Below are 57,671 nucleotides of genomic sequence, written 5' to 3'. Positions count from 1 at the left end.
AGGATCGCTATTTTACGGTACCCAAAGTCATCCACAAAGATTAGTATGAAGATCTATACGAAAAGAGGAGATACCGGACGAACGAAATTACTGGGTGGAACTTCAGTTTCAAAGTCCAATATAAAAGTAGATGCTTATGGTAATGTCGATGAATTAAATGCATTTATTGGGCATTTAAAGGATCAATTGAAAGCAGAGTACTTCGAAGAAAAATATACAGCCCATCTTCACGCAATAAATATCGAATTGTTTAATTTGGGTTCTATCCTGGCTGCTGATGCTAACAAGTACAAAGGAAGTTTGCCTGAACTAAAAGAAATCTCAATTGAATTACTGGAAGAGTTGATTGATGAAATGGACCGCGAGTTGGAACCCCTGAAAAACTTTATACTCCCAGGAGGACACCCGGTAATTTCAATGTGTCACATCTGTAGGACGGTTTGCAGAAGAGCCGAACGTAAAGTAGTGGAATTGGGAGAGGTAGAGTCTATTAATCCTCTTTACATCCAATACCTGAATAGAATGTCAGACTTCCTTTTTACTCTTTCAAGGTATATTGCTTATAAATGGGATATACCAGAGGAGAAATGGACTGGTGAATAAAAAAATCAGTAGTTAATTCTTGATATTACGAAAGTACTTTTTTTCCCAATAGTTGATGTCCATATTCAATAATACCGTAGCCTGCAGCGCTAAAGAGAACAAATGATGAAACGGTATTGTGTAAGAATGGAAGTCCTGCAAAGTAGCAAGTCATTAAACCTGAAAAATCTTTGGAATACATTGTCCCTGCCATCCAGGTACCGAAATTGCTGATAATAAAAAAGACCACAGCTCCTGCCAGGGAAGTTCCCAAAATATTTTTGAAGTTTTTATTCTTTAAAAATAAAGTTGAGATAAACACAATAATAATGATCGCGATATAATTCCAGATCATATGGCTACTAAAGAAAACAAAAGACTGGTCAGGATAAAAAGATTTAAACAGTAAATTGCTTACTAATAGATCTGAAATGTAGAATGCTATTAATGGTATTAGATATTTCAGATATGATTTACCAAAATAGCACCCTCCTAAAATTGCTATTCCCCCCAAAGGTGTGAAATTAGGAGGATGAGGAAGCAATCTCGCAAAAACTAATAAGATTATTGTCGAAATTAGTAGAAGTTTTTGGTGACTAGATTTCATTGAATAACTTGATTTTAAACTATGTAGTATTCAAAGTTACTATTTATTTTAAACCTTCACAATTTTACTTTCAAAAATCCGGTTCTAACTGTTATCATTACATTGTTTCGAGTTCCTGTTATTAACAAAATGTTAAGAGTGCAGCCAAGTGAGTTAAAAGTGAAGATCAAATAAGCATTCAGCGAAAAGTTTTATCTTCGTTTCTTAATTTCATTGAATCTTGATATAAAAGTCTTTTATGTCAAGAAATAATTTGGTTTTGTAAAAATAAATCAGGCGAAAGAAAGTGCGTACAAAGTTTTATCAAAATGCCAGGGAGAAAGGTAAGAACAGCTTACTCGATTTTACAATTACATTTGTAATATCGCTCGCATTTTATTTCATAACATCTATTCCTTTATTGATCTATACAGTAATTAATGGATTGAGTCAGGAAGAATTAATGGGATATACAGGTCCTATTGGTTTTGCACTTATGTTATTTGTTTTTGCGGGTTTTATCATTGGTATTTTTGTCGGTACTAAATACGTTCACAAAAGGCCTATTTTATCTGTCCTTACCGGAGGTGGCAAATTCCGGTGGAAACGAATGTGGATTGGAATGGGTCTATGGTTATCCGTATTGATCTTAATGGAGGTCGTGGGGTATCTGTCTGATCCCTCGGTATATACGCTACAATTTGATCCAATACCGTTTTTCATGTGTTTACTGTTAGGTCTTCTGATTTTGCCGATTCAGACCTCAGCGGAGGAATTGATGCTAAGAGGATATCTACTCCAACAGTTTGGACTAATTTCCAAATTCAGATGGATACCGATATTTGCTACATCCATGTTATTTGGTTTGTTGCATTTTGGAAATCCGGAAGTGGCAGAATATGGATTATTTAAATCCATGAGCCTTTATATTGGAATGGGCCTGTTTTTTGGTATTATTACAATAATGGATGATGGATTGGAAATCCCATTAGGAGTACACTATATTAATAATTTATTTGCTTTTTTATTTGTAGGATATGAAGATTCAGTCATGGCAGGTACACCCGCCCTATTTATGAAAGCTTCTGAAGATCTTACTTATATATCGGTAATATCCAATCTTGCGGTGATGGCCTTGATCTTAATATTATTCAGAAGGGTGTTCAAGTGGCCTTCTTTCAATTATCTATTTGGACAAATTCGAACAAATACTCACATAAATTCTGAAAGATATGATTAAAATTTTCTTCCTGGGCATCCTAATGATTCAGGGAATGGTGTTTGCTAGAGGCCAATGTTATTGGCAACAGTCTGTGGATTATACCATGAATATAGATATGGATGTTGAACAAAATCAATTTGAAGGAAAGCAGACCGTATTATATTCTAATAATTCACCGGATACATTGCATTCAGTGTTTTATCATCTGTACTTCAATGCATTTCAACCTGGAAGTATGATGGATGTACGTTCCCGAACCATAGCAGACCCTGATTCCAGAGTCATGGATCGGATTTCCAAATTGTCTAACAGAGAAATTGGTTATCACAAAATAAAATCCCTACGACAAGACGGGGAGAATGCAAATTTCCTGGTTGATGGGACTATTCTGGAAGTTGAATTGGCAGAACCTATACTTCCCGGACATACGACGGAACTTGTTATGGAATTTGCGTCTCAGGTACCTAAGCAGATTCGCAGATCCGGAAGGGATAACTTGGAGGGGGTTCGGTATAGTATGAGCCAATGGTATCCTAAGGTATGCGAATATGATGAACAGGGTTGGCATTCCAATCCGTATGTTGGGAGAGAGTTTCACGGGGTTTGGGGTAATTTTGATGTGACCATTAATATTGACCCAACCTACCTTGTAGCGGCTTCCGGAATATTGCAGAATAGCAGTGAAATAGGTTATGGTTATTCTGACCATTCTGTGGATCATTCTGGGAAAGACCAAATTTCATGGCATTTTATAGCTGAGGATGTACACGACTTTGTGTGGGCTGCAGATCCCGATTACGTTCATGAGAAAATGGAGGCGGATGACGGGACGCAAATGCATTTTTTCTATCAACCTGGTAGTGAAACGAGAGCATGGAAAGAATTGCCATCGAAAATGGCAAAAGTATTTGGTTTCGTAAGTGAAAAATATGGAAAATATCCTTACCCTACGTATGCTTTTATTCAAGGAGGGGATGGAGGTATGGAATACCCGATGGCAACTTTGATTACAGGACATCGTTCAATTAGCAGTTTGACCGGGGTGAGTGTGCATGAATTGATGCATTCCTGGTATCAGATGGCTCTCGCTACAAATGAGAGTCTTTATGCGTGGATGGACGAGGGATTTACTTCTTATACCTCGTCGATAGTTATGAATTATTTAAAAGGGGAGGAGATGCTACCGGGTAAACAGATAGAAAACCCCTTTATTTTGACGTACAACAGTTATGCTAAATTAGCCGAAAGTGGATTAGAAGAACCATTGACCACACATTCTGATCACTTTAATACGAATTATGCATATTCGATTGCTTCTTATGTAAAGGGAGCAATCTTTTTAAATCAATTAGAATATATAGTAGGTAAAGATCATTTTGATATTGCATTCAAAAAATACTTTGAAGATTGGAAGTTCAAGCATCCTAAACCAAATGATGTAATTCGCATTTTTGAGAAAACTTCAGGCCTGGAGCTTGATTGGTATAAAGAATACTGGGTGAATTCTACTAAAACCATTGATTACAGTATCGATAGTGTTTATTCCGAAGATCCTAATACAATAGCTATTCAACTGAGTAGGCAAGGTTTAATGCCTATGCCGTTAGATGTGTATATAACCTATCGGGATGAAAGTCTGGAGGTCGTTAATATCCCTTTGCGTATCATGAGAGGGCAAAAAGAAAAAGACCGGAATCTTCAACTAACTCATGCAGAGGACTGGCCCTGGGTAGAGCCATATTATATTTTCACAGTGGATGGTAACTTGGGAGAGATCAAATCGATTGAAATTGATGCTAGTGGGAGGTTGGCTGATATCAACAGAGAGAATAATATTTGGAGGCCTCGGGAATCTAATTAGTGCTATAAAATCAACATAAAGTTTTGTTGTGAGGGAAGCAATTATACAGATCAAAAATTTGACTTTTGAACTGGGAGATAAATTGCTTTTCTCTCTGGAAGGAATTTCAATCTCAACCGGGTCCAGAATCTTTATTTCCGGACCGACCGGTTGTGGGAAGAGTTCCTTTGCCCAATGGTTGGCCGGATTGAATAATGAATTGTATGATGTAAGGGCTGAGAGCCTGGAGCTATATACAGAGACGGATAAGTATGATGGTATTGGATCTGTTCAAAAATTAATGGCTCCAATGTATGTAAGACAAAATCCCTATAAAATTTTTCATCCATATTTTAGTATTGGGCATCATTTCAGAGACGTTTTATCCAACGCCAAAAAAGGTGGATTAAAGAATATAGATGAGGTTTGTGAGTCTTTATCCTACTTAGGTATAAAAAGACCTGCAGAATTTATAAATAGGAAGGTAAGTGAAATCTCTCAAGGAGAGGCACAAAGATGTGGGGTGGTACTCGCTATGATTAGGTCGACAAGACTCCTGATTCTCGACGAAGTCACTTCAAATATTGATATTCCTAATTCCGAAAAGCTTTTAAACTTTGTATTGAATTTTTGTTCCCGCCGAAAGATAGGCCTCATTATCATATCCCATGAAAAAGAGTTGTTGAAAAAGTTCGACCTGGAACCATATGAAATTACGGAGGAGAAAAAAATGGTTCTTTCTCAAAAAAAATCATTAGAGACAATAATGACGGCACATGGAAGCAGATTCGATCCGCAATTTTTGATTAAGGTTATAGGATTAAAGATTTCTTTACCAGGAAGGAATGAAAAGGATTTTTTATACTTCGATACCTTTTTTATTGTCAAAAACGGAGTCACTGGTTTGTCCGGAGTTTCCGGAGTTGGGAAAACGACGTTGGCGCGAGCCTTGATAAATGAGGTCCCCTACAACTTTGGCAAATTATACTGGAACGATAATGAAGAAATAGCATCGGCCAATTTATTCGAGGAAAGCTTCAACATTAGATATTTACCGCAATCAGTCTCTACTGCGTTCAATCCCAGGATGAAGATACACTCTTCCCTGTTGGAAATTTGCAGGGCAAACAAAACCCCGATAGAATTAATTGATCAATTCACCAGGGAATTTGGGTTGAATCATAATTTATTAAAGAAATACCCATCGGAACTCTCAGGGGGTGAAGTACAGCGAATGGGTGTTATATCAATGCTTATTGCTAAACCAGACCTTATCATTTTTGATGAAAGTTTTTCATCTATACATACATCTCTTCGAAGTGATATTTGGAAGAAAGTTCTATCGTGGCAAGAGAATTCGAAATCCAGTATTCTATTAATCTCTCATGACACGAATTGGTTGGAAGCCATAAGTGATAAGGTTTTTTATATTTAGTTAGTGGGGTTTAAAATTGGCGTTAAATTACTGTGGTCCAAAATTGAAAGCTACTAATCGTTTCTGTTCATCAAGTGAGATCCGTAAGTTAACTTTACCTTTTTCGGCCTGGCATTCGAAAATACCGTAATTTTGTTGGAATTTGACAAACTTTTTATTTGATATTTTTCCATACTTACCTTTTATTTCATCCAAATATTTTTTGGATTCATCCGGAGACTGGAATTTCTTTAGCATAGGGGAGTAGAGACTGTAAATCTCAGTGTATTTGTTATCATTATACAATTTAACAATCCCATCTGAAATGACATTATAGTTATTGTCTCCTTTTTGAGCAGACACAACTAGCGGAATACAAAATATGAATGCCAAGATTAGATTTCTCATGCTTTTTATTTTTTTGACGATTTAACATTATTAAAGAATATTTTTAAAATGTTAATGTTTTACATAAGCAGGGAAATTATCACAATGAAGTTAATAAATGTGAGCTAATAACGAATGTAAGGGCATATATTCGTATAAAAGGTATAGGATAATTCTTCAATTTAACAATGTTTGAGTTGACACATTGGAATCAGGTTAATTATCCGGTTGTAAATAATTATTAATGTAAGATTAGTTAGCTTTCCGGAAGGTAAATTACGAGTGATAAAAACTATAGCTTCTATCCAATCAGCAATTCAAAAAGCGTGCTGTCGTCGTTTAAATTCTGATAATTTATTTGGTATTTATCCATTCTTTGAATTAATCCCTGGTAATCTTCAGAACTTTTCAATTCGATTCCTACTACTGCGGGTCCTGATTCTCTACTTGTTTTTTTGACATATTCAAAAAAAGCGATATCGTCGCTAGGACCTAAGACATTATTAAGAAAGTCTCTTAATGCCCCTGCTCTTTGAGGAAAATTGATAATAAAGTAATGTTTTAATCCCTCATATAATAGTGATTTTTCTTTGATTTCCTCTGTTCGGGTAATGTCATTATTCCCTCCGCTGAGGATACAAACAACAGTTTTGCCTTTAATTTGATACTTATAGAAATCTAATGCAGATAGACTCAATGCTCCGGCAGGTTCCACGACTATAGCCTCTTCGTTATACAATTTCAATATAGTGGAACAAACTTTGCCCTCGGGAATTAAGGTTATGTCGTCAAGGCATTCCTTGGCAATGCGATATGTAAGGTCTCCAACCTGGCGAACTGCTGCTCCATCAACAAAAGGGTCAATTTTTTCCAGGTTGACCAGGTATCCTCTTCGAAAGGATTCCCACATGGCTGGAGCCCCTTCTGGTTCCAGACCAATTACTCTTGTTTCAGGACTCTTTTGTTTCATAACGGATCCTACACCACTGGCAAGTCCACCACCGCCTACGGGAAGAAATAGATAGTCTATCTTTTTATCACCGATCGATTCTAAAATTTCCAGACCAACCGTTCCCTGGCCGGCAATGATTTTGGGGTCATTAAACGGGTGTATAAAAGTCTTCCCATTTTCACGAGAATCTTTCATTGCCAATGCATACGCATCGTCGAAGGTATCTCCCACCAGGTGTAAGTCTACATAATCCTTTCCAAAGAATTTTACCTTTTCTACCTTTTGGCTAGGTGTGGTACTGGGCATATAAATAGTGCCCTTTATGCCTTTTAGTTGGCAGGAAAGTGCCACTCCCTGTGCATGGTTACCAGCACTGGCACATACAATTCCTGCTGCCAATTCTTCATCCGATAATGATGCTATTTTATTATAGGCGCCTCTGATTTTATAGGAGCGCACTTTTTGCATATCTTCTCTTTTGAGGTAGACGTCACATTCGTATTCCTCAGAAAGAATTTCGCTATAATAAAGTGGGGTATGTTGGATAACGGCAGATAATCTATCTGCCGCCTCCTCCATATTTTTTATGTCTATTAACTTAGAGTTTTCTATTGTAGTATTTGACATTTACATTATTCATTTTCAGGCCTTAGAGACCTAACTTGCTTACCTGCTAACCAAAGCTCTGATTCGTGTAGTGTTTTTAATTCAGCCTCCAGTTTTTCTCTGTAATCAGGTTGGCTATTAGTATCAATGGAACGTTTGGCTTCTTTACCTGTTGCTACACTTTCGTATAAATCTTCAAAAACAGGGGCTACAGCATCTCTGAATTTATCTTTCCAGTCCAAAGCACCACGTTGTGCAGTAGTACTGCAGTTGGCATACATCCAATCCATACCGTTTTCCGCCACTAATGGCATAAGTGATTGAGTCAATTCCTCTACGGTTTCATTAAATGCTTCAGATGGGCTATGGCCATTCTTACGCAAAACATTGTATTGTGCTTCAAAAAGTCCCTGGATCGCGCCCATCAAACTCCCACGTTCACCTGTAAGGTCGCTAAACACCTCTCTTTTGAAAGTTGTTTCAAACAAATATCCTGATCCCACTGCAATTCCAAGAGATACAACTCTGTCTTTAGCTTTTCCGGTAGCATCCTGATAGATTGCATAGCTGGAGTTCAATCCTCTTCCTTCAAGGAATAACCGTCTCAGTGAAGTTCCGGAACCCTTAGGGGCTACGAGAATTACATCCACACCTTCGGGAGGAATTATTTCTGTTTGGTCGTTGTACGTGATACCAAATCCGTGAGAGAAGTATAACGCTTTCCCTGGAGACAAGTTTTCTTTTACTTTTGGCCAAACTTGAATTTGTGCTGCGTCGGACAACAAATACATAATAATGGTCCCTTTCTGTATTGCTTCTTCAATGCTAAAAAGCGTTTCTCCCGGGACAAATCCATCTTCTACTGCTTTATCCCATGATTTAGAAGGCTTTCTTTGACCGACAATTACATTAATTCCATTATCTCTTAGGTTAAGTGCCTGTCCGGGGCCCTGAACACCATATCCTATCACTGCTACTACCTCGTCTTTCAAGACTTCTTGTGCCTTGGATAAAGGAAATTCATCTCTGGTTACAACGTTTTCTTCAACGCCTCCAAAATTCATTTTTGCCATTTGTTTCGATTTTTAATTAATTTCTATTTTTTGAATGGATTCCAAATAATTGTTGAGCGGTTCCATGTGCTTGGTAACCGCTACGCGTCCCGATCTTACAAATTCGTAAACGCCGATTTTTTTTAAATCAACAAGTAAAGCATCAATTTCAGGCTCATGTCCTGTTTTTTCAATAATGACGAAGTCAGGATCGAGGGTCAAAATATGAGCATTGTGCTTTCGGATCATATTTTCGACCTGGTTGCTTTCGTTGAATTTGTATGCCGGTACTTTAAATAATGCTATTTCCTGGTATACTATTTCGTTGGGGTGGTAGTAAAATGCTTTTAATACATCTACAGAGCGCTCTAAAGCTGTAACTAACTTTTCAATTTTTTCCTCTTCGATATTGACTACTATTGTAAATCGATGAATGTCGGATACCGATGATTGAGAAGTTGTCAGACTTATAATATTAATATGTCTCTTGGTGAAATTTCCTACCACTCTCTGAAGCAGTCCCGGAAGATTTTCAGTGAATATCGATATTGTAAATTCTTTCTTTTCCATAATCATATTATTCTAATACTATTTCAGAAGGAGTACTTCCCGAAGGTACCATAGGAAAAATATTTTCTTCTTTTTCTACCATGATATGCAATAAATACGGTCCGTTGTGAGAAAACATTTCATCTAGCGCCGGTATTAAATCTTTTGGCTCCGAAATTTTCTTCGCCGGAACACCAAAGCCTTCGCTAATTTTTACAAAATCCGGATTTTGCAAAGCTACGGAAGAATATCTTTTGTCAAAGAATAATTGTTGCCACTGTCTTACCATTCCGAGGAATTCGTTGTCGAGAATGATGACTTTAACACCTACATTGTATTGGCTCAACATTCCGAGTTCCTGGAGCGTCATTTGAAAGCCACCATCACCGACTATACAAACGACTTCTTTATCCGGCCTTCCTACTTTTGCTCCGAAGGCAGAAGGTAGTCCAAAACCCATAGTGCCGGCCCCACCTGAAGTGACCAATAAATTTTGATCCATAGCTTTATAGTAGCGGGTAGTTGACATTTGATGTTGCCCGACATCTGTGGCTACTATTGCCTGGCCTTTGGTAATTTCAGAAATCAAGTTGATTACTTGACCCATTTTTATTTGGTCTGTAGACTCCGGGTCAAAAGTTATATCTCGTTTTACTACTTTTTCATTTTCAATTTCATCCAGCTTATGGAAGGATTCGATCCATTCTTTATGGTCCTTTTCCGGCACCATATCGATCAACTTTTCCAATGCCATTTTAGCATCTGAACAAATCCCAACTTCAGCTTTTACATTTTTACTAATCTCAGCGGGATCTATCTCGATATGGACCACCTTAGCTTGAGTAGCGAAGCGGCTAACATCTCCGGTTACTCGATCATCAAAACGCATCCCTATTGCTATAATCAGGTCACATTCTGCAGTTTGTATATTTGTCGCGTATTTTCCGTGCATTCCCAACATACCCATATTAAGAGGGTGATCATCAGCCAAAACCCCCATCCCGTGAATTGTCCAACCTACAGGCATATTGGTCTTTTCTACAAACTTTTTGAATATCTCTTGTGCACCGGCAATATGGATCCCATGCCCGGCAAGTACATAAGGCTTCTTAGATTTTGAAATGAGTTCCGCAGCGGCTTCCAAATTTTCAGGAAGGGGCTTTCTCAATGGACGATACGATCGAATTCGTTTAATTTTGGTATAGACAAAATCGAACATTTCGAATTGAGCGTCTTTCGTAATATCAATAAGAACCGGCCCGGGGCGTCCTGAATTGGCAATATAAAAAGCTTTGGCAAAAACTTCAGGTATTTCCGAAGCCTTGGTTATTTGGTGATTCCATTTGGTAACAGCCATTGTACTGCTTATTACATCAGTTTCCTGGAAAGCATCCGAGCCTAAGAGTGAACTTACGACTTGACCGGTAATACATACCAAAGGCGTAGAATCCAGCATGGCATCAGCCAACCCTGTAATCAAATTAGTGGCACCAGGGCCTGAAGTAGCCATTACGACGCCGGGTTTCCTGAGAACCCTGGCATATCCTTCTGCCGCATGGATAGCGCCTTGTTCATGCCGAGGTAAGATGTGACGAAGTCTATCCATATAGTGATAGAGTGCGTCGTATACAGGCATAATAGCACCTCCGGGATACCCGAAAATAGTGTCTACATCCTCAGCAAGTAAACACTGAAGTACTGCTTCAGCACCTGAAATATTAATGGGCTTTTTACTTTCCTGTTCACTTAACTCAATAGAATTTTTGATGTTGATCATAACCAGTGAGGTTTTAAAAATTATCAGTTACACAACCTTCGCTCGCTGAAGATACTAATTGTGCATATTTCCTTAAATGACCGTTTTCAGCTCTTATTTTAGGGGCTACCCAATTTGCTTTTCTCTTTTTTATCTCTTCTTCGGACAATTCTACGTTTAGCGTATTGTCTACAGCATTTATTTCTATAATGTCGCCATTTTCTACCAATCCGATTAATCCTCCTACCTGCGCTTCCGGTGAAATATGGCCCACTACAAATCCATGGGTGCCGCCAGAAAATCTTCCATCGGTAATCAAAGCAACTTTCTTGCCAAGTCCCTGGCCCATAATGGCAGAGGTCGGTTTTAGCATTTCCGGCATTCCCGGACCACCTTTGGGGCCGCAATATCTGATGACTACCACGTCACCGGCTTGAATCTCCTTGTTTCCAATAGCCTGATTAAGGTCTTTTTCAGAATTATAAACCCTGGCAGGGCCCTTGAATACTTCGCCTTCTTTACCGGTTATTTTGGAAACGGCCCCCTCAGTTGCGAGGTTCCCATACAGAATCTGCAAATGACCGCTTTTTTTAACAGGATCTTTCAAACTTCGTAAGATCTTTTGGCCTTGATCCAGATCCGGGACATGTTCTAATGTTTCTCCAATGGTTTTGCCTGATACTGTTTGACTATTGCCGTCGATATACCCTTCTTTCAAAAGAATCTTCATAACTCCGGGAACTCCTCCTATATTGTACAGATCTTCCATAACATACTGTCCGCTCGGTTTTAAATCTGCGAGCAATGGTGTTCGGTCACTTATTCGTTGGAAATCGTCAATGGTCAAATCAATATTTGCGGTTTTGGCAATTGCCAATAGGTGAAGTACTGCATTTGTAGATCCACCTAATACAGTAACCAATGATATGGCATTTTCAAAAGATTGCTTTGTGAGTATGTCGAGTGGTTTAATATCTTTTTCCAGCGCGTGTCGGATTACCTTCCCAATTTTTTCCGATTCCTTTTTCTTCTCCGGACTATTGGCCGGAATTGATGAATTATATGTTAGGCTAAGCCCCAGAGCCTCAATAGCTGAAGCCATAGTATTAGCTGTATACATCCCTCCACAAGCACCTTGTCCGGGAATAGCATTTTCTATTACATCCAAATATTCTTTCTCCGTAATGTTGCCTGCACCGAATTCTCCCAGGGCCTCGAAGGCAGAGACAATGTCGAGTTTTCGGCCACCCAATATACCCGGGGATATAGAACCACCATATACCATAATCGATGGCCTGTTGAGTCGGGACATGGCCATCATGGCACCCGGCATATTTTTGTCACAACCCACTACCGTAATAACAGCATCGTAATACTGGGCTGAGCAGACAGCCTCTATGGAATCGGCAATGATATCTCTACTCGGAAGAGAAAATCGCATCCCGTCAGTACCCATCGAGATACCATCACTGACACCGATTGTGTGGAAAATAAGACCGACTAGATCTTCTGCCACTACACTCTTTTTGATATCCTTGGCCAGGTCATTCAAGTGCATATTACATGGATTACCTTCCCATCCTGTACTTACAATTCCCACCTGGGCTTTATCAAAATCTTCTCTTGTCAAACCTACTCCGTGAAGCATTGCCTGTGCTCCGGGTTGAGTCGGATCTTTTGTTAGCGTTTTACTGTACTTGTTAAGTTGTTGTGTCATTCGTTACTAATTATCTTACTAAGATATGGGAAATGAATATTTCTATCCTAGAAAATAAAATACCTCCTACAATTTCTTAGTAGAGTGGGAAGTGTTTAAAATATTGATATTTAGTTAGTTGTGATTTTTTATTTTACAGCTTTTATACTTGTTTTATAGTTTTTCAAGAAGCGGCTGATAGGTGATAAGGAGATCTGATTGGTGTAATATATTATTTATATAATTATATGCTTTATGCCTTGAAAGAAGTAATATTAAGAGTAGTTTAGTCGTATATTTGTCTTTTGTTTCATTGAACGAAATTAAGTTTGTTTTATTTGGTCATGTTGGACAAAGCTATACCCGGTCGCTTCGTACCAGTAGATCTTCGTATCAATCCTGTGAATGAACTTTACCAGCCTATCGTTTCCTGGTTAAAGGTTACCAATAGGTGTTGAAATAGTCTAGATAACTATTTTTTAAATTATCAGTATCTTATATTATGTATGCATAATATTTATTTTTTTGTATTCCAATATTTGACAGTTTAATTAGTTTGGAAGTCAAAACAAGGAAATTGAGGATTAAATTCTTTCCTTTTAAATAAATTAGGTATTGGTTTTATTCTTTATCTTGTAGCATCTGTAGTAATACGGGATATTATATAATATACAATGATAAAGTATGGTAGGGATACAAACTGAGAATGGAATAGGAGTTTAATTATATTTTAAGCTTTGGCATCATTTTATTGAAATTTCATCATGTTGACGCTTCTAAAGCTTTATTAGATTTTTAAAACTCTTTTCATATGGCAATAGACCGCAGGAAATTTTTAGTTCAATCTGGCAGTTTATTATCTGCAGCTCCTATTTATTATTTAAATTCAGGAAATAGCAGTCTTCCGGATGGAGAACCTATAATAGATATCCATCAACATATTCAGTTCAAGGGCAGATCAAATACTGACCTGATAAAGCACCAGGATCATTTAGGAATAAAAAAAACTATTCTTTTGCCTTCCGGAAGTCCGGTAGATAGGGCCTCAACGCATTTCGGAAAAGCTAATGGATTGGCTGCAGAAGCTGGAGGCAATGAAAGTTGTCTTAATCTGGCTGAAAAATATAAAGGGAAAATTTATTTTGGAGTCAATGAAGTACCTGATTTGGAGGATTCTGTAAAAGTAATTGAGTCTTATTTGAAGCGCGGAGCAAAAGTTATTGGAGAAGTGAAGTTTGGGGTTGATTGTGATTCTCAAGATATGCAGAGGATTTACAGTCTGGCAGAGGAGTTTAATGTACCCATTCTAATGCATTGGGAGCATCAAATGTATAATTACGGTTTTACCAGATTTTATAAAATGTTAGAAAAATATCCGAATGTTAATTTTATAGGGCATGCCCAGACCTGGTGGGCCTATATTGATAAAAATTATAAAGATCCAAATAATTTATATCCCAAAGGTTCTGTCACACCAGGAGGAATGACTGATAGGTTATTGAGTGATTACGAGAATATGTACGGAGATTTATCAGCTAATTCTGGGCTAAATTCTTTGATGAGGGATGAAGACCATGCCCGATATTTTTTGGAAAAACATCAGGATAAATTGATGTTTGGAAGTGATTGTCATGATTCTTTATCTGGTGGGGGTAAATGTATAGGTGAACATACAATTAGTGCTATACGAAGATTATCATCCGGAAGGGTAGTTAGAAAAAAGATACTGTATAAAAATGCGAGCCGATTGTTTGGGATTTAGTTCATTTTAAGGACTATTTTGTCGCTTTTACAGCCTTGTAAACAGTAACCGGAATTAAGATCGCAGGTCGTATTTAGAATATGTATAATACATCGATGGATTAAAACTTTGCAAAATGTAAGTGTCATATTTATGTCTTGCAGATTCAATTTTAGGTTTGAAAAATGACTTGAGTTAATCTGGACGATAAATAATTTACATTCATTGTGCAAGTGGAATAATTAGTAAATCAACCTAAACTCGTCAGAGTATAGAGAGCAGACAGTTATTTTTTGTTGTAACATTTTTAGAATTATTATCAGAAAATTATGGTAAGTAGAAAATTTATTAACTATGGAACATTGATCCTGGCAATAGGTGTTTTTGTGGTATTATTTTTTTTAAAACAGAATGATTCAATAAAATCCGTTTCTGGTCTGGACTTGCCACTCTATACCAATAAAAATAACTGGGTAGCGGATTCATTCGGTGCTATCGACTATTATGAATTTTCCGGATTAAAAAAACCTCCATTGCCACCTCTGGAGGCATTAGAAACTTTTCAATTGGAGGAGGGGTTCGAAATAGAATTGGTAGCCTGCGAACCGATGATAACTTCTCCGGTTGCAATGGATGTGGATGCAGATGGCCGTTTGTGGGTAGTTGATATGCCTTCTTATATGCCGGTTTACGATAAAAATGAAGAAGAGACAGTAAAATTAGAACGTGTTCCGGAAGGGCGTGTTGTTGTATTGGATGATACTGACAATGATGGAATGATGGATGTTTCTTATGAATTTTATAGTGGTTTAATTCTTCCAAGGGCCATTAAGGTTTTAAAGGATGGTATATTAGTAGGAACTCCTCCGGACTTGTGGTTTATTAGAGACACTACAGGGGACGGAAGAGGGGATGTAAAGGAACTAGTGTCTCGGAATTATGGAGATCCGAATACTACCATTGTGACTGCCACTTTACCTAGTGGTTTGCTGTGGGGAATGGATAATTGGATTCATAGTACTGGTGATGGTTTGGAAAGTTATCGCAGAATTAACGGAAAATGGGAAACACGGTATTTCGAACGGTTAGGAGCCTGGGGATTAACTCAGGATAGTTGGGGACGTCTATACTCCGGAAGTAATACCCGTCCTTTACGTACCCATCTAGTCCCATATGGATATAGTGACAGGCATCCAAAATTTGATTTGACGAAGGGCATTGACGAGTCAATTGCCCCATATGAACCGTTATGGCCTGCCCATGTTACAGGCGTGAACAGAGGATATAGAGTAGGAGTGGTGACTCGTGAAGATGGAACGCTAAGACAATATACAGCGGCTACCTCACCATTGATATATAGAGGAGATAATTTCGATTCCTCTTACCGTGAAAATGCTTTTACGCCTGAACCGGCTGGAAACTTAATAAAAAGGTTTATTGTAGACTGGAAGCCTGATAAGTTGGACGTTAATGTGAAATTTGCATATGATGGTAAGGAGTTTCTTACCTCCACCGATGAACGTTTTCGTCCTGTAAACTTATATAATGCACCTGATGGTTCTATATATGTGGTTGATATGTATCGTGGAATTATTGAATACGTCAGATTCATTACAGATCATCTACTTAATTATACAATTGAAAATGGCTTGCATAAGGCTAATGGTCCTTATGGAAGAATATATAGAATTAAAAAAGAAAATACCGGGGATTTAAATCATTCTGTCCAACTGAGCAGTCTAAACCCTGAAGATCTATTGGAATTTCTTCGCCACAAAAACGGATGGTATCGCGATCAGGCACAACAAATTCTGGTACAATGCTCTCCAAAAGAAATCATACCCCAATTAGAAAATATGGTACTAAACGATTCAGAATGTCAATATGCCCGGTTACATGCATTGTGGACCTTAGAAGGGTACAGTCGTTCTCATTATGACTCAAAACAATTAACCAATTTAGCAATAAAAGCAATGGAAATTCCTTCCAGTCGTATCCAGGCTTCGGCCATACGAATTTTAGAACCCATGCTTTCTTCAAATTCCTTTGATATTATTTCATTTTTGACGAAGAAAGATGTTTTAAAATTCCCGGTTCCAGTCCAGTTGCAATTGATGGGGACATTGGGAGAAGTTCCTGGAGATAAGGCGTTGGATTTAATGGCACAAATGATTAATAACAGTTTGAATTCTTCTAATTTTATTTACTTTAAGGAAATGATGCTAACAAGTATTTATCAAAAAGAGATTCAAATAGTAGATATTCTGCGAAAAAAATATAATTGGGATTCAAATAAAAATGAAGATTGTGATGAATTGCTGTCAGTCATTGAGAATTCCGTTCTAGACATTGAAAATACGGACTTGACCCATTTTTCCAAAAATGAACAAAAGTTATTTGCCCGGGGTCAGGTTTATTATGCAACTTGTAAAGAATGTCACGGTGAAAAAGGCCAGGGAATTGGAGGAGTTGGTCCTTCACTGGCGGGCAGTAATTGGGTCCAGGAAGATCCTGAAATCGTGGCTAGAATTTTATTACAGGGATTTTCAGGTGGCGCTAAAGAACGCGGTGAGGATATTTCAGGGGTAATGCCCAGACATGATTATTTAAGCGATGAAACTATTGCTTCTATACTGACTTTTGTAAGAAATTCCTGGGGCAATAAGGCTTCGTCCGTCAATCCCGAACAAATAGGCCAGACCCGCAGTGTTGTAAGTCTTCAAAAGAGAGATTATTGGACTCCGGATATTTTGCGAAAAATTAATAAATGAAATAGACTAAATGAATTATAAATATGAAACTTAAATACCTTAATTATGTTAATGTACAAACTATTGGAATTTTGAAATTTCTACAACTTTTAGTCCTAATAGTTGCATTTCAAGCACCTATTTTTTCAACTCCTGTTTCCGGGGAAAAGAAGCATATCGTTTTCTTAATAAGCGAAGATGTTGATAATTATGAAGCTCATCTGACGATTCCTTCCTATGCTAAAAGAATATCAGAAACATACGGTTACAAAACAACCGTTATTTTAGGTAAAGGTGACAGAACATCTTTTCATTTTTCAGGTCTTGATATTTTAGAAAAAACTGATTTGTTAGTGGTTTTTTGTCGTCGGGTTGCTTTAAAAAAAGAACAAATGAAATTGATTAAAGATTATTTAAGCCAGGGAAAACCTTTGGTTGGAATAAGAACGGCAAATCATGCATTTTCTATTCGGGAAAAGGATAAGATTAATGAAGGGTATGAAGATTGGTGGGGTTTTGTACCTGAGATTCTTGGGTGTGAAAATAAGGGATATGGTCCAAAAGAATTCGGTACGGAAGTCCTTCTATTTCCTGAAAATAATAATCATTCTATTGTTCAAGGCGTTGAACCCGGAAATTGGAGAAGTAAGGGTACGTTATATTTAGTAGCACCCTTACTTGACCAAAATGCCAAGATTTATTTAGAGGGTAAATTTGAAAGTGAACCAAGTCATCCTATTGCCTGGACTCGAACTACAGATGACAATAGTCATGTATTTTATACTTCATTAGGACATCCGAATGATTTTGAAAATAAAAATTTCATTAAGATCCTTGACAATGGTATAAAATGGGCATTAGGTGATTTGAATAAATAAATTTGAGCCTAACTGGGACAAACAGATTATAATCATAATAGACCGGGCCGGGTTGAATTCCGTTTTTTTAGTTTGGCTATTTAAATGAAATTGAGAATTCTGTAAATCAAAACAGAACAACATCTATTAATTGAATTTTTCAACTCGATTCCCAGGGTCTTATTTTATCGATAATTCACCAAAGAACTAACTTGATGTACCCTCCAAAACTATTAATCTGAATTCGGAAATTAACATTTTGTATAGGAGATTGCAGGATGGATGACAATGACGTGTTGTATCATTCTTTGGGGGAAATCCTCTTGCCTGGATAGGATATTCGGTCACCCTTCTCAGTGTTTTAAATAAGGATAATATAAAGGGCCGAGTGCGCGGTAAAGTCACCTTTCTTTTTCAAGTCTGAAAGCGAATAAGGGGGAAGAAATCTCTACCCAAACCGCATCCTTCTGCCCACGAAAGGATTTAAAGAGATAAACAGTGAATTCAATCTTCCTAGTCGAATTTCGCTAATTTTAAACAGTCTGACTCCTTAATATTCATCGGTGTTGTGTTGTCAGATTAAGTGATCTATATAAAAATTACACCTTTTTCACCCTCACTTTCTTTTTTTTAAGGCGGGAGTTATCTACTAATGTAATAAGTTGTTGCACTTTATCGCGGTGAACGGCCACGAAAGCACAATCTTGTTTTAATTCGATGGTTCCCAATTGGTCTTTACGTAATTTACCTTGTTTGTAGAATAGCCCGGCTATATCGCCTTTGGAAATTTTGTCTTTTCTTCCCCCGGACACAAATACAGTAACCCATTGATCTTCTACCGGAGGAACTTCGCTATCCCATTTATGGATTTCAGCATTGGGGATGTAGTCAGGCAATGTCTCGTCCATCCATTTGAGAATGTAAGCAGTTCCTTTGGCATTCATTCGCGCCGTTCTACCATTTCTATGGATGAATTCGTGTTTCCGGGCAGGTAAATGGTAATGAATTATAAAATCCAGTTCGGGGATGTCTATACCACGTGCGGCAAGGTCGGTGGATACAATTAAATTGATAGATTGATTTCGAAATTTGATCAGGGTCCTTTCCCGGTCAATTTGTTCCATGCCACCGTGGAAAAGCCCATGGCTGATATTTTTATCCGATAGTCCCTGGCTCACTCTTTCTGCTGCATCCCTAAAGTTACAAAAAACGATACCTGCTTTATTTTGTAGATGGAGAAGGGCATTGCACAGGGCTGGTAATTTATCTTTTTTGGGTGACTCTATAATTTTCAGGGAGAGACTGTTTGTGAAATCGGATAAGTAATCGATGATCTTTGGCGATTTTAATCCTACAAAAGCCGGCAGGGAAGCAGAGCTGGTAGCTGAGGTTAAAATTTTATTTTCCAACGCAGGTAGGGCTGAAATGATTTCAAACATTTCTTCTTCAAAACCTACTTCCAGGGATTTGTCGAATTCGTCCAGAATGACGGTTTTAATTATTGTCGTGGAAAAAGTATCCCTTCGCAGGTGATCTGCAATTCGCCCCGGGGTGCCTATAAGAATGGATGGTGGGTGGTCGAGTTCCAACTTGTCCTTTGAAAAAGACCGTCCACCGTAAAAAGCATTGACCTTAAAACCGCTACCCATATCCCTGGCTACTTGTTCTATTTGAATGGCCAGTTCGCGGGATGGAACCAAAATTAATGTTTGTACTCCTATTATATCCGGATCCATTTTTTCTATGAGGGGTAAGAGAAAGGCAAGCGTTTTACCCGTACCTGTGGGAGAGAGAAGGATCACTTGCCGGTTGTCACCAATAGCACTTATGGCTTCTTTCTGCATGTCATTCAGCGAATCAATCCCTAATTTATTGAGTATTTCATTCCGGTTTTTCATGAGCTATCTTACTATTTAACAGGCAAAGGTATTTAATTTTGAACGGTAGAATAGATTTCTTCCCGGGATAGTGATGTAAATTGGTTGTATGAGATTTAATTCGGTATTTTTGTTTGTTATTATTTTGCAATATTTATCATATTCCTAACTTTATTAAATGAATAAATTATATCTGCTATTTGTATTTGTTATAAGTGCCTCTTTTTTATATGGTCAGGGCGATAATTGGATATCGCTATTTAATGGAGAAAATCTGGAAAACTGGACTATTCGTGGTAAAGCTGAATGGAAGGTAGAGGATGGAAAAATTGTAGGTTCTGGAGCCAATGGGCATTTATATGCCGTTCCTGAAGTAGAGGATGTTGAAATAAAAGGGGAATTTCGAATAGTAGATCTCGGGGGCGGAGCCAATGGGGGTTTATATTTTCGGTGCTATCCGCCAGAAGATAATCCGGATGGGTATCCTCAAGGATATGAAGCCCAGATATGTAATCACCAGGATGCTTTTACCGGATGGTTGTGGAAGCCGGGAACGCCAACAGGTGAGGCGAAAGAGCTCCTTACGAAAGATGGCGAATGGTTTTCAATGAGAGTTCGTGCCAAAGGGGCAAAAATTAAAATCTGGATTAACGGAAAAAGGGTTACAAAGCACAAAGACACCGAATACAAACAGGGGCTTATAGCATTACAATGTCATAATGGAGGAATGCGTATGGAAGCAAGAAATTTGTATTATAGAGAATTGTAATAGAATGCTGTTATAATATTTTCTTCCTCCACATACTTTATTTATCTATACCTTCTGCGATAATCCGTACGAAAGAGAATAGAGACCCCAAGGTTGATATAACCGGTAGAGGGAAGTTGTGAATTTAAATAGAATTGATGTTTATATTCCAGAAGGGGGGTAATAGTGACCAGGTCCGATAGCCCAATATCTAATCCAACGCCTATTTCTCCTTCTGCGATGCCAGGATTAGACCAAAGCTCTTTATCTGAAAAAGGTCGTATGTAGGAAGGAGCTAGCCGAATAAAAAATCCTTTTTCTACCAGGTAGTCATTTTTGGAAAATGTAGGACAATCACAGTCATTGAGCATGTCAAGTATGTAAAAATGGGTAGGAATAGTCAGTCCCAGGGCATGATCTGCAAAATTAGATGATAAATAATATTGGTAGAGTATTCCGGGTTGGAATTCAATCCTTACATTTTTGAGCCGGGTCCAATAATGTGCAGAAAGGTCAAGATGGTTGCCCATGGATTCTTCATCTGCAGATGAAGTGGGGGCAAAGTGGAAACGGCTTTCCAAACTAAATTGTGCCGTTGCAAAATATCCCGAGAAAGTAAAAATAAAAAGTATGGGAATAAATAAAATTCGTTGCACGATGGTATTTTTAATAAACAAAACGTCAAATTTGTGATTTAATGTTTAGAAAAGCAAAAAAATAAAGTGAGGACAAAAGGCATACGTGATCAGAAAGTCAAAGTAGTGACGCTTGGGTGTTCAAAGAATTTAGTAGATTCTGAGAATATAATTACCCAATTGAAAGCGAATGATATAGAGACGGTCCATGATGAAGAAGCAGACTGTGATATTGCCATTATCAATACTTGCGGATTTATCGATTTAGCAAAAGAGGAGTCTGTTGATACCATTCTGGAATATGTAGAATATAAAAAACAGGGAAGTGTAGACAAAGTGTATGTTACTGGATGTCTTAGCCACAGATATAAAGAAGACCTGGAGCGCGACATACCGGAAGTAGATGCTTATTTCGGAACTATGGAATTGCCTTCTCTTCTGCATAAATTTGATGTTGACTATCGGCATGAATTGATTGGGGAGCGCTTTATTACAACGGAGTCCCACTTTGCTTACCTAAAAATTTCAGAAGGTTGTAACAGAACCTGTTCATTTTGTGCTATTCCTCTTATGCGAGGAAAACACGTTTCTAAACCTATTGATGATTTAGTGCGTGAAGCAGAGAACCTGGCCAGGCATGGAGTAAAAGAGCTTTTACTTATTGCCCAGGAATTGACATATTACGGATTGGATATTTACAAAAAGAGGGCATTGTCCGAATTGCTGGAGGCATTGGCAAAAGTGGAGGGGATTGAGTGGATCCGTTTACACTATGCTTATCCCTCAAAATTTCCATTAGAAGTATTGGATACGATTCGAGAAGTTCCACAAGTATGTAACTACCTTGATATACCTTTACAACATGCTTCGGATACTGTACTCAAGAGAATGAGACGACAGATTACGCGTCAGGACACGGAAAATTTACTGGCTCGGATTCGGGAGACAGTGCCTGGGATTTCTATTCGAACGACTATGTTGGTTGGATTTCCAGGTGAAACAGATGAAGATTTTGCCGATTTGGTAGATTTTGTAAAGCAACAGCGGTTTGATCGATTGGGAGTATTTATGTACAGCCACGAAGAAGATACTTTTGCGTATGGGTTGGTAGACGATGTGCCCCATGAAATTAAACAGGCACGTATGAACGAATTAATGGAAGTGCAGCGTGAAATTTCTATGGAAAAGAACAAGGAGTTGATTGGTTCCGTAATAAAGGTTTTGATTGACAGAAAGGAGGGGGATTATTTTTACGGAAGAACGGAATACGATTCCCCGGAAGTAGACAATGAAGTTCTTATACGGGCAGATCAGTATTTTGTGCGATCGGGAGACTTTGCAGAAGTATTGGTAGAAGATGCGACTGAATATGATTTATTTGTCAAACCAGTGTGATGAATATTGAAAGCTTTAATTATAGAAGGCCTTATGAAATGGCCGCGGGATTATACATAGTTTGTCTGCTAATATTTGGTTTGCAATATGCTTTTTCATCATCAGGATCCCATAATGAAAATTTGATGGAGGTCTGGCTATACGGATCAGTGGCGTGTTTGATTTTTGCATTTTTTGGATCTGTTACATTACTTTTTGCGGAAAATTTTAAGCGGCATTGGAACCAGGCGATCGTTTCTTATATAGTCTTGATTTCGGTGCATATTTTGATTTCGGGGTTAATTTCAGGTGTGGGGATTACTGAAACTGACAACTATAGGCGTATTCTGATCGTTGTAACTATAGCTTTTTTGGTATTTATTTCTATTGCCGGTTTGATCAAAAGGTTTGAAACATGGTCAAAACGCCAGGATAATTTTAAAAAATAGAAAGATGAAGAATCAAAATATTTTTTTGCTTTTGTTAATAGCAACAGTTCTTACCATAAGTTGTGACAATAGTAAAGCGCAGTCTAATGAAAAAAATAATAATGTTACTTCTTCGATAGAAAAGATCGAAAAATCCGATGCGGAATGGAAAAAGGAGTTGAGTGCAGAGGTATATCATATTATGAGGGAAAAGGGAACGGAGCGCCCATTTACAGGAGAATTATTAAATAACAAAAAAGAAGGGACTTATGTCTGTGCAGCATGTAATCTTCCATTGTTCTCCTCACAAACCAAGTTCAAGTCCGGAACCGGATGGCCAAGTTTTTTTAAACCCATTAAGGATGAAAATGTATTGGAAGAAACTGACCGTTCGCTGGGGATGGTAAGGACGGAAGTTTTATGTGCTCGCTGTCATGGACATCTTGGTCATGTTTTCGAAGATGGGCCGAAGCCAACGGGGTTGAGATATTGCTTGAATTCACTGGCGCTGGGTTTTGAGGAAGTGCAGCCTTAGGAACTCCCCCTTAGTCCGCCTCTTGATAGAAAGGAAAGCATCTTTAAGAATTATAAGAATTCAGCATTGAGAAATTTACTGGGGGTACCATACGAAACACAATAGTTTATGAATGCAGAATTTTGTGTTGGGTTGATAGGAATGGAAAGTTTTTTTCTTCTTAGCCCAAAATCTCAAATTTTATATCGGGATACTCCATTTTTTCTTCAACTTCTTCGATGTATATATTGAGTAGTTTTGATTTTAGAATTTTTAGTTTTCCTTCGATTGCTTCCCTTTCTGCTTCCATAGAATAAATGGCATTCGTCCCTTCATAGGATCTGCTGATTATCTCTGTATTCAATTGAGCGGCCCATTCCTCCAGAATATGGACTTTGGCGAGCGGGAGAACAATTTTAAATGGTGTTTTTTGAACAACTTCAATAATATTCCCCGATTCCAGGGCTAATTGAGTACTGGTCTTGTAAGCCTGTATGAGGCCAGAGGTTCCCAGGAGGGTCCCACCAAAATATCGAACTACTACGGCAACTATATTTACCACATCATATTTAATAAGTTGTCCCAGTATAGGTTTTCCTGCAGTCCCGGAAGGTTCTCCATCGTCGTTACTTCGTTCAATTAATTCATCCGGGTTTACGCGCCATGCAGAGCAATGATGTCTGGCTTTGAAATGTTCCTCTTTAATAGAATCGAGAAAGTTTAGAGCTTCTTCTTCATTTTCTACCGGTGCCAGATAGGAAAAAAATTTAGAACCTTTTTCTTTAAAATACCCATTAACACTTTGACTCAATGTATTATAACGATCCAAATTGTATTTATTTAGCGTTCTGGTGAAATATTATTTTATACTGGATTTTAAATCAAAGTGAAAAATAAAAAAAATCGTCCATTTGAAGTACCGATCTATGATTTCAAAACATATCTTTGCAGGAACAACTGGAATATGGAATAGCATTAGATTGTCAAAATTATTTTTTTGAAGTCAGTAAAAATTTGCATTTTTCGGATGTTTTTGAATTATAGTTAACTTTAGTTATTACGAACGAGTAAGCATATGACCCTGACAGTATTATTAACCATTATCACCGCAGTAGCTTTGTTTATTACTTTGCTGAATGGTTTTGTGCTGAATAAAAATCGCAATTGGATACTATCTTTTCTGCAATCATTCTCTGGAGTTTTCTTTTTGATTTCCGGATTCGTAAAGGTTGTTGACCCTCTGGGTACAGCCTATAAAATGGAAGATTATTTTCATGCTTTTTCCAAGCACCTGGCAAATACTCCGTTTAGTTTTTTGGACGGTTTATGGCATTTACTTGCTGATAATGGGGTCTATGTGGCATTGGTAATGATTGTTTTAGAGTTGCTTATCGGTTTTATGCTTTTGATAGGATCCCGACGGAAAATAGTGGCATGGGTATTTCTGGCTATGGTTTTCTTTTTTGCCATTTTAACCGGATTTACGTATTTAACAGGGTATGTTCCTCCCGATGTGACTTTTTTTGAATTTAGTAAATGGGGTTTGTATTCAGCTGATCAGATGGAAGTTTCTGATTGTGGTTGTTTTGGTGATTTTCTCAAACTCGAACCTTATACATCATTTATTAAGGATATTTTTTTATTGATTCCCGCTATCGCATTTATTTTATTTTATAAATATGAATATCAGTGGTGGACAAAAAGCGTTCGATTCTTGGCTTCTATTGCTTTTGTAACCATTGTGACGGTCTTTGGAATGTATAATACCTGGTTTGATATTCCTGTTTTTGATTTCAGACCTTTTAAAGAGGGGACTGATATTAGAGGGATTAAGGCAATGGAAGAAGAGGCTATGAACAATGTAGAGGTTCTTGGATATAAGTTGTATAATTCCATAAGCGGTGAAGAAGTTGAATTGACGATGGATGAATATCTGGAGAATTTCAAGTCGTATCCAAAGTCAGAATGGGAGTTTACCCAAATTAAAACGGAGCCGGAAATTGAAGCTACTAAAATCTCAGATTTTATAATCTCTGGAATTAACAATGAGAATCTTTCTGAAGAAATGTTAAATAACGAAGATTTCAACTTGTGGGTTATTTCTCCTGTATTGCATCCCGTTGCCTCAAGGATCGAAGAGTATGAAGTAATGGATACAATAGCCGTTTATGATACGGCGCAGGTAAGAGGTGAAATGGTTGTAGATACTTCTATGGAAGTCGTTAAAAGGATGGCGGAAAGAGAGGTTTTTGAATGGCAGCAAAAATATATAAAGCGATATACAGATATCGTAGGTCCTGCAATTGATTATTTGAAATCAATTGGCAAAGAAACGTACGTAGTCGTTGGAGGAGCAGGTCAATTGGCGGTTGAAGATTTGACTAGCAGATTTGCCCCAGAAGCCCAGGCGGGGACAGCGGATGAAATTTTATTAAAAACTATGATTCGCTCAAATCCTGGATTTATTTTGGCAAAGGACGGAGTGGTAATAAGGAAGTGGCACTTCAATAAATTTAATTTAGAGGAGTTAAAGCAATTAATTCAATAAAAGGGAAATTATACATGCTCAGCAGAAGAAGTGTACGGGTAAAGGTAATGCAGACAATATACAATTGGTTTCAGGATAAAAACCTAAGCATCCACGATGTAAATGGAAGGTACCATGAAAATGTAAATATGGCGTATGAGCTTCTTATTTTTAACCTGAGGAATTTGGTATTAATATGCAGGATGTCTGTAGAAGATAAGGAAAAGCGGAATCAAAAATATCTCATTACAGAAGAGGACAGGAATTTTAAATCCCATATCTATCGAAATGATATAATTGCAAGAATTGAGGATAATCCTGAATTCAAAAAGCATAAAGGTAAGTTTAATGACTTTCTCGATGTTTCCCAGGCCCGCAAGATTTATCAAAAGTTTGCCAAGACTGATGAGTATAAAGCCTACATTAATAAGGGGGAACACGATAATAACGACCATGTTGATATTTTGATTTTCCTTTGGAAATTTCTGTGCCAGAATGAGTTGTATATTGAATTAGTGTACGATGCTTATCCGAACTGGATTGATGATGATTCTCTGGTAAAAGGGTTTTTGAAAAGAATTATCAGGGGCGTAGAGGATAATGAAAGAGTACTTCAGGAGTTTAAGCCCGATGCAGAGACGGTAAACGAATTTGGAGAGTCTCTTTTGGAGGATGTAATAGAGAATTTTGAAAGTTATAATAAGCGGTTAATTCCATTTCTCAAAAATTGGGAAATAGAAAGAGTAGCCATTATAGACCGAATATTGATTAAAATGGCGTTATCTGAATTTTTGTCATTTTCTTCAATCCCCACAAAGGTTACCCTCAATGAATACGTCGAAATAGCGAAAATGTACAGCACCGACAAAAGTAAAGAATTTCTCAATGGAATATTAGATGCCGTATTAAAGGATTTACAGGAAGCAGATGAAATTCAGAAAAGGGGTAGGGGCCTCATCCAATAATATAAAAAGTAAAGTAAGTGGTATTAATTTTAGACTTTGGTTCGCAGGTGACACAATTGATAGCCCGGAGAGTTCGGGAATTAAATATTTATTGTGAAATCAAGCCATATAATGACTTTGATTTATCTGGAAACATCGAAGCCATCATACTTTCGGGCAGTCCTTTTTCGGTTTTAGGAGAAAATGCATTAAAGCTTGATTTATCAGGCATTGTTGGGAAAGTCCCAGTATTGGGAATTTGTTACGGAGCACAATGGATTTCCCATTTTTACGGGGGAAAAGTAAATAATTCTAATTACCGGGAATACGGGAAAGCGAATTTATCGAAATTTTACGAACAAGACCCTTTGATGGAGGATTTGGAAATTGGTAGCCAGGTATGGATGTCCCACGGAGATACTATTAGGAAGTTACCCTCAGAATTTGAAGTTATAGCAGGGTCAGAAGATATTGACATTGCGGTTTTCAGATCAAAAAAAAGTGTTTTTGATCAACCCGTTTATGGCGTTCAATTCCATCCTGAAGTGACCCATACACTTGAAGGTAAACAATTGCTAAAAAACTTTCTGGTAGATATTAGTGGTGTTAAGCAAAATTGGACCCCTTCCAAATTTGTAGAAGATACCGTTAGAGAATTGAAACAAACCCTGGGGGATGAACAAGTTATTCTTGCTTTGAGTGGAGGTGTTGACTCTACTGTGGCTGCCTCCCTGTTACACCGTGCTATCGGTGAGAACCTTATTTGTATATTTGTGGATAATGGATTACTTCGGAAAAATGAATTTGAAGAGGTATTGGAGAGCTATCGTGAAATGGGTTTAAGAATTTTTGGTATTAAAGCTGTCAATGAATTTTACAGTGCATTAAAGGGATTATCTGATCCTGAATTGAAACGAAAGGCCATAGGGAAGACATTTATTGATATTTTCGAACGTGAGGCCGGAAATTTTCCCGGTACCAAATGGCTCGGACAGGGAACTATCTACCCGGATGTTATTGAATCTCTTTCTGTTCATGGTCCCTCTGCTACGATCAAGTCTCATCACAATGTAGGAGGCCTGCCGGAAAAATTGAACTTAAAGATAATAGAACCCCTGAGATCACTGTTTAAAGATGAGGTTCGTAAAGTGGGAAAAGAAGTTAATGTGCCGGGTAATATTTTGGGAAGGCATCCTTTCCCGGGTCCGGGGCTGGCAATACGTATCCTGGGAGAAATTACCGAAGAAAAGGTAAAAACCTTGCAGGAAGCAGATGCTATTTATATTGACCATCTTAGAAAATCTGGATGGTATGATAAGATATGGCAAGCCGGGACCATTTTATTACCCGTAGAATCTGTAGGGGTGATGGGGGATGAACGTACCTATGAAAAAGCAGTTGCATTGCGGGCCGTAAATAGCCTGGATGGAATGACTGCAGAATGGACCCCAATACCCTATGAGTTGCTCGGAAAGATATCGAGCGATATCATTAATAAAGTAAAAGGAATTAATAGAGTCGTTTATGATATTAGTACAAAGCCTCCTGCAACAATTGAATGGGAATAGATTTCGAATCATCCTATATATTGTAATTGTTGGAATTTCACTGCAAAGTTGCGTTTTTTTGGAGGATCTTTTTGCAGAAAAAAGCAAGAAGGAAAGAACAGGAGATAGGGAAGAAAAAGAAGATGTTACCGTCAAGGAAATGGATTGGGAAGATAAGACCGATGAAGACGAGGTCGTAACGGAATATCCGGATGAGAGCAGTTTTGAAGGCAGATCGGTGAATATTTTATTTGCATTGCCTTTCCAAGATAAAAGAGCAGATCGGACTACCTCTTTTTATGTTGGTTTTAAGATGGCGGCAGAGCAGTATTCAGGGTCTAGAGACTATAAAGTATCTTCTTTTGATATTGACGATTTATCTAAGAGTACAGGATCCATGGAGACTCTTATAAAACCTGAAAACGCTGACCTTATTGTAGGACCATATAGCAGCACGGATGTGAACCGTGTAATTGGGTATGCAAAAAACTTTCATATCCCTTTTGTGTCTCCCTGGAATACAAGTACTACTATAGATTTATATGAAGAATATATCCAGCTCAATACGGGATTGAATGCTCATCTTGAAGAAATGGCTGAATTTGCCAGAAATCAATTTGGTTCTGAAAGGTCATTAATTCTTGCAGAACGAAAAGATTCAAGATTAGTAGATATTATAAAAAAAGAAGAACCATTGATAGAATCCTATTTTACTTCTTCTAATCCACGAGATGAGATCGAGGATATTACCAATATCTTAGAATCTAAAGATATTCGTACGGTTATATTACCCAATTGGAGATCTGCGGACGAATCCTATCTGATCTCATTGCTATCTGCCTTAAATGCTGCTCGCGGGAATAGACTTCTTAGTGTTTTGGCACTCGGAACATGGATGAATAACGACAATGTTAGTTTTGACCAATTCGACGGCTTGAATTTTCACTTTACCAGTTCGCGATTTTTAGATGAAGTATCTCCAAAGGTTCAACGTCTCGACGAAAAGTATTTTCAAAAGTATAAATACTTTGCCAGTGAAGAAGTGTACTACGGATATGATATATTTTATCTCTTAACGGGCCTCATAGATCAATACGGAATTGATTGGATTCAAAATATTGAAAATTCAGATTGCCGTGATTGTTTTTTCAAATATGATATGATAAAAGGAGAATACGAGGGCCAACCTTATATTTTTAATGATCATGTTAATATCGTTTCTTTCCGGAACTTCCAGTATTCCAGAGCCAACTAAAAGGGTAGTTACTTTCTATTTATACGATAAGATATTAGGCCACCTGGAAATGCATTACTGCGGAAAATAGATTTTAATAAACTTAGCCGTATGAAGATATCTGATGAACGATTCCAAAAATATATGTCCCTGGCGAATAAAAGGCAAAGAGATATCACTATTATCCTGGAAAATGTTTATGATACCCACAATTTAGGAGCTGCGATGCGGTCTTGTGATGCAATAGGGATATCAGATGTATATGTGTTGTATACGGATCCAGAGTTGCAGAGAAAAGAATTCAAAATTGGTAAGAGGACAACAGCGGGAACTAAAAAATGGGTTCAAATCCATTATTTTCAAGATATCGATTACTGTTTTGAGGAAGTACGAAAAAAATATAAACGTATTTTTTCCACTCATTTATCAGATAAGTCCCAGGAATTGTATGATCTGGACCTGTCCAAGCCCTCCGCGCTTTTATTCGGAAATGAAAGTGATGGAGTCAGTCAGGAAGCTTTGCAAAAATCAGATGGGAATTTTATAATTCCTCAAATGGGGATGGTTGAAAGCCTGAATATTTCCGTAGCATGCGCCGTAAGCCTGTTTGAGGCAATGCGTCAGCGTATATCCAAAAATATGTATAGTGACCCGGAGGGGGTTAAAGAATCTGCACGACCATTATTGGATCAGTATATGGAGCTTCACAAGTCCAGAAAGAGTCAAATGCCTGTAATTCGGTATCGCAAAAAGTAATTTTATGGAGTAGATATTTCAGGGAGCATTTTTCTTATTGAGCACTTTATGAAAAATACAGTGTATGTTTAAAGGGAGTAACCCCAGTGATATAAACGCTTTCACCATTTTGTTTTGGTAGCATCCCTCTCATCTGCGCCCACTGGTGCTCCATTTTGCCGGGACCAAATTTCAATGTATCTCCGTTGTTCGTGATTTCGGCATAGCCTTCGTCGATGAAATAACTTTGCTCTTCGTGGAGATCATCTTTAATTCCAGATATTATATCCCCCGATCGGAAATTCATTTCACAAGAAACAGGTACATTATCAGTGCCCGAAACATCAATATCCAATTTTACTTTAGAGTCTTCTATGCTTATTACAACTGTATAATTCATAGTTTGTAATTCACTCATTCCCCTTTTATCCCTGGGATATTCAACCCATCCATTCTTACCGGATACCCGGTCTTCCGGGATGGGTTGGTAATAGCCGTGTGTTATTGATTTTTTGAGCGTGATTTTTTTATTTTCGACCATTAGTTCTTCGGGAATAAATTGCCCTTTGGAACCGAAGAAAGCTGCGGCCAAACGGACAGATTGTACTACGACATTTCCCTTCATCAATACCATAAATGTAGGGTTATTTTCAATTATTGAAAGGTCCCAGTGGTCTTCTTTTATCCTAATTACTCCGGAATGGCTGAAGTTTTTAAAATAACGGGTAGGCAGCGGTTTTGAGGGGGGCAGAGGATGCTGATATTCAGAAAATTCATACATGTACGGAATAGTGCCAACGACACTGTTGATCATTTTGTCTTCGATTAACTTACACACTGATGAGAATTGACCGTTTTTATCCGAAATGGCAAAATATCGATACGAAAGATAATATCTATTTACATACGCTATTGTAGCTTTGTCTTGTCTATCGGATGCTTCTGTAAGAACCTCTCCACCCGGTTGGATATAAAAAAGAGTCATTTCGAGGTTCTTTCTGACAATATCAAAAAATTCCTTTCGATTAAGTAATTTGCCGATAGTGAGGAACATGTTGTTACAAATCGGGGAATAGATACTTACACTCCTTTCGTGGTATTGACCGTCACTATCCTGGTCAATACCTTCTGCCAGCCATTCGTCAATTCTTTTAATATATTTTTTTTGGGGATCGATTGAGTAAACCCGGGCTAAAGCCGCTGAAACTACCCAACGATGGTTTGCAGTGTGAATGCCTCCTGTAATGAAACATTGACCTGCACGGAGAATAAATGTTTTCATTTTTTCCAGGAGAGTATTGCTTTCCTCATAGCCCATACTTTTCATCATTTTGAATGTCGGTATTAGGTCATTGACGATGAAAGCCGTATCGGGTGTCGAGTGGAAATTGGTGGAATACAAATCGATGGTGCCATCTTCGTATTGAACGTTTAGCAAGCAATCCATCGCGGATTCAAGGTCGGCTTTCAATGACTTGGATTTATAGTATTGTGAAAATTCGGAAAGATAGGATATGCAACCTCTTACTACGAACGAATTCGTACTGTGTGCGTTTGGAATTTGGTACTGATTAAAGTATCCTCCATGCCAGGGTGAAGAGGGATTGTTTATTTTTCTTTTCAGTATTTGTCGGACCGTTTGATCGTTAATAGGAATTAGTGTTGATATAAATTGTGAAAAATTTTGAGGAGGAGATGACCTTGTCCAGTCAAAATTGGACATTGGCATTATGGAAAGTCCTGTCATGGATATAACGCCTGATTTTACAAATGATCTTCTTTTAATGGACATTGATTAACATTTTTATTGTGGAAAATAAAGTTATTTTAATTGTAATCCTGGGTTGTTATCATTCGAACTCCCCCAATTTTTGTTAGGAGTATTTCCCATTTTCAATGATAGATGACCTCCTTTTACCAGCTCTGAATGAAAGATAAAAGCTGACTGTAGTTTGGAGCCGTTGTGAATTGCTTGCTGAATATAGGGCGAATTGTAGGAATTATTTTCTACGGAAATTTTTAAGTTTTTTCCCGGGTAATAATCCTGATCAAGGTGTATTATTATCTCATCAAAAATAGGGCTTCCGATATCATAATACGGATTTTGGGCGCAACCAGCATGCATTTCAAATAATCCAATTTTCATAAGAACAGCCAAAGATCCCATTAAGCCCTGATCTTCATCACCATTGTATCCACTTTCCGGTGATAATCCGCTAAAAGCTTTCTGAAGTACCTGCCTGGACCAATATTGGGTTAACCAGGGTTTTTGAAAGTAATTAAAGACAAAAGCGGATTGAATACTGGGCTGGTTCCCATAGTTAATTGGGATTCGGCGATTTTTGCGTTCGGTTTCAGCTGAGTGCGATTTTCCGGAAGTGAAATCAAGTTTAAGGGCTTCCTCAAAACTGGAATTGAGTTGTGCGGAAGCCTTTTCATTTCCTCCCATCAATTGCGAGAGGCCCATAAGGTCGTGGGGAACATACCAGGTAGCCTGTGCACCATTAGATTCAACAAATCCGTTCCTGTATTCATAAGGATCATATGGGGTTTTCCAGTTACCATCATGGTCTTTGGGACGAATCCAGTTTATTTCCTGGTCAAAAATATTTTTCCAGTGATGGGAGCGTTTTATAAATTCGTTGTATATTTTTTTATTACCCTGCTTTTTAGCCATTTGCGCTACGCACCAGTCCTGAAAAGAATATTCCAGTGTTTGGCCTGCACCGTCCTGGTGACCACCCCAACGTTTATTGCTTAAGGGATATGGTACGTAGCCGTTTTCAACATATTCTTCCAACCCACCTCCATTTTTCGTATCATGTTCATAACCAGCATGGGCCATTATACCTCCGGAACGACCATTTTTTACGATTCCTTCAAAAGCTGCTTTGATATCGTATCCTCTAATCCCCTTCATGTAAGCACCGACTATAAAGGGGGTGGAGGAAGCACCAGTCATTACATATGTATAATTTCCACCGGATGGACCTCTGGGAATAAGACCACCGTCTTGATACATGAGTAACATTGAATTGATAAATTCTTCGGCAATCCCAGGATAGACCAGTTGCCAAAGAGTAGTAATAGTCCATTGTGCACCCCAAAAGGAGTCTGAATTATAGTGGTTAAAGGCCGGTTTCCCTTTGTCATCCAATGGTATTTGTTTTATGGCTGGTGTATCCCCTGTCATGTCGCAATATTTTCCATTGGCATCGCTAATAATTCGCCTTCCTTGGAGTGATTTCCATAAGTCCGTATAGAACCTACGTATTTGATTTTTTGAATTACCTTTTACCTCAATGCGACCCAACAATTTATTCCATTCACTCCTTGATTCATTGACTACTTTTTCAAAATTCCAATGGGTAAGTTCAGCTTCAATATTCTTTCGTGCCTGGTCCGCACTGACGTAGGATATTCCTACTTTCATTTTGACTTCCTCTCCCTGATATGTTTTGAAATGAAAGTAAACGCCTCCACCTGCCCCTTCAAAGCGGTTTAATTCACCGCCAATAGTATTATGCTGCCAGGTATTTATTTTTGTAGGCTTTTTGTCCAAAACAATTGAATAATATACATATGTGGCTTTGGGTCGGCGCGAAGTAGCACCCATCAGGGCATATCCTTGTATCTCTTGGTCGGAAACTCTTTTGGCCATTCCTTTATCTGTCCCGGACGGGCCCAAAACGGTTCCAAGATCAAGGAAAATAAAGCTACTATCTGAGGCGGGGAAAGTATATTTATGAAAGCCAACCCGGGTAGTGGAAGTTAATTCTGCTGTTATGTTATAATCTTCCAGGTGGATTTTATGGTAGCCAGGATAAGTGTTTTCAGTATCATGATGATAGGAAGATCGATATTCCTCTGATCCAAGATGTCCTTTGAATTTCCCTGTTGTAGCCATTACGGGAATACCTGAAATTTGCCAGGCGTGGATATGGCTGAAGAAGTGGATACTGTCTCTATGGTATCGGTACCCTGAATTCCAGGCACCGTCTTTTACCATGTCCGGACTTAAATTCACCATGCCAAATGGTCTGCAAGCAGAAGAAAAATAAAACCATCTGGAATTAGCTGCATCCAGATAGGGGTACACCTTGCTTACGAAATCATTCTGACTTAGTAGGGTAAACGGGCAGAAGAATATAAAAATTAAAAATATTGTTATTTGGTAAGTAAGGAATTTAAATTTAATCATTGTAGTATATTTCTTCTAACATTTGGAATTTTATAGAAGAAACATAATTAAAAAAAATATTTTACAATTCTGATTCAAATACGGACTTATTTCCGCACCCATCCGTAACGGAAAGTATAAAATTGTGTTTTTGTCCATTCTTGAACCGGTCAAAATCTGAAAAGGTAATGGTGTTCTTTTTAAATTCTTCTTTAACCAATGCCCATTTTCCGTCAATGGTAGCTTCTATATCCAATTGGGAAAAGGGAAATAGGTTATCTGATATTTTAAATATCCAACCGTTTCCTCTCTGTGAACGAAGCTGAATAGTTGGAGGGATGGTATCCTGGATAAGGCAATAATTTCCAAGGCGACCTACTTTGGCTATAAAGGCATTTTCACTTTTATAAGTGATTTGAGGATAAATACTATTGTCTGTGCAGGAAGCCATGACCCATTTTTCTTTTTCGTTGATGGGCCGATGGTCTCTTAACTGGATGGTGAGATCTTCAAATATGGGAATTCGATCTTTGTCCAGGTGGAGAATCCATTGAGATTGATTGTCTATTACTTCCTGCTCTTCAAAAACATACAGTCTTTTTTCCTTCCCCAGACTGTTTTTTGGAAATAATACAGTGTAATGGTCCAGCTCAATTTTTTGAGACTCCGAATTCCCAACTACAAAATTGTAAATGTGGTTATAATTCATTTGGACTTGATCGACCTGGCTCAGAGTGAGATGAAGAGTCGATTTATTCCCTTGAAAATCACTAGCAACGATTTGAATTTCCTTTGATTTGAATGGAGTGAGTTTTAAAAGTCCTGAAGTAGAGGTATTTACGATTGGTAAGTAATATATAGATTGATGTTGGAGATTGTGAAAAATAGCTTTTTGATGGTCTGAATGCGTATAATCTATTTTGTTATTATAATAATGCCGGTCATGGGAAGTAAGTGAATCCACATTTATCCTATAATACAAACTGTCATTTACATACATATCAAGTTGATAGATTCCATTTTGATTATACGTTTCTTCATGGAGGTCGACTACATCTACAGCTATTGAGAAATAAAATCCATTAAGTTTTATATTGCCAGCTGAAAATTTATTGGCCCCCAGATTTTTTACCGAGAGCAATTCATCCCTGTATTCCCGGCCATTAGCATCCAGGTAATTAAGGCGCAATTTTCTAAAACGCGGACTAGTTTTATCCTCTATTTGCGGAATTATTTTTAATGGATTGTAATGGGTACCAGAAATATGTCTGACTTCAAAATGCAAATGTTGCCCAAATGAATATCCAGTATTTCCCATGTATCCAATTACATCACCTTGTTTGACAGGTAATTTTGTAGTATCAAGAACCTCATTAATTTGAAATGAAGAATCCCTGTATTGAATACTATAGGCAATTGAATCAATTTTCCGTTCAAATCCATTAAGGTGACCATACAAACTTTGAAAACCATCTTTATGTTGCAGCAGTAATGCATTCCCGTATGATCCTCCATGTATTTTTATCGTTTTTACATAACCGTCTGCTACTGCTAATACAGGTTGGTGGCCACCCTCAGATGGCTTGATATCGATTCCTCCATGGTAGTGGTTACCCCGTAATTCTCCAAATGTTCCTGAAAGGAGAACTTTACCATTGATTGGATTTCTCCAACCAATGGGCTGAGATAGTAGAGTGAATTGAATACTTAAGATGAGTGAAATGGTGCTGATTATTTTGCAGGTTTGGATCTTCAACATAATTTATTCAGGGTGTTTTGAAGTAACTCGATTGCTCTAAAATGTGATGTGTCCCCATTTGCTATTTGCCTTTCCATGCGTCCTAGTTCCGTTTTAAATTTTGGATGATTGGTCAAAAAGTCTATACAAAGTTGATTGATATGTTTCTGAAACCAAAATTCCCAGAACCTGTTTAATTTTCCTGGCTTTATTTTAGTCAGGTCTTCTATTAAAGTATTGATGGATGCTGAATCTTTTGTCGATATTTGATAATAAGACAAACCATTGCCCTTAGCCTGGATATCGGAAAGATGGAGTGCGGTTTTGAGTTGGTGAACGGTAGTTTGGGCCAGTTTAGGGTCAAGATCTGTTTTTGTAACGACTATTTTATTCGCTATTTCCAGGATCCCTTTTTTGATGCCCTGTAATTCATCTCCACTTCCCGGTTGAACAAGAAAAACAATTTCATCCGCCAGGTATTTTATTTCTATTTCGGATTGTCCGATTCCCACCGTCTCAATAAGTATTTGGTCAAATCCTGCAGCTTCACAAATCTGTACGGTCTCCCACGAATGTATTGAAATACCTCCTAACTTACCCTTTGAAGGACTCGGGCGGATAAATACATTGTCATAGTCAACTATATCAGACATTCTCGTCTTGTCACCAAGTAAACTACCACCTGTGAAGGAACTCGAAGGATCAATTGTCAGTATAGCAATTTTGGTATTACGCCCAATCCCTTTTACGTAGTCATTTATAAAGGTGCTTTTGCCTACTCCGGGACTACCGGTTATCCCGATTTTTGGGATGGGGTATCTGTATGGTTGAATCAATTGCATAAATGAGCTTGCCATGGAGCGGTCATAAGAAAGAGAGCTTTCAATAAGTGTAATGGCTTTTGAAAGAGCTATTCGATCCTTATGGATGACTTTTTCAACTAATTCATCGATATGTATTGATTTATCCACCATGCAAATATTATAAAAAAATATTATATGAAAATATAGTTATAGACAGAACTTTAATAAATAAATTTAAAAACCTGTTTGTGATTGAATTTAATCGGGAAATTAATACTTGTGATAATAATTAGGTTAAGTCATATGTTTTGCTAATTGGGATTAATTGTATTATTAAAATTTTGTAATTTGGTTTATTTTGCATATTTTATTATATAGAAGTTGAATATTTGGTCTTCTTCAGAATTTTATTACTTTTGTGGCTTCTTATGAAAGATCAAGTAATTATATATAATATTTTTAGTATTACTCCGCCCTGATGGAGTATTGCATGGAGGCCAGGCCTCAAAAAAAACAGTAGTTGTGGTGCCGATCATTTATTTGGTAAATCTCCAGGACCTTTTATGCAATACTGTTTCTTCCAATCCACCTAACGCTAATTCCTACTAATTTACAAAATACATTACATGAAAAAGTATTTAAACCTTTTTGATTTTAAGCAGAAAGTTGATTATAAAATTGAGATTTTATCTGGACTTACAGTTGCTTTAGCCCTTATTCCGGAGGCCATTGCTTTTGCTTTTATGGCGGAATTATCACCTTTGACAGGGTTATATGCTGCATTTGTTATGGGATTGGTGGCTTCAGTTTTGGGAGGAAGACCTGGTATGATATCAGGAGCTACCGGAGCGGTTGCAGTAGTGATTGTGTCTTTGTCTATATCTCATGGCCCGGAGTATATTTTTGCTACGGTTGTCATGGCAGGAATATTACAAATACTAGCGGGTATTTTTAAATTAGGAAAATTTATGAGATTAGTTCCTCAACCCGTTGTATATGGATTTGTGAATGGATTGGCCGTTATTATTTTTATGTCTCAACTGGGACAATTTAAGAACTCAGATGGTGAATGGTTAACCGGAAACCCTCTTTATACTTTATTGGGACTTGTAGTGGTCACTATGTTTATTATTTGGGGTTTACCAAAATTGAGTAAAGCAATACCTTCTTCCCTTGTTGCTATTTTAGTAGTTTTTGGGATAGTAATAACTTTCGGAATCGATACAAAAACTGTGGGTGATCTTGCTTCGATAGAAGGCGGATTCCCGCCGTTCCATATTCCCATGGTCCCTTTTACTTTTGAAACGCTTCAAGTGATTACCCCATATGCTGTTATTATGGCAGGTGTAGGTTTGATCGAAAGTCTTTTGACATTAAATATTATTGATGAGATAACTGAAACCAGAGGGCGTGGCAACAAAGAATGTGTAGCGCAGGGCACAGCAAATGTATTGTCGGGATTTTTTTCCGGCATGGGTGGTTGTGCAATGTTGGGACAAAGTTTAATTAATATATCCTCTGGAGCTCGAGCACGTTTATCTGGTATCGTAGCTGCTGTTATGTTATTGATTTTTATTATGTTCGGGGCTGGTTTAATTGGTAAATTGCCTATGGCTGCTCTGACAGGGGTAATGATAATGGTATCTATCGGGACCTTTGAATGGGTAAGTTTTAGAATGATAGGTAAAATACCCAAGACCGATCTTTTTGTTGGTATTCTTGTCGCTGTAATTACGGTCTTTTTGCATAATTTGGCATTGGCTGTATTGATTGGTGTTATTATTTCAGCGCTTGTATTTGCTTGGGACAATGCCAAAAGAATTAGGGCAAGAAAGAGAATGGATGAAAATGGGGTGAAGTATTATGAAATTTATGGCCCTTTATTTTTTGGTTCTACCGCGGTGTTTAATGATAAATTTGATATCTTAAATGATCCGGAAGAAATCGTAATCGATTTTTCAGAAAGTAGGGTAGTGGATATGTCTGCAATAGACACGTTGAATAAATTAACGGAAAGGTATCAAAAAGTTGGTAAGAAAGTTCATTTAAAGCACTTAAGTCCTGATTGCAGGAAGTTATTGAAAAATGCGGATGCTTTAATTGATGTAAATGTAATCGAAGATCCCACTTACAAAGTTGTAGTGGATAAAATATAATTTATGGACTGCCCGCTATGTGGCAACAGAGGACCAATAAAAATCATAGAAGGCCCTGACGACAGAATATTTAGATTTTGTGACCATTGTTATTCTATCTTTATAGATCCCGTTTTTAGGCCTGAATATCAAGAGGAAAAGGAGCGGTATTTGACGCACAAAAACGGAATTGAATTTCCTGGTTATGTGCGGTTCTTAAACAGAGCCATTAAACCTGCCCTGCCATATTTAAAGGAAGGAGCAGGTGGACTTGATTTTGGATGCGGGCCAAAGCCAACATTGTCTGTTATTCTGAAGAACAAAGGATTTAAATGTGACAATTACGATCCTATTTTTTACCAAAATGGAATGAATAGCAAATGTTATGATTTTATATTTGCCACTGAATGCTTTGAACATTTTTTCAACCCATCCGATGAACTGGACTTTCTTTGTAATTTAATGAAACGTGGCAGCCTGTTGGTGATAATGACAGATTTTTATCAATCCCTGAAAGCCTTTAGGACGTGGCATTACGTGAATGATCAAACACATGTTATATTTTTTCATAGGCAAACAATAGCATTTATTGCCGAGAAATGGAGATTTACAATATTGCCGTCAAAAGACGATAGGGTAGTGATTTTTCGCAAAACCTAAAGGGGAACCCATTGGCATAAATCTTCCATAACTTTATTCGTTCGTGCTCCGCTTATCCCTGTACTGGGGCATATCCCTTTTCCTTGCAAATCTTTGACGACAGTTTCCAATAATGGTTGATGTACATGTGCAGGCATTTCAAAGGTGAATGTTTCTATTTTTTGGTTTTCGATATAAAGATACACGTTGGTATCTCCAAAATATGAAAAACGGACTTCTCCCTTTGTTCCTGCGATTACAGCCTGATCTTTCGAGGATATTTCAGAGGTTGTAAAACACCACAGACCCTGTCCTAAAATCCCGTTTTCGAAAGTAAAGGTACCGGAAACAATATCTTCTGCTTCATATTTGCGGGCCTGATTCAAGCATATACCCCTAGTGTTTTTTAGTGGACCCCATAAATAATCTAAGAAATCAAGCTGGTGGGAGGCTAAATCATAAAAATAACCTCCTCCTGCAATTTCGGGGTTAATTCGCCAGTTTCCCGAACTTTCAGGTGGTAAATCGACATCTTTTAGTGGTTGGGTGAGATGTAAATCTACATATCTGACCTCCCCCAAAACCCCTTCATCGATGATGGATTTTATTTTCAAAAAATTAGGGAGACACCGTCTGTAATAGGCTGTAAATAATTTAACATTTGACGCATTACAGATACGAATCATCTCGTTGCACTCTTTGAAATTCCTGGCCATTGGTTTTTCTACGTAGATGGGTTTACCTGCTGCCGCTGCCAATTTTGTATAATGGGCATGCATATGAGGAGGTGTGGCAATATAGATCGCATTAATGTCTGCAGATTGTATCAATTCATCCGCATCACTGTACCAGTGTGGTACATTATGCCTTTTTGCGTAATCTTTTGCTTTTGATGCGTTACGTCGCATTACAGCTACAAGATTTGACCCCGGTATTTTACTAAAAGCCGGACCACTTTTTACTTCGCAAACATCTCCTACCCCTATAATTCCCCAATTAACGACATCTAAGTCATTCATATTTGTGTTAATTTTTAGATTCTAACCCTTCGTATTACCCTAGGATCTGGAATATTAAATTACACTTTATAGTTTAATAAACATGATAATACGATTTTGATCCTAATTATACAATATATTTTATGGTATTGATAAATTTTGCGGAAGAGTGAGTTTATAAATTTAAAGTTTTTTTTTAATTTATAGTTCAAATAGTTGTTGGCTTAATTTAATAGAATGGGCGTAAGTATTTGATGTTTAAATATTTATTTCTAATTGTTTAGTAAAACACTTTTATGTATGAATAATAGTTATAAGCTAAAGCTGAACGAATTGATACGGGGAAGTGGAGTAGAATTTGAGGGTGATAATCCTTGGGATATAAAAGTTTTGAATCCTGAATTTTACAGGCGGACATTAATCCATGGGTCGATGGGGCTTGGAGAATCTTATATGGAAGGTTGGTGGGAATGTAGACGATTGGACCAGTTATTTGATCGATTATTGACCGCTGATATCAATGAAAAGGTGAAAAATAACTTTTCTCTTGCATTTCAAAACTTGAAGGCAAGGTTGTTGAATTTGCAAACGATATCCCGTTCCTCTAAGTCTGTAGCACACCACTACGATATTGGGAATGATTTGTATCGTGAAATGTTGGGGATAAATATGATGTATTCTTGTGGTTATTGGGATGGTGCCAAGAACCTGGATGAAGCGCAGAATAAGAAACTGGAAATGATTTGCGAAAAGTTGAAATTAAGCCCAGGTATGAAAGTCCTTGATATCGGGTGCGGATGGGGCGGTTTTGTGAAATATGCAGCTGAAAACTACGATGTCGATGTGCTGGGAATAACCCTTTCAAAAGCACAGGCGGAGTTGGCGAAGGAACGTTGCAAAGACCTTCAGGCAGAAATTCGCATTCAAGACTATAGAAATATTAGCGAAAAATTTGATCGGATTGTCTCTATAGGAATGTTCGAGCATGTGGGTTTCAAGAACCATAAAGTGTATATGGAAAAAGTATATGAAGCTTTGAAAGACAATGGCATTACCTTAATTCATACCATTGGAAGCCACGATACCTCTTTTACTGCTGATCCCTGGATCCATAAATATATATTCCCAAATGGTTTGATTCCTTCAGCTCAGCAGGTTGCCAGATCAATGGGCCAGAAATTTATTCTACAGGACTGGCATAATTTTGGGAAATATTACGATACTACTTTAATGGCCTGGCTCAAAAGATTTAAAAAAAATTGGCCAAGGATAAAAGAAAATTATAATGAGACATTTTATCGAATGTGGATTTATTACCTTAGTTGCTGTGCAGGTGCATTTAGGGCCAATCACAATAATTTGTGGCAAATAGTGCTGACTAAAAAAAGTTTCAGGAAAGTTTACCGTTCTTTTCGTTACCCGATATACAACAAGGAGGGCAGAATAGGAACTAAAACAAATGATTACCAACCGACGTAACGAGGTGGCGATATCCCATTTAATCTCAGATATACGATTATTTGACCTCGATGATGGGCTACATGGTCGTTCATTACATTAATTATTTGTCTATGTGATTTGGGGCCGGCAAAAAAGTTTTGACTTATCGTATTCAACGAAGCATCCGATTCATTTTCAATTGCTTGCAGAGCATATTTAAATGCAGCATCTAGATAAGACCTCGTCTCCTCAGGTGAAGCTGTTTCAACATTAATTTCTGGCTTTGCTATTTTATTAAATTGCAATTGCCCGTTTGAAAGGCGAATCATATTACTACCCGTATGTATTATTTGTTCTTGTAATGTCATCGATTCTCCGGTAGGACGAAAATGATACAGAGAATCAGGCGTATTAGCCGTTAATTCCATCATATACTTGTGGGCATTTACCCACTTTGTTTTTATTTCATCAAGGTAGTTTTGAGAGGAGAGTTGACTCATTGTGACCAGAATTAGTATTAATGGTAATAAATGTCGTAGCATATTCCTTGAATAATTTGGTGTAAGTAAGGACCCGTATTGGTATTAGCGAAAATCATATATTGTTTTGATAATTTGCGCCGCTGCTTTTTGAAATCTCTAAATTACCATTTCCCCAAAGAAAAAGGAGATAGATCAAAAAATATTATTAAAAATATCAAAAGGGTATTTGCAACATTTGAATTCAGCTTTCATTTGAGCATCTAATTTTCATCGAGAAATTGGTCAATTAAAGAAAAGAGATCCCTTTAATAATTGGTCTAATTTAGGTAAGTTACTGATGTTTTTCCATAATTCGAATTCTCTGGCTTGAATGGTGAAGGTGAAAACATTGCCTTTACTGTATCCGAATAAGGTTTCAGGAATCTTCCACAGGATAACGGGCAAACCATGTATGCTCTGGTATACTCACTCTAAACCTATAACATATTTGTCGCCCCCAGGATATTTAATATTATTGAAGTGATTGGCTTCAAAGAATTTTGTCTTTGTGTTGTTGATTGTTATTAGAAATTGTAAATTTTTATTATATTCTTTTCTCGGTTTAGCTTTATTGTTAGAGATGAACCATCATGCTTTGCGCATTAGAAGGATATTCTATATGTAGTTATCAAATTCATGTACTATGATAGTGTTTAACTTTAAATTGTTTTGTTGATGTGATGAATAGGGACAGAACTTGTATGGAATGTGGCAAACCTTTAAAAGGGAGGGTAGATAAAAAATTTTGTAATTCTGAGTGTAGATCAACCTATAATAACCATCTCAATCGGAATACTAATAATCTTATGCGAAAAGTAAACCGTATTCTGAGAAAGAATAGACGAGTCTTAGCTGAATTAAATCCCAGTGGAAAGACCAAAGTTCATAAAAGGCAGTTGCAACAAAAAAAATTTGATTTTTCCTATTTCACAAATGTATATAGAACTAAGAATGGTAATGTTTATTACTTCTGTTATGACCAGGGATACCTTCCTCTTGAAAAGGACTTTTATGCCTTGGTTGAGCGACAGGATTATGTGTATTAGATTTTGAATAGGTATTATTTTTGGTGGGGAACGGAGATAAGGGGCTGGTCACAATTGATTAATTTGAAACGGGAAATATGAATTTTTATGATAAGACATAATATATTTAACAATATAAGTGTTATAACTGGAACTAAATGATTGATTTATATATTAATTAAGATATATGACGAATGAGTTTAATATAAGAAGTTAGTTCTAGTTTTACACGTACAAGTTCTAAACCATGGATTTTTCGGTTCTTTAAAATTCCCACTGTGGAGTGGGAATTTTTTATTTTTGAGATGAAGAAGTAGCAGTTACAGAAAATTGTATGAGTTTGATAGCATTTTTAGAACAAACCTCTTTGTTACGTGTTTATGAGACGTAAAGACTTTTGCATAGAGAATGACTTCCAATGGTTCTTTATGTTAATAATCTTGAAAAGGATTAAAAACTATAGAAGATAGTTTTCAATATTTGTATATTTGCAGATGCTCTTATTATAAAATATATGTACAACAAGATACATTCTTTTAATGTCCTGATTACGGTAACCCTTACGCTAGTAATGGTTGTGCAGGCATGTACATTTTTTTATTTAACGTTTGACAGTGACAGTTCTTCATATCTAAATTCTTCAGTTGTACTTGCTGGCATGGAAGAAGAAGTAAAGGAAACCAGTCTTGCCAATCTATTATTAGGGGCAGAAGAGGAATCAAAAGATGAATTCCTGTATAATTATTTGGAAATAGATCTAGGGTATTCCAATTCACATATTGGATTAGATATTTTAGATTCTGAATGCAAATACATTTCAAAGGTTATTTTACCACCACCCGAATTTCTAGGTTCATAACGCAGAATACAAATCAATATTTGTTTTAGTGAAATCTGCTGGGTTCATCATGCAACAAGTATATGTAGGATATGCCTTTCTGCGTACAATCACATTTTAAACTAAGTTTACAAAATTTATTTAATTAACTAACATCAATGACTTCATATTCAAGAAGTTGTTGTTTACGTGATCAATTATTAGTCTACGAAATAGACTGAAATTTTAATTAATCAATATTCATAAACGGAAACTATGAACCTTTTTAAATTCAATTTTAAATATATAAAAGACGACTTATTTGGTGGAATTACCGCTGGAGTGGTTGCATTACCTTTAGCACTTGCCTTCGGTGTTCAATCAGGTATGGGCGCTGAAGCCGGATTGTACGGTGCTATAATTTTGGGATTCCTGGCAGCAATGTTTGGTGGAACAAGTACGCAGGTGTCGGGTCCGACTGGTCCGATGACTGTTGTTTCTGCGGTGCTAATTGCTACAGCAGTAAGCGAGTACGGAGGATTGGAAAATGCAATCGGTGTAATTTTGTTAACATTTTTACTGGCCGGGGCAATCCAGATTGTTTTGGGTGTGTTGAAGGTAGGTCAGTACATAAAATTTATTCCTTATCCTGTGGTATCTGGTTTTATGTCTGGGATTGGTGTTATTATAATAATTTTGCAAATTTTTCCTTTCTTTGGCAAAGCTTCTCCCAAAAAGATTACTGACATAATCCTTAACATTGGAACTGCTCTGACTGATATAAATTGGTTTTCAGTCATAATAGCAACGTTGACAATCGGAGTTATATATTTATTTCCTAAAATTACAAAAGCTATACCATCAACACTTGTAGCAATTATTATAATGCCGGTGGTTACTCTTTTATTAGGATGGGAAGTACCTAAAATTGGTGATATACCAAGAGGATTGCCTGAATTGAAAATTTCCTCATTTTTGAATTTTGGACTGGGAGATATTCCTACGGTCCTTATGCCTGCAATAACATTGGCAGCACTAGGTGCCATAGATAGTTTGCTGACTTCCGTGGTAGCCGACAATTTGACTAAGACCAGACACAATTCTGATAAGGAATTGGTCGGACAGGGAATAGGTAATATGGTTTCTTCTATTTTTGGTGGAATTCCTGGTGCAGGTGCCACAATGAGAACAGTGGTAAACATTAATGCAGGAGGTAAAACCAGAATATCCGGAATGGTTCACGGATTATTTTTATTAGTCGTATTGTTGGGATTGGGAACTTTAGCTTCCGAAATTCCTCTTTCAGTACTTGCGGGAATATTGATTACAGTTGGAATTGGAATAATTGATTACAAAGGCTTCAGACATATAAGAAGCGTACCAAAATCAGACTCTATAATTATGTTAATTGTACTAGTTGCTACGGTATTTGTTGACCTTTTACAGGCAGTAGGTATCGGTATGGTATTGGCGACATTCTTGTTTATGAAGAAAATGAGTGAGATGTCGGAAGAACATACAACCGTCAAAAATCTTGACGATTATCAAAATGAAAATAACAATGGATTAAAGTGGGAGGATGAAAAAGAACTTACCACTGATTTTCTAAAAAAGGTTTATATCAAGCATTTGTATGGTCCCATATTTTTTGGGTTTAGTTCTTCAATGAAGAATTTTATGGGAGATGTCGAAGGTATTGATTATTTCGTTTTTAGGTTTGAAAGGGTCCCGTTTGTCGACCAGTCAGGATTATATGCCCTGGAGGATATCATAGAGGACCTTAAAAAACAAGGAGCGAAAATATTTATTACCGGACTTAATGAAAGGACTGAAGCTCAATTGAGAAAAATTGACTTTATGCCGAGCTTGATAGAAGAAGAACATGTGTATGATGACTTTGATGATTGTATCATGGACATTAAGAATGAAATGAAAAAGGAAAATGGAATATTAGTAGAAGGATAGGTTTCATGGTTTCTATATTTAATTATATAGAATAGAGAGAGGAGATGTTAGTCTCCTCTTTTTTTTATGCTATTTTTGAGGATTATTAATATTCACCAATTTAACATGGAAAAAATTACAGAGCGATCATCGGAATATAATGATCTTGAAAAGAAATCAGTAAGAGAGGTTATCTCTATTATTAATAAAGAAGATCAGAGAGTGCCCTTGGCAGTTGAAGCAGTTTTGGATAAGATTGAACCTTTGATTGAAGCGATAATTGAAAAGATGAAAAGTGGTGGAAGATTATTTTATATCGGGGCAGGAACGTCAGGAAGGCTTGGTGTATTAGATGCTTCAGAGTGTCCACCTACTTATGGTGTGCCCGAGGATCTTGTCATTGGAATTATGGCAGGAGGAGAAATTGCAATTCGTAAGTCTGTGGAGAGTGCGGAAGACGATACGTCTCAGGCCTGGAAAGATTTGAAAGATCACCAAGTTGACGAACGTGATGTAGTCATTGGGATAGCCGCAAGCGGGACTACTCCGTATGTAATTGGAGGTCTCAGAAATTGTAGAGAAAATAATATTTTAACTGGTTGCATAACTTGTAACACCGGAAGTCCATTAGCTGAGAACGCTGATTTCCCGATTGAAGTGGTTGTCGGACCGGAAGTAGTAACGGGGAGTACGCGTATGAAATCTGGAACTGCACAGAAATTGGTCTTGAATATGATTTCTACTTCCGCAATGATTGGAATGGGAAGGGTACAAGGGAATAAAATGGTAGATATGCAATTGAGTAACTCAAAATTAGTTGACAGAGGAGTTCGTATGATCCAAAATGAAACAGGGTTGGATTATGATGCTTCCAAACAGTTACTTCTTACCCATGGAAGTGTGCGAAAGGCAATTGATTCAAAATAGATGGTCATTTTTGCATGATTTCCTGGATTTCGGCTTTATCTTCTTCCAGGATATCTTCTGAATGTTGATCATTCTTATGAAGGCCATTGAATGAGGTCTGTATGAATAGGGGGAAATGATCCGAACCGGTATTGGTTCCTCTTTCCAACTTAACTAATTTGAATTCAGTTGAGAAAAAAATATGGTCTAGTGGAAAACGTATAAATGGATTTTTAGCGTGGAAGGTATTGTAAAAACCTCTGCCGATTCTGGGATCAATCATATTTGATAATTTTTTGAATAACAAGGTTGTTTTGCTCCAGGCTACATCATTGAGGTCCCCGGCTACAATGGCCGGTAAATTCTCATTTCTTATTTTTCCTGCCACTTGAATTAATTCCTTGTCTTTCTTCTCGGTATCATCACTTTCTCCCGGGAATGGAGGTTCTGGGTGGATTATCCAAAATTTAATTTTCTTTTCGTTGCCCAGATGGATGATTGCTTCAATGGAGGGAATATCGTTTTTAATAAGAAAATGGACATCTTGTTCTTCAATTTTATATTTTGAATAAAATAACATTCCATAAGTATTTTCCTGTGGTTGTTCTATTGAATAATATTCAGACCTAAGCGAATTGAGTTGGTCAGCCCATTTTTTATTGGTTTCTAGAAGAACAATAAAGTCAGGTTTGTATTTTCTAATCTGGTCCAATGTCTTTTGATACTGTGTATTATATTGATAAACATTACTTACATATATAGAGATGGGTATTGATCCGGTATTCTCGGTATTGCTTTTCATTTCCGGGTGGAATGCGGACGTGTAAGGTAGTATTTTATAGATTTGATAAATAAAACCAACGATCAGCAATATCAATAATATAATGATGATTAGAGGCGGATTTTGGAAAATAACAAGTCCGGTTACCAGTAAAAAAACCGTAATACCTAATTGTTGCAACATAGGGTATTCCAGCGCTTTTACAATCCAGTATTGACTTCGGATCAAAGGGATTAGTAAACTTATTACCAAAAGTATAGACAAGACAATCCAGGTAGTAGCCATAAAATTTTTTCCTGATGATAAAAATAATTTCTCCTAAAGTATGGGAAAATTTTGATAATTCGATTTTAACGGATTTAGTAATTATAATTCGATATCTAGTACCAAAATGCCGGTCATTTCCCTGAAGAAACTACATGATTATAATTGAGAATGAATAAGTACGTTATTCCGACAAAATTTTTAATAAAATCACGGATTCAATGTTTTTTATATTATTTTGTCTGCATTAAGTATGTAGCGTCAAATCCTTAATAGTTGATTGTCTGCACGATAAGTTAGGTATGGCGTTAAAACGTGGAATTTTATGGTAATTCAGATTAGAAAAAATCTGTAATGTGCTATATTTGAAATATTAAGTAATAATGAATTATATGCTGCGTATATTTCTACCAATATTTTTTTTGTTTTTCTTGTTAAGTCAAATTAAACTTACGGCTCAGGATTTACATTTTACCCGATATGATCTTCAGCCATTGGTGTTGAATCCTGCTAATACCGGGGCTTATAGTGGCAGTTTTAGAGTGACTGCTATTTATAGAGATCAATGGTCTAACATTTTGCCTAACCAGTTTACTACTCCATCTTTATCTATAGATGCCCCTTTGGCCATTGGACTGAAAAAAGAAGACTGGATAGGGGTAGGGGTTAATTTTTTTCAGGATCAGGCGGGAATAGGCAAACTGACGACTACAGGATTTAATGGTTTTATATCATACCACCTTGCTTTGGACAAAAAGAGAAGAAATGTTTTTACCGTTGCACTTAACGGTGGATCTCAAAGCATGAAAATTGGTGATATAAATGAATATATCTTTGAAGATCAGGGGCAGGGCCAACAAGATCTGAAAATGGAATCCTCGGGAGGTACGGAACTTGGTGCAGGCTTAATGTTTACATCAAATATCAATGAAACCGATCAATTTCGATTTGGAATTGCTGCAAAGCATCTTTTGCCGATTGAGTATCAATTGACAAATTCTGGTAGTGGTGAAGAGGGAATGCAATTTAATATCCATGGGAATGGCGTTTTTTCAATCAATGATCAAATGACGATAGAACCGGCGGTGGTAGCTCATTTGCGTACGGGATTGTTTTTGGGGTATGGCCAGGCACAGTTGGGGTATCGTCTTGCACAGGATAGTGATTTTCGACTGATGGGAGGATTGGGTTATAGAGTAGGTGATGCAGTTCAGGTGCTGGCGGGATTAGAGTACAAATCACTTCGGGTAGGAGTAGGATATGACCTCAGTACATCGCCTTTGAGTCCAGCTCAAAGTTTTGAAATTGGCGTAAGGTATATTGGCAAAATCTTCAAACGTCCAAAGGTTAAAGAAGTTATTTTGTGTCCGGCATTCTAATTATTGAATATGAAGTATTTACGGTATATTATATTATCTTTTATCTTACTGCAAAGTGGTTATTTGATCAGCCAACCCCTTTCTGAAATCCCTTTGCGATTTAAGATCGAAGCAGCAGATTCTGCTTATTTTAAAAATGATTATTACAATGCATTGGAATGGTATAATGAAGTATATCGTGAAGAGCGGAATGTGAAATATATGTCTCGAATTGCAGAATTATACTATAAAATTCGGGATTATAAGCGAGCAGAGCGTTGGTATGCTCGTTTATTGGATAAGGATGCTGAAGGCGATTATCCGCTTGCCAGGTTGAATTATGGTAAAGTATTAAAATCAAATGGAAAATATAATGAATCTGCAATAGTATTCCAGGAAATTCAGGAAGGAATGTATAGTGATTCAATTACCCGAGTAGCCGATGTAGAGCTGCAAGGTATAAATATGGCGGAAAGGTTGAAAAGTCCTGAAAATATTGAGGTTGTAAATCTAGGCACTAGAATAAATACCCGAAATTCAGAGGGGACTCCCATCCCTGTATCCGGAGGGAATTTGTTTTTTACTTCGTTTGGTGAAAATAAGTTGCTTCAGGAAGGAGAAGATGTGAATAGACAATCCAAAGTATTTAGTGCTCAAATGAATTCCGATGGTGAATTTACCAGAAGAGCACAACCGGTAGAAGGAGTATTGCGTGGAGATAGAGGTCATATAGGTAATGTATTTGTAACACCAGATGGGAGACGTATGTATTTTACCTATTTTACATTGTCTGGTTCAAAGATAGAATCTGGTGCGATTTATTATAGCCAGGGAAGTGGGCGAGGGTGGTCTTCACCTCAGAAAGTGGAAGGGTTGCCAACTAATGGAATTGTGAAAAATCCATCAGTTGGAAATCTTTCAGGTCGGGAAGTCTTATTTTTTGCTTATGACGGTGGAAGTAGTCTTGGAGGGTTTGATATTTTTTACGCCCCTCTTAATGCTCCAAATGAGGCAGGAAATACAATCCCATTAGGTGCTGAAATAAATACACCGGGGAATGAAATTAGTCCCATTTTTCTAAGTAATACATTGTATTTTAGTTCGGATGGACATCCGAGCATGGGAGGATTTGATATTATTAGCGCCTTGTGGACAGGGGATTCCTGGACCCGGGTGGAAAACATTGGTAAGGGAGTTAATTCTACTCTTGATGAAACCTATTATTACCCACCCACAGAGGAAATGAATGCCTATTTGGTATCTAATCGACAGGGAACGAGGTCAATTCAAAGCTCTACTTGCTGTGATGATATTTATAAATTGGATAATAAGGAAATAATTGTACGATTGTTGGCGACGGTATTTGATGGGGAGACACCCTTGAATGAGGCTAGTATTTCAGTTTTTCCCGTTGTGGAAAATGAATGGGGCTCTCCCGATGTGCAATACAATCCTGAAGGTAATGATTTTACCTTTTCAATTGATGCGGATAAAGCATATCAGGTTCTGGTTTCCAGAGAAGGGTATATTTCTGATACCGTAGGGTTTAATACAGTTGGGGTGACAGAGTCTAAGGATTTTAAAGGTGTATTTCGATTAGACAAATTACCTGTAGAAGAAGAGCCAGAAGTTATTTCTAAAAATGAGCCAATCCGACTTAATAATATTTATTACGACTTTGATGATGATCGAATCAAAATGGAGGCAGAACAAGATCTTGACTTTTTGTATAATTTATTGACTGATTATCCTACAATGGTAATAGAGCTCTCATCGCACACGGATAGCAGGGGTAATGATCCTTACAATATGGATCTTTCTCAGCGAAGAGCAAATTCAGCTAAAAGATACCTGGTCGAAAGGGGCATTGATGAAAATAGAGTGCAGGCTGTTGGATATGGAGAAAATCGATTGCTCAATCACTGTTCTAATGGTGTTGATTGCTCAGAAGAAGAACATTTACTAAATAGGAGAACAGAGTTTACGATAATAGAGGGACCTACCAGTATCCCCGTTCAATCAGAAAAGAAAAAGGTCCGGAAAAGAGAAGATACAAATACAGGGGAAGGCAGCAGTGATGCTTCCGGAATGCCCAAAGTAGAATTTGGACAAAATGATTATGATTTTGGTGAATTAAAAAAGGGATCAAAGAAAACATCGGAAATAAGTTTTAAAAATACAGGAACAGCTCCTTTGGTAATTGAAGTGGCTAGCGGATGTGATTGTTCTACACTAAATTGGCCCAGAACACCTGTTGATCCTGGTGCATCAGGTACATTGGAAGTTATCTACGATAGCACGGAGCAAGACCTGGGGGTTCAGGAAGTTACCGTAGATGTGTTGGCAAATACGGAGCCACCTATATCTTCAGTAAATTTTACTATTAAAGTGGTCGAATAATTGTAAAATACCCTCATTTTATATTGTTAATTGAAAAGTTAATTTTTACCTTCGCGCATCGAATTTGAAGATATTCTGTAGAGGATTATTTAGAATAAATCTAAAATTTAATCCGGTATTGATTGATTAGCTTCATATTTATAATCATTCATATATTTGCAGAATAATTGTTAATGATATTATATTATTGATCATGAAGGTTTTATCCGCTTCCAGTAAGTTTTTACCTTTTATTTTTCGGACATTATTTTTTATTGTGTTAAGTACGGGTCTTGCTTTTGGGCAATCCGGTGGTGAAGGCAATATGGTAACTATTGGTGTGATACTTATTTTGGGAGTATTGGTCCTCGGTGCTGTTGCTGTAGTTGGGAACAGTATGGTTCAGGTACTTTCTGTAAAAACCGGTGTTGACATAGGGTCGACGTCCGATGAGGAAGGTACAGGTGCCAATATTCATGTATTAAAGAAGGGCACAGATATCAAACTAAAAGGTGAAAGTCATCAAGAAATAGAAGATGTTTTTACCAGTAGATATGCTGTTCAGCCCTTTAATTTTAACAATATTGCCCCAATTCCCAAATTGGTGGTTGAAGAAGGGGATGAAGTTTTGGCTGGTCAGGCTTTGTTTTTCGATAAAAAGCATCCCGATGTTTTTTTTGTTTCTCCCGTAAGTGGTGAGGTAGTTGAAATTAATAGAGGGTTGAAACGGGCAATTGATCAGGTGGTGATTTTAGCCGATAAGGAAATATCGTACAAAGACTTAAATAGTCCTGATGTAGAGACTGCTGATCGGGAAGAGATTAGGACATTTTTAAAAGAGAATGGCGGTTGGCCATTATTCATGCAAAGACCGTATAATATATTACCTGATAATGACGAAGAACCAAGGGATATATTTATTTCAGGTTTTGATACATCTCCATTAGCCGGGGATAGTTCAGTAGCCATAGATGGAAGATTTGATGCTATTCAAAAGGGCATTCAAGTATTGAATAAATTAACCGACGGCTCCGTTTTTATGAGTTTGGATGGAAGAAAGGAAAGTTCATTTCCAGTAGAATTGGAGGAGTTATCCGGAGTAGAAAAGCATTATTTTGATGGTCCACATCCCGCCGGAAATGTAGGGGTTCAAATTCACCATATTAAACCCATAAAACAAGGTGATATTGTTTGGACAATTGGTCTCCAGGAGTTAATAACCCTTGGTAATATGTTTTTGAAAAATCAATATGATGCTACAAGAATTATTAATGTTTGTGGCCCCAGTGCTCAAAGGCCCCGGTATATTCGAACGTTTCTAGGTGCAGATTTGTCGGAATTGGTTAAGCAGGAATTAGAAGATGAAAAGATAAGGGTTATTTCAGGGAACGTGTTGTGTGGAGACAAGAAGGAAGGGAATGCCTTTCTCGATTTCTATTCTACTCAGGTTACTTGTATTTCGGAAGGGAATGATTATGAGATGTTTGGTTGGTTGATACCGCAATCCTTTAGACCAACGGTATCGCCTACATTCCCCAATTTTGCTTTAAAAGAAATGGCATATGATGTAGATACGAACACTCATGGAGAAAAAAGGGCGTTCGTAGTATCAGGTCAATATGAAGAATTATTGCCTGTGGATACATTTCCCCAACATTTATTCAAAGCTATAATTACCCGGGATATTGACAGAATGGAAGGATTGGGTATTTATGAATTGGTAGAAGAGGATGTAGCATTATGTGAATTTGCCTGTACATCCAAACAGCCATTGCAAAAATTGCTTCGCGAAGGGTTGGACTTTATGTTGGTGGAAGCTTAATGAGGAATCAGGAATTGTAAATTTATATTAGAAAGAAATTGTCAGCATGAAAAAGTTGCTAAATTTTATAAAAAGTAAGGAACCTAAAAAAGGGACTTTAGGTCATACCTTGTACGATGGGTTTTTTACTTTTTTATATGCCCCAAACGAAGTAACAGGTTCCAAAGGTGTCCATATAAGAGATAGAATGGACTTAAAAAGAACCATGGTTACTGTGGTACTGGCATTACAATTTTGTTATTTGCTAGGAACATATAATATTGGTCACCAACACTTTGTAGCTTTAGGGATGTACGAATCTTTTTTTGAAGGATTTCATCTCAAAATTGCGTTTGGATTAACAAAGATACTTCCGCTCTTTATTTGGACCCATGTTGTTGGTTTGGGTATTGAATTTTATTTTGCGTGGAAAAAAGGACATGCTATAGAGGAAGGTTTTCTTGTTTCAGGTGCTTTGATACCGCTTATAATGCCTCCGGATTTACCTATTTGGATATTGTGTTTGGCAGTGGGTTTTGCTGTTTTTTTGGGTAAAGAAGCCTTTGGGGGAACAGGTATGAATATTTGGAATGTTGCATTGTTGGCAAGGGCATTTGTGTTTTTTGCTTATCCGACAACTATTTCAGGTGATCAAGTATGGATTGCAGGTTTCGATCAAATTTTACCGGGTGCTGCGACGGATTATGGTTGGTGGCAGACGAGTTTTTTCAATACCATTTTTGGATGGTTTGATTGGGCGCAATTTGATTCTACCGCAGTCATCGTAGACGGATTTACAGGAGCGACTCCTCTTTCTTTAGCATATGAAGGTGGATGGTCAGCAGTCACTGACGTCTATTCTTCATCTCAAATGTTGTGGGGAGCCTTACCTGGTTCTGTTGGTGAAACTTCTAAGCCATTGATTATATTAGGTGCGATAATTTTGTTAGCTTCCAAAATAGGAAGTTGGAGAATAATGTTTAGTGGACTAGTTGGTGCTGTGGTTATGTCTCTTGTTTTTAATGCATGGGGAGCAACACCTTTCATGGAAGTTCCCTGGTATAATCAGTTTTTAATGGGAAGTTTTTGGTTTGCAATTGTATTTATGGCAACTGATCCTGTAACTGCTACTGCTACTAATTATGGAAAATTTATTTACGGATTTTTGATTGGTATGATAGGCATGATAATTCGGATTATTAATCCTGCTTACCCGGAAGGGTGGATGTTGGCAATATTATTATTAAATACATTTGCTCCTTTAATTGACCATTATGTAGTTCTTGGTAACATTAAAAAAAGATTGAAACGTGCGTAATTCAACAAATTATATTGTCAAGTTTGTATTGATCATGACGGTAGTGGTTGCTTTCATTTTAGCCGGCATGCAAACAGTATTAAAACCTATTCACGATCTCAATGAGGCGGTATACAATAAAAAGAGTGTTTTATTGGCTGTCCAGCCAGTATTAGATCAGTCTGTGGAAGCCATGACGGCTGAAGATGTGCAAGGTATTTTCGATCAGGATATTGAGGAATTGGTAGTTGATAGTGAAGGAAATATAATAGAAGGCAAGAAAGCTGAAGAAATTAATCTCGAAGAACAATTAAAGAAGCCCGAAGGTGAGCAACAATACCCTTTATATGTATTTGAAAGTGAAGGGGAGAAATACTACATTGTTAGCGTAAGGGGTCAAGGGCTATGGGATGCCATCTGGGGGAATATCGCTCTGGAAAGCGACCTTTCAACCATCGTAGGTGTAAGCTTTGATCATGCTGGTGAAACCCCAGGTTTGGGAGCCGAAATCAAGGATAATCCTGCATTTCCTGCCCAATTTAAAGGGAAGGAATTGTATGATGAATCTGGTAATTTGGTTTCTGTAAAAGTTGTCAAAGGAGTGATAAACGATCCTGAACATCAGGTTGATGCCATTTCAGGAGCTACAGTTACATGTAACGGTGTTACCAATATGATGTACAAAGGAATCAAAAATTACGAACCTTATTTAAATAGTTTAAGGAAAAATTAAAATTATGGCTGAAACTGCAGTAAAGCAAAAACCGCTAAAGGAGAAAAAGCCAATTTTTGGTAAAAATGAGCGAAAGCTAATAACAGATCCTATTAATGATGATAATCCGATTACCGTTCAGGTATTGGGTATATGTTCTGCATTAGCTGTTACTACATTGATCTATCCCTCATTCGTGATGTCGATCGCAGTAGTTTTTGTATGTGCTTTTGCTAATTTGTTTACTTCCCTTTTGCGTTCTTATATACCAAAACCCGTTCGTATGATCGTACAGTTGGTAATAATTGCCGCACTTGTAACGATTGTGGAATTGACATTAAAAGCATTGAGTTTTACAGTATATAAACAATTATCCGTATTTATAGGATTGATTATTACCAATTGTATAGTTATGGGCCGACTAGAAGCTTTTGCGATGGCTAATAAACCGTGGCAATCTTTTTTGGATGGTGTAGGGAATGGTTTGGGGTATGGAGCTATTTTATTAATTGTAGCATTGTTCCGGGAATTATTTGGAAAGGGAACATTATTTGCCGGAAGTCCTTTTGGAACGCTGAAATTGATCGGGGCTTCACCTGATTTTTTGATTAACACAACGGCTACCGAAGGAATCGGTACTATGTTCGCCTGGTATCAGAATAACAATCTTATGGTATTGTCGTCCGCAGCGATGTTTTTGATTGCAGGAATAATTTGGTTACACAGGGCATGGAATACTAAGTTGGTTGATGTATCGTAAATAAATGAATGAAATAAAAATATAAAAAAGATATTATGGAGTACATCAATATTTTTATTAAATCGGCATTTATAGAAAACCTTATCCTTTCTTACTTTCTGGGTATGTGTTCTTATTTGGCTGTGTCGAAATCTGTGAAAACTGCCTTTGGACTTGGTTTGGCAGTAATATTTGTATTGGGCTTTACTGTTCCTATTAATTGGTTGATTACTAATTATATATTAAGTCCTGATGGATTATTCGGAACGGATCTGACTTTCTTGAGGCTTATTTTGTTTATTGCTGTTATTGCTTCTATGGTCCAGTTAGTGGAAATGGTCATTGAGAAGTTTTCTCCTTCCCTGTATAGTTCACTGGGAATATTTCTTCCGCTGATAACGGTGAATTGTGCTATTCTGGGAGGATCTTTGTTTATGGTAACCCGGGAGTACAATTTGGGTGAATCCGTGGCATTTGGATTAGGCGGTGGTTTTGGTTGGTTTCTGGCCATTATTGCCATTGCTGCCATTCGTGAGAAAATGGCTTATTCTAATGTTCCTGCGCCCATGCGTGGTTTGGGTATGGCCTTTTTGTTAACGGGATTAATGGGTATGGCTTTTTTGAGTCTACTGGGTATTGAT

Annotated in this window: 48 protein-coding genes (2 of these 48 only partly in view); 31 read left to right on the top strand and 17 right to left on the bottom strand. The window is 37.4% G+C overall.

Annotated features, from left to right (window positions below; translation table 11 throughout):
- Together gatC and LVD47_RS10070 are read left to right on the top strand one after the other, a co-directional pair.
- Positions 1-44, top strand: the 3' portion of a protein-coding gene (gene gatC / locus LVD47_RS10075) for an Asp-tRNA(Asn)/Glu-tRNA(Gln) amidotransferase subunit GatC (RefSeq protein WP_236975689.1). 253 nt of this gene lie to the left of the window's left edge; 44 of the gene's 297 nt are visible here — the last part of the coding sequence; its start codon lies beyond the left edge, outside the window; its stop codon occupies positions 42-44.
- Position 45: 1 nt separating this feature from the next.
- Complete coding sequence (locus LVD47_RS10070; RefSeq protein WP_236975688.1) at positions 46-603, top strand: cob(I)yrinic acid a,c-diamide adenosyltransferase; 558 nt, start codon at positions 46-48, stop codon at positions 601-603.
- Positions 604-628: 25 nt separating this feature from the next.
- On the opposite strand, the gene LVD47_RS10065 is transcribed toward LVD47_RS10070, so the two are convergent.
- Positions 629-1,189, bottom strand: a complete 561-nt coding sequence (locus LVD47_RS10065) for a DUF6580 family putative transport protein (RefSeq protein ID WP_236975687.1) — start codon at positions 1,187-1,189, stop codon at positions 629-631.
- A 286-nt stretch (positions 1,190-1,475) separates the two neighbouring features.
- Between LVD47_RS10065 and LVD47_RS24070 the strand changes: the two genes are divergently transcribed.
- Genes LVD47_RS24070 through LVD47_RS10050 form a run of 3 tightly spaced genes read left to right on the top strand, consistent with a single transcriptional unit; the run spans position 1,476 to position 5,665 of the window.
- Positions 1,476-2,408 carry a CPBP family intramembrane glutamic endopeptidase gene (locus LVD47_RS24070; protein ID WP_236975686.1) on the top strand — a complete coding sequence of 311 codons (933 nt, stop codon included), beginning with the start codon at positions 1,476-1,478 and terminating at the stop codon, positions 2,406-2,408.
- Positions 2,401-4,251, top strand: a complete 1,851-nt coding sequence (locus tag LVD47_RS10055; RefSeq protein WP_236975685.1) for a M1 family metallopeptidase — start codon at positions 2,401-2,403, stop codon at positions 4,249-4,251. Before LVD47_RS24070 ends, LVD47_RS10055 begins: the two co-directional genes overlap by 8 nt.
- Before the next feature lie 28 nt (positions 4,252-4,279).
- Complete coding sequence (locus LVD47_RS10050) at positions 4,280-5,665, top strand: ATP-binding cassette domain-containing protein (protein ID WP_236975683.1); 1,386 nt, start codon at positions 4,280-4,282, stop codon at positions 5,663-5,665.
- Between the two features lie 27 nt (positions 5,666-5,692).
- Here LVD47_RS10050 and LVD47_RS10045 read toward each other — a convergent pair whose 3' ends face one another.
- The 6 genes from LVD47_RS10045 to ilvD form a co-directional block, all read right to left on the bottom strand.
- The gene (locus tag LVD47_RS10045; RefSeq protein WP_236975681.1) at positions 5,693-6,052 is read right to left on the bottom strand and encodes a DUF3887 domain-containing protein; all 360 of its coding nucleotides are present in this window, start codon (positions 6,050-6,052) and stop codon (positions 5,693-5,695) included.
- A gap of 280 nt (positions 6,053-6,332) precedes the next feature.
- Complete coding sequence (ilvA, locus tag LVD47_RS10040) at positions 6,333-7,610, bottom strand: threonine ammonia-lyase (RefSeq protein WP_236975679.1); 1,278 nt, start codon at positions 7,608-7,610, stop codon at positions 6,333-6,335.
- A gap of 5 nt (positions 7,611-7,615) precedes the next feature.
- Positions 7,616-8,662, bottom strand: coding sequence for a ketol-acid reductoisomerase (gene ilvC, locus LVD47_RS10035; RefSeq protein WP_236975677.1), 1,047 nt, complete (start codon positions 8,660-8,662; stop codon positions 7,616-7,618).
- Positions 8,663-8,674: 12 nt separating this feature from the next.
- The gene (gene ilvN, locus LVD47_RS10030) at positions 8,675-9,211 is read right to left on the bottom strand and encodes an acetolactate synthase small subunit (protein WP_236975676.1); all 537 of its coding nucleotides are present in this window, start codon (positions 9,209-9,211) and stop codon (positions 8,675-8,677) included.
- Between the two features lie 7 nt (positions 9,212-9,218).
- Positions 9,219-10,967, bottom strand: a complete 1,749-nt coding sequence (ilvB, locus tag LVD47_RS10025; protein WP_236975675.1) for a biosynthetic-type acetolactate synthase large subunit — start codon at positions 10,965-10,967, stop codon at positions 9,219-9,221.
- 13 nt (positions 10,968-10,980) lie between these two features.
- Complete coding sequence (gene ilvD, locus LVD47_RS10020) at positions 10,981-12,663, bottom strand: dihydroxy-acid dehydratase (protein WP_236975674.1); 1,683 nt, start codon at positions 12,661-12,663, stop codon at positions 10,981-10,983.
- Positions 12,664-13,453: 790 nt separating this feature from the next.
- On the opposite strand from ilvD, the gene LVD47_RS10015 reads away from it, so the two are divergent.
- The 3 genes from LVD47_RS10015 (at position 13,454) to LVD47_RS10005 (ending at position 18,011) form a co-directional block, all read left to right on the top strand.
- The gene (locus tag LVD47_RS10015) at positions 13,454-14,404 is read left to right on the top strand and encodes an amidohydrolase family protein (RefSeq protein WP_236975673.1); all 951 of its coding nucleotides are present in this window, start codon (positions 13,454-13,456) and stop codon (positions 14,402-14,404) included.
- A gap of 308 nt (positions 14,405-14,712) precedes the next feature.
- Positions 14,713-17,154: a DUF7133 domain-containing protein gene (locus LVD47_RS10010; protein ID WP_236975672.1), complete on the top strand. Its 2,442-nt coding sequence runs from the start codon at positions 14,713-14,715 to the stop codon at positions 17,152-17,154.
- Between the two features lie 23 nt (positions 17,155-17,177).
- The gene (locus tag LVD47_RS10005) at positions 17,178-18,011 is read left to right on the top strand and encodes a ThuA domain-containing protein (protein WP_236975670.1); all 834 of its coding nucleotides are present in this window, start codon (positions 17,178-17,180) and stop codon (positions 18,009-18,011) included.
- A 578-nt stretch (positions 18,012-18,589) separates the two neighbouring features.
- On the opposite strand, the gene LVD47_RS10000 is transcribed toward LVD47_RS10005, so the two are convergent.
- Complete coding sequence (locus LVD47_RS10000; protein ID WP_236975669.1) at positions 18,590-19,888, bottom strand: DEAD/DEAH box helicase; 1,299 nt, start codon at positions 19,886-19,888, stop codon at positions 18,590-18,592.
- A 157-nt stretch (positions 19,889-20,045) separates the two neighbouring features.
- On the opposite strand from LVD47_RS10000, the gene LVD47_RS09995 reads away from it, so the two are divergent.
- Positions 20,046-20,636, top strand: a complete 591-nt coding sequence (locus LVD47_RS09995; protein WP_236975667.1) for a 3-keto-disaccharide hydrolase — start codon at positions 20,046-20,048, stop codon at positions 20,634-20,636.
- A 41-nt stretch (positions 20,637-20,677) separates the two neighbouring features.
- Here the strand turns inward: LVD47_RS09995 and LVD47_RS09990 are convergent, their stop codons facing one another.
- Positions 20,678-21,271, bottom strand: a complete 594-nt coding sequence (locus LVD47_RS09990; RefSeq protein ID WP_236975665.1) for a hypothetical protein — start codon at positions 21,269-21,271, stop codon at positions 20,678-20,680.
- 66 nt (positions 21,272-21,337) lie between these two features.
- Here LVD47_RS09990 and rimO point away from each other — a divergent pair, with 66 nt between their 5' ends.
- The 3 genes from rimO to msrB are packed head-to-tail and all read left to right on the top strand — an operon-like array spanning position 21,338 to position 23,587.
- Positions 21,338-22,645 (top strand): 30S ribosomal protein S12 methylthiotransferase RimO, encoded by a 1,308-nt coding sequence (gene rimO / locus LVD47_RS09985; protein ID WP_236975663.1) that lies wholly within the window; start codon positions 21,338-21,340, stop codon positions 22,643-22,645.
- On the top strand, positions 22,645-23,073 hold the full coding sequence (locus LVD47_RS09980; protein ID WP_236975661.1) for a hypothetical protein: 429 nt from the start codon (positions 22,645-22,647) through the stop codon (positions 23,071-23,073). Before rimO ends, LVD47_RS09980 begins: the two co-directional genes overlap by 1 nt.
- 4 nt (positions 23,074-23,077) lie before the next feature.
- Positions 23,078-23,587 (top strand): peptide-methionine (R)-S-oxide reductase MsrB, encoded by a 510-nt coding sequence (msrB, locus tag LVD47_RS09975; protein ID WP_236975659.1) that lies wholly within the window; start codon positions 23,078-23,080, stop codon positions 23,585-23,587.
- A gap of 160 nt (positions 23,588-23,747) precedes the next feature.
- Here the strand turns inward: msrB and LVD47_RS09970 are convergent, their stop codons facing one another.
- The gene (locus tag LVD47_RS09970; RefSeq protein ID WP_236975657.1) at positions 23,748-24,395 is read right to left on the bottom strand and encodes an IMPACT family protein; all 648 of its coding nucleotides are present in this window, start codon (positions 24,393-24,395) and stop codon (positions 23,748-23,750) included.
- Positions 24,396-24,641: 246 nt separating this feature from the next.
- Between LVD47_RS09970 and LVD47_RS09965 the strand changes: the two genes are divergently transcribed.
- The 5 genes from LVD47_RS09965 (at position 24,642) to LVD47_RS09945 (ending at position 30,574) form a co-directional block, all read left to right on the top strand.
- A complete protein-coding gene (locus LVD47_RS09965) occupies positions 24,642-26,114 on the top strand; it encodes a hypothetical protein (protein ID WP_236975655.1) in 1,473 nt (490 codons plus the stop codon).
- A gap of 14 nt (positions 26,115-26,128) precedes the next feature.
- On the top strand, positions 26,129-27,058 hold the full coding sequence (gene nusB / locus LVD47_RS09960) for a transcription antitermination factor NusB (RefSeq protein ID WP_236975654.1): 930 nt from the start codon (positions 26,129-26,131) through the stop codon (positions 27,056-27,058).
- 17 nt (positions 27,059-27,075) lie between these two features.
- Positions 27,076-28,605 (top strand): glutamine-hydrolyzing GMP synthase, encoded by a 1,530-nt coding sequence (guaA, locus tag LVD47_RS09955; protein ID WP_236975653.1) that lies wholly within the window; start codon positions 27,076-27,078, stop codon positions 28,603-28,605.
- Positions 28,562-29,839, top strand: coding sequence for a type 1 periplasmic-binding domain-containing protein (locus LVD47_RS09950; protein WP_236975652.1), 1,278 nt, complete (start codon positions 28,562-28,564; stop codon positions 29,837-29,839). The genes guaA and LVD47_RS09950 overlap by 44 nt, the downstream gene beginning before the upstream one ends.
- A 90-nt stretch (positions 29,840-29,929) precedes the next feature.
- Positions 29,930-30,574 carry a TrmH family RNA methyltransferase gene (locus tag LVD47_RS09945; RefSeq protein WP_236975651.1) on the top strand — a complete coding sequence of 215 codons (645 nt, stop codon included), beginning with the start codon at positions 29,930-29,932 and terminating at the stop codon, positions 30,572-30,574.
- 46 nt (positions 30,575-30,620) lie between these two features.
- On the opposite strand, the gene LVD47_RS09940 is transcribed toward LVD47_RS09945, so the two are convergent.
- From LVD47_RS09940 to LVD47_RS09925, 4 genes are all read right to left on the bottom strand, one after another.
- Entirely contained in the window at positions 30,621-32,345 is a 1,725-nt protein-coding gene (locus LVD47_RS09940; protein WP_236975650.1) for a hypothetical protein, read from the bottom strand.
- A 30-nt stretch (positions 32,346-32,375) separates the two neighbouring features.
- Positions 32,376-34,754 (bottom strand): GH92 family glycosyl hydrolase, encoded by a 2,379-nt coding sequence (locus tag LVD47_RS09935; protein ID WP_236975649.1) that lies wholly within the window; start codon positions 34,752-34,754, stop codon positions 32,376-32,378.
- Positions 34,755-34,815: 61 nt separating this feature from the next.
- Positions 34,816-36,492 (bottom strand): M23 family metallopeptidase, encoded by a 1,677-nt coding sequence (locus LVD47_RS09930; RefSeq protein WP_236975648.1) that lies wholly within the window; start codon positions 36,490-36,492, stop codon positions 34,816-34,818.
- Positions 36,486-37,445 carry an ArgK/MeaB family GTPase gene (locus LVD47_RS09925; protein ID WP_236975647.1) on the bottom strand — a complete coding sequence of 320 codons (960 nt, stop codon included), beginning with the start codon at positions 37,443-37,445 and terminating at the stop codon, positions 36,486-36,488. Before LVD47_RS09925 ends, LVD47_RS09930 begins: the two co-directional genes overlap by 7 nt.
- A 455-nt stretch (positions 37,446-37,900) precedes the next feature.
- Here LVD47_RS09925 and LVD47_RS09920 point away from each other — a divergent pair, with 455 nt between their 5' ends.
- Entirely contained in the window at positions 37,901-39,430 is a 1,530-nt protein-coding gene (locus LVD47_RS09920) for a SulP family inorganic anion transporter (RefSeq protein ID WP_236975645.1), read from the top strand.
- Positions 39,431-39,433: 3 nt separating this feature from the next.
- Entirely contained in the window at positions 39,434-40,069 is a 636-nt protein-coding gene (locus tag LVD47_RS09915; protein WP_236975643.1) for a class I SAM-dependent methyltransferase, read from the top strand.
- Here the strand turns inward: LVD47_RS09915 and LVD47_RS09910 are convergent.
- On the bottom strand, positions 40,066-41,067 hold the full coding sequence (locus tag LVD47_RS09910; RefSeq protein WP_236975641.1) for a Gfo/Idh/MocA family protein: 1,002 nt from the start codon (positions 41,065-41,067) through the stop codon (positions 40,066-40,068). The genes LVD47_RS09915 and LVD47_RS09910 overlap by 4 nt on opposite strands.
- Before the next feature lie 279 nt (positions 41,068-41,346).
- Here LVD47_RS09910 and cfa point away from each other — a divergent pair, with 279 nt between their 5' ends.
- Positions 41,347-42,525, top strand: a complete 1,179-nt coding sequence (gene cfa, locus LVD47_RS09905) for a cyclopropane fatty acyl phospholipid synthase (protein ID WP_236975639.1) — start codon at positions 41,347-41,349, stop codon at positions 42,523-42,525.
- On the opposite strand, the gene LVD47_RS09900 is transcribed toward cfa, so the two are convergent.
- Positions 42,510-42,986: a DinB family protein gene (locus tag LVD47_RS09900; RefSeq protein ID WP_236975638.1), complete on the bottom strand. Its 477-nt coding sequence runs from the start codon at positions 42,984-42,986 to the stop codon at positions 42,510-42,512. The genes cfa and LVD47_RS09900 overlap by 16 nt on opposite strands.
- 827 nt (positions 42,987-43,813) lie before the next feature.
- Between LVD47_RS09900 and LVD47_RS09895 the strand changes: the two genes are divergently transcribed.
- The 4 genes from LVD47_RS09895 (at position 43,814) to murQ (ending at position 47,720) form a co-directional block, all read left to right on the top strand.
- The gene (locus tag LVD47_RS09895; RefSeq protein WP_236975636.1) at positions 43,814-44,053 is read left to right on the top strand and encodes a hypothetical protein; all 240 of its coding nucleotides are present in this window, start codon (positions 43,814-43,816) and stop codon (positions 44,051-44,053) included.
- 493 nt (positions 44,054-44,546) lie between these two features.
- Positions 44,547-44,891: a hypothetical protein gene (locus LVD47_RS09890; RefSeq protein WP_236975634.1), complete on the top strand. Its 345-nt coding sequence runs from the start codon at positions 44,547-44,549 to the stop codon at positions 44,889-44,891.
- A gap of 234 nt (positions 44,892-45,125) precedes the next feature.
- Positions 45,126-46,814 (top strand): SulP family inorganic anion transporter, encoded by a 1,689-nt coding sequence (locus LVD47_RS09885; protein ID WP_236975632.1) that lies wholly within the window; start codon positions 45,126-45,128, stop codon positions 46,812-46,814.
- A gap of 105 nt (positions 46,815-46,919) precedes the next feature.
- Positions 46,920-47,720 carry an N-acetylmuramic acid 6-phosphate etherase gene (gene murQ / locus LVD47_RS09880; RefSeq protein WP_236975631.1) on the top strand — a complete coding sequence of 267 codons (801 nt, stop codon included), beginning with the start codon at positions 46,920-46,922 and terminating at the stop codon, positions 47,718-47,720.
- Positions 47,721-47,724: 4 nt separating this feature from the next.
- On the opposite strand, the gene LVD47_RS09875 is transcribed toward murQ, so the two are convergent.
- Positions 47,725-48,765 (bottom strand): endonuclease/exonuclease/phosphatase family protein, encoded by a 1,041-nt coding sequence (locus tag LVD47_RS09875; protein WP_236975630.1) that lies wholly within the window; start codon positions 48,763-48,765, stop codon positions 47,725-47,727.
- A gap of 371 nt (positions 48,766-49,136) precedes the next feature.
- On the opposite strand from LVD47_RS09875, the gene LVD47_RS09870 reads away from it, so the two are divergent.
- The 7 genes from LVD47_RS09870 to nqrE form a co-directional block, all read left to right on the top strand.
- Positions 49,137-50,123, top strand: a complete 987-nt coding sequence (locus LVD47_RS09870) for a PorP/SprF family type IX secretion system membrane protein (protein ID WP_236975629.1) — start codon at positions 49,137-49,139, stop codon at positions 50,121-50,123.
- 9 nt (positions 50,124-50,132) lie between these two features.
- Positions 50,133-52,502 carry a DUF1573 domain-containing protein gene (locus LVD47_RS09865; RefSeq protein ID WP_236975628.1) on the top strand — a complete coding sequence of 790 codons (2,370 nt, stop codon included), beginning with the start codon at positions 50,133-50,135 and terminating at the stop codon, positions 52,500-52,502.
- A gap of 193 nt (positions 52,503-52,695) precedes the next feature.
- Positions 52,696-54,303 (top strand): Na(+)-translocating NADH-quinone reductase subunit A, encoded by a 1,608-nt coding sequence (locus LVD47_RS09860; RefSeq protein ID WP_236975627.1) that lies wholly within the window; start codon positions 52,696-52,698, stop codon positions 54,301-54,303.
- Between the two features lie 46 nt (positions 54,304-54,349).
- Positions 54,350-55,600 carry an NADH:ubiquinone reductase (Na(+)-transporting) subunit B gene (locus LVD47_RS09855; RefSeq protein ID WP_236975626.1) on the top strand — a complete coding sequence of 417 codons (1,251 nt, stop codon included), beginning with the start codon at positions 54,350-54,352 and terminating at the stop codon, positions 55,598-55,600.
- Positions 55,593-56,312, top strand: coding sequence for an NADH:ubiquinone reductase (Na(+)-transporting) subunit C (gene nqrC / locus LVD47_RS09850; protein WP_236975625.1), 720 nt, complete (start codon positions 55,593-55,595; stop codon positions 56,310-56,312). Before LVD47_RS09855 ends, nqrC begins: the two co-directional genes overlap by 8 nt.
- A 4-nt stretch (positions 56,313-56,316) precedes the next feature.
- On the top strand, positions 56,317-57,051 hold the full coding sequence (locus LVD47_RS09845; RefSeq protein WP_236975624.1) for an NADH:ubiquinone reductase (Na(+)-transporting) subunit D: 735 nt from the start codon (positions 56,317-56,319) through the stop codon (positions 57,049-57,051).
- A gap of 35 nt (positions 57,052-57,086) precedes the next feature.
- On the top strand, positions 57,087-57,671 hold the 5' portion of the coding sequence (nqrE, locus tag LVD47_RS09840; RefSeq protein ID WP_236975623.1) for an NADH:ubiquinone reductase (Na(+)-transporting) subunit E. The gene runs 15 nt beyond the window's last position; the window shows 585 of its 600 coding nt (coding positions 1-585); the start codon lies at positions 57,087-57,089; its stop codon lies off the right edge, out of view.

The organism is Membranihabitans maritimus, assembly GCF_021729145.1.
In the GTDB taxonomy this organism is placed as follows: Bacteria; Bacteroidota; Bacteroidia; order Chitinophagales; family Saprospiraceae; genus Membranihabitans; species Membranihabitans maritimus.
The sequence above is the reverse complement of the archived record's forward strand: the minus strand, read 5'-3'. Positions and strand labels throughout refer to the sequence as shown.

Bases quoted from the DNA above. Each gene is read 5' to 3' on its own strand.
- LVD47_RS10045 (WP_236975681.1), bottom strand. From the start codon at position 6,052: ATGAGAAATCTAATCTTGGCATTCATATTTTGTATTCCGCTAGTTGTG.
- LVD47_RS09965 (WP_236975655.1), top strand. From the start codon at position 24,642: ATGACCCTGACAGTATTATTAACCATTATCACCGCAGTAGCTTTGTTT.
- LVD47_RS09935 (WP_236975649.1), bottom strand. From the start codon at position 34,754: ATGATTAAATTTAAATTCCTTACTTACCAAATAACAATATTTTTAATT.
- LVD47_RS09895 (WP_236975636.1), top strand. From the start codon at position 43,814: ATGCGAAAAGTAAACCGTATTCTGAGAAAGAATAGACGAGTCTTAGCT.
- LVD47_RS09920 (WP_236975645.1), top strand. From the start codon at position 37,901: ATGAAAAAGTATTTAAACCTTTTTGATTTTAAGCAGAAAGTTGATTAT.
- LVD47_RS10015 (WP_236975673.1), top strand. From the start codon at position 13,454: ATGGCAATAGACCGCAGGAAATTTTTAGTTCAATCTGGCAGTTTATTA.
- LVD47_RS09995 (WP_236975667.1), top strand. From the start codon at position 20,046: ATGAATAAATTATATCTGCTATTTGTATTTGTTATAAGTGCCTCTTTT.
- LVD47_RS10070 (WP_236975688.1), top strand. From the start codon at position 46: ATGAAGATCTATACGAAAAGAGGAGATACCGGACGAACGAAATTACTG.
- ilvN (WP_236975676.1), bottom strand. From the start codon at position 9,211: ATGGAAAAGAAAGAATTTACAATATCGATATTCACTGAAAATCTTCCG.
- LVD47_RS10010 (WP_236975672.1), top strand. From the start codon at position 14,713: ATGGTAAGTAGAAAATTTATTAACTATGGAACATTGATCCTGGCAATA.
- LVD47_RS09860 (WP_236975627.1), top strand. From the start codon at position 52,696: ATGAAGGTTTTATCCGCTTCCAGTAAGTTTTTACCTTTTATTTTTCGG.
- LVD47_RS09940 (WP_236975650.1), bottom strand. From the start codon at position 32,345: ATGTCCATTAAAAGAAGATCATTTGTAAAATCAGGCGTTATATCCATG.
- LVD47_RS09865 (WP_236975628.1), top strand. From the start codon at position 50,133: ATGAAGTATTTACGGTATATTATATTATCTTTTATCTTACTGCAAAGT.
- LVD47_RS09900 (WP_236975638.1), bottom strand. From the start codon at position 42,986: ATGAGTCAACTCTCCTCTCAAAACTACCTTGATGAAATAAAAACAAAG.
- LVD47_RS09925 (WP_236975647.1), bottom strand. From the start codon at position 37,445: ATGGTGGATAAATCAATACATATCGATGAATTAGTTGAAAAAGTCATC.
- murQ (WP_236975631.1), top strand. From the start codon at position 46,920: ATGGAAAAAATTACAGAGCGATCATCGGAATATAATGATCTTGAAAAG.
- LVD47_RS10000 (WP_236975669.1), bottom strand. From the start codon at position 19,888: ATGAAAAACCGGAATGAAATACTCAATAAATTAGGGATTGATTCGCTG.
- ilvA (WP_236975679.1), bottom strand. From the start codon at position 7,610: ATGTCAAATACTACAATAGAAAACTCTAAGTTAATAGACATAAAAAAT.
- cfa (WP_236975639.1), top strand. From the start codon at position 41,347: ATGAATAATAGTTATAAGCTAAAGCTGAACGAATTGATACGGGGAAGT.
- msrB (WP_236975659.1), top strand. From the start codon at position 23,078: ATGAAGAATCAAAATATTTTTTTGCTTTTGTTAATAGCAACAGTTCTT.
- LVD47_RS09930 (WP_236975648.1), bottom strand. From the start codon at position 36,492: ATGTTGAAGATCCAAACCTGCAAAATAATCAGCACCATTTCACTCATC.
- LVD47_RS09855 (WP_236975626.1), top strand. From the start codon at position 54,350: ATGAAAAAGTTGCTAAATTTTATAAAAAGTAAGGAACCTAAAAAAGGG.
- ilvD (WP_236975674.1), bottom strand. From the start codon at position 12,663: ATGACACAACAACTTAACAAGTACAGTAAAACGCTAACAAAAGATCCG.
- LVD47_RS09945 (WP_236975651.1), top strand. From the start codon at position 29,930: ATGAAGATATCTGATGAACGATTCCAAAAATATATGTCCCTGGCGAAT.
- nusB (WP_236975654.1), top strand. From the start codon at position 26,129: ATGCTCAGCAGAAGAAGTGTACGGGTAAAGGTAATGCAGACAATATAC.
- LVD47_RS09870 (WP_236975629.1), top strand. From the start codon at position 49,137: ATGCTGCGTATATTTCTACCAATATTTTTTTTGTTTTTCTTGTTAAGT.
- LVD47_RS09950 (WP_236975652.1), top strand. From the start codon at position 28,562: ATGATATTAGTACAAAGCCTCCTGCAACAATTGAATGGGAATAGATTT.
- LVD47_RS09885 (WP_236975632.1), top strand. From the start codon at position 45,126: ATGAACCTTTTTAAATTCAATTTTAAATATATAAAAGACGACTTATTT.
- LVD47_RS10055 (WP_236975685.1), top strand. From the start codon at position 2,401: ATGATTAAAATTTTCTTCCTGGGCATCCTAATGATTCAGGGAATGGTG.
- LVD47_RS09915 (WP_236975643.1), top strand. From the start codon at position 39,434: ATGGACTGCCCGCTATGTGGCAACAGAGGACCAATAAAAATCATAGAA.
- ilvC (WP_236975677.1), bottom strand. From the start codon at position 8,662: ATGGCAAAAATGAATTTTGGAGGCGTTGAAGAAAACGTTGTAACCAGA.
- LVD47_RS09875 (WP_236975630.1), bottom strand. From the start codon at position 48,765: ATGGCTACTACCTGGATTGTCTTGTCTATACTTTTGGTAATAAGTTTA.
- LVD47_RS10005 (WP_236975670.1), top strand. From the start codon at position 17,178: ATGAAACTTAAATACCTTAATTATGTTAATGTACAAACTATTGGAATT.
- LVD47_RS09890 (WP_236975634.1), top strand. From the start codon at position 44,547: ATGTACAACAAGATACATTCTTTTAATGTCCTGATTACGGTAACCCTT.
- ilvB (WP_236975675.1), bottom strand. From the start codon at position 10,967: ATGATCAACATCAAAAATTCTATTGAGTTAAGTGAACAGGAAAGTAAA.
- LVD47_RS09980 (WP_236975661.1), top strand. From the start codon at position 22,645: ATGAATATTGAAAGCTTTAATTATAGAAGGCCTTATGAAATGGCCGCG.
- LVD47_RS09845 (WP_236975624.1), top strand. From the start codon at position 56,317: ATGGCTGAAACTGCAGTAAAGCAAAAACCGCTAAAGGAGAAAAAGCCA.
- LVD47_RS09910 (WP_236975641.1), bottom strand. From the start codon at position 41,067: ATGAATGACTTAGATGTCGTTAATTGGGGAATTATAGGGGTAGGAGAT.
- LVD47_RS10065 (WP_236975687.1), bottom strand. From the start codon at position 1,189: ATGAAATCTAGTCACCAAAAACTTCTACTAATTTCGACAATAATCTTA.